Raw genomic sequence first — 57,671 nt, forward strand, 5'->3', positions numbered from 1 at the left:
AATTGCGCGATTTCATTTGCCTATCAGATGTTGCCAAAGCCGTTGAACATATTATTTCAATAGAACCATCTAAACTTTTAGATGGCATATTTAACCTTGGCGGGGAAAATTCAAAAAGCATATTTGAAATTGCACAAATAATAACAAATAGGGCAGAAGTGGTTTTAAAACAACAATTACAAATTTTAAGACCAAGCGCAGGTGCAAATACTGGCACGACACTAAATTATGTTATAGATAAACTTAAAGCTACTGGCTTTAAACTAACAGGTGATATAAACACTGAAGTTGATTCAACATTGCTTAACTGCAAAAAATGGTTCATACAAGAGGACTCAAACTAAAATGACAGAAAACCCATTTATATCAGTTATAGTACCAACATTTAACCGCAAAGATATGTTAAGGCAATGCCTCAACTCAATTTTTGCGCAAACATATAGTAATTTTGAGTTAATAATCGTTGACAATATGTCAACGGACGGCACAGAAGAATATGTAAGAAATATACCTGATAAGCGTATTAAATACTTTAGAAATCCAAATAACGGTGTAATTGCTGTGAACCGAAATTTTGGGATGCACAACGCCATAGGAAAGTTTATAGCATTTTGTGACGATGATGATTTATGGCTGCCCTATAAACTTGAAAAGCAAATGGCAATATTCAAACAATACAATAATCTACAGTTGGTCTCATCTAACGCTATATCGTTCAAAGATAATAAATTAGTTAAATTGATGAGTAGACAAACCAATGACATAACTCTAAATATTAAAATTTTACTACAAAACAACCTAATTTATAACTCAACTGTGTTATTTAAAAAAGATGTAATCACTACTATTGGATACATAAATGAAAATGCCAATATTTGCGGTGCTGAGGACTATGACTTTTGGCTGCATATAGCCAAAAGCTTAGAAAATTCTATATATGTAATTGCCGAACCGTTAATACTATACAGAATGCATCTAAAAAACTTCTCGGATTATAACTTAGACAAAGATATAGATAAGTTGAAACTCATATTAGAAAAACATACCGATGTTGAAAGTACAGAAAGAATAAATATAAACATAGAAAACAAAAGAAACTTACTTTTATTGTGGTATAAGCTTTATGAGTTAGATTTTAAAAAAACGGGGATAATTAATTTTTTGTTTTCAAAAACAAGTTTTGTCATAAAAACCAGGGTGTTGTTCTATTATTTACGCGGAACAATAACTAAAGTGCTTGGCATTTACTCGTACAGCATTAAAAACAAACCTGTAATTCAAAAATACTTAGATTCTACATTGTAAATATGAAGTATTTGCAGTACAGAATATTTGTTCAATTTGTACAAAAATGAACTGTTTCAGAAATTTTATATAAACAAGCATCCAGAAAAAGGAGAAATATGGAAATAATAAAACTTACATCTGAACTTAATGATACATGGAATAATTTCTGTGCTTCTAACCCAAATGCTTGGTTTAGGCACACAACGCATTTTATTGATTATATTATGAATTGCAGATTTGACGATAAGAGTAAAAATTTTTCTTTCCTAGTTTATCAGAACAAGGTTCTTGTCGCTGTTGTGCCTCTTATCATTCAGTCAATATACGGGAAACCAGAGCTGTTAGAATTTGCTTTTACCGATACTAATACACCATACCCCTGTTTAGGCACTTCTTTGAGCACGGATAATGCAAAACAGATCCTAAAGTTTATATTTGAGCATATCAATCAATTGGCAACGGAACACAATGTTGTGTACGCAAGGTATTTTGTTGAACCATTATCCGACAAGATACTTCAGTCACAGTATAAGATAAATCCTCTGATATATTTTGATTTTATTGATACATCAATTTCTACAAGTGTAATTAACTTGAATTTTAATGAAGATGAGCTTCTAAGAAATATTAGAAAGGGGCATAAGGCAGATATAAAATTTGCCGAGAAACAAGGATATGCTGTTTCAATGTTTGATAAAAACAATATTACTGATGAAGCATTCCTTACATATAAGAGCATGCATTTTACTGCAGCTGGAAAGAAAACAAGGCGCGATGAAAGCTGGGATATAATGTATCAATGGATTAAATCAGGGTATGCTATTCTTGCCTTAGTTAAAATTAACTGTAATGGACCTTTTGTTGGTGCTGCATTTGTAATAACAAGTCAGTGCAAAGCGTATTATGGTTCAGCGGCAATGGATCCATCAATTGATAGAATGCGCGGCCTTGGCCACCTAATCCAGTGGGAGATCATTAAATATCTCAAACAAAATGGTTTCGGCTACTATGATCTTGGACTTAACGCGTATGTAATGATATCGCAGGATATGCCCAGCAGAAAAGATTTGAGTATTTCAATTTTCAAATCCGGTTTTGCAAATGAGACATACCCATTTTTCAGGGGAGAGCAATTTTATTCTGAAGAATATTTTAAGAATGTGAAATTGGCACTTGTAAATGAATACTGCTTGATGCATTTTCATGACGAGAATGTATAAATTATTGGTTCTAAGATAATTTAATTTAACTATATGTGTATAATTAGGAATAATAACGATGAATGCGCGTAAGTCAGTGCTAATGTTCATATCACAGATATTAATTATAGCAGTAAGTATAATAACAAATAAACTTATATTTACGGTAATTAATCCTGCGGATTATGGTTTGTATGGTTATGCATTTTCAACCTGTGCCTTATTCTTTATTTTCAGTGATATGCAATTTCAAAATGTATTTTTTAAACGCATTGCTGAAAAGGAATCAATACAAAAACATTATTCAACATATATGTTTCTTAAGAACATTCTTATTTGTTTATCTGTTGTATCATTTATTGTATATGTTATTTACAAGCAGTGGAATCATACAATCGGCGATACGCGTGAGATTGTCGTACTCTCAATACTAATGGTGTCGTATATTGCAGATGCATATATGACGGTATTGAGTGTTATCCTGCTCGCGGGTCGTGAAGTAAAAAAATCGCAGTTGATGGGTTTTGTAGTAGCTTTGTCTAGCCTTATATATACAATACTATTTATATATCCAAGTCATAGCCTAAATGTGCTCTGTTTTGCACTGTTTTTCAAATCAATAATAGGAGTATTTGTCGCATGGTGCTTTTTGAAGAACGAAATATCATTATTTAACTTTTCCTATGATAAAGCCATTGGCAAAGATTATATTAAATTTGTTATACCGCTTTTGCCAATTACAATTCTTGGTACATTGTACGATAAACTTGATACGATATTTGTAAAAAACTTTATTTCTGATGTTGAAGCTGGATATTTCGCAGCTGCCCAAAAATTCAATATGTTGTTGCTATTGCCTTCTGGATCAATTATGACAATCCTGTATGCTTCATTTTCTGAATCGGCATCGCGCAAAGATTTTAATACAATCCAGATGACATCAAATAAAGCAACAAAGTATGTATCTCTTATGGTTACGCTTCTATCAATATTTGTTTTCTTTTATGCTAATGAATTTGTGCGTTTATTCATGAGCAATGAATATGTTCCTATTGTTCCAATTATTAGAGTGTTTATGATTCAAGTAATACTAATGAGCGTTTCAAGAACAATGGACACAATAACAATGGCAGCTGAACGCCTTAAAGTATTATCAATATTTGCAATAATCCTATATGTTGTTGGTATTCTTCTAAACATAGTTCTTATACCTGAGCACATAATGGGAATAAAAATGTTTGGACTGAAGAGCGTTGCCCCAGCAGTAAAATCGTTAATTATATATATAATGTCAATCTCGTTTAATGGAATATATTTATATAAAAGAATGAAGATTGTAGTGTACTGGAGATTTTTGTTTCACATAGCAGTTGCAATGATTTCCGGCTTCTTAATTAGTATAGTACCATTGGGCGCAAGTATAAATGAAATTACAGGTCTCACAATAAGGTTCGTATTGTTTGCACTGCTATATTCAGGAACATTATGGCTCATTAGAGAAATAACTAAAGAAGACATTCAATATTTACTAAAAGTGTTTTTACCTGGCAAATTAAAAATATCATAAAAAGGATATGAGGCGATGAAAGAACGGATATTGCTGTATGTAAGAATTGAATATGTTTCGTTGTACAGTGGTGTAATTAGTAATCTGCAAAATATTTATGATTTTGTCTGTATTACACCAACGATTGTTGCTTATGAGGCTTTAAGGACAATTATAGATACGAATATTAAAATCTATTGTATTGAAAAAGAACTGAACAATTATTCTGGCAACCCCACTGATGATGAGTTGTCAAAAATGGAAGATGAACTTGGTGAAACACTCCTATTACTCAATTTCTCAGAACTGTTCATTGTAAAGATGTCCGAAGGAGTGTATTATCACAAAGATCGAAATTTACAATTTTATCAAAGATCAAGCTATTGTTATTATTTATTGTTCAAAAAGATTTTTGAAACTGACAGGCCTAATTATATATTCTTTGAGGTTATTAACTCAGCATTTTCAATTATATGCCAAAATTTAGCCAAGAAATGTAATATTCCTTGCGTAAGCCTTGTAACCGCATATCTTGATAACTCATTCTATTTCTCTGTAGGACGAAGTGCTGCAAACCCGATATTTAAAGAAGAATATAGGAAAATTGACAAAAGTGAATATTCCATTGGAGAAGAGTTGGCTCAAAAGATACTGTACAATAAAATGTCATCTCCTGGTTATATGGAGATAGAGAAAAAGTACAAAAGCAATAGAACTTTTATCATAAAAGTTGTTGATGCACTGAAATTTAATGCTATTAAGAAAATTGGTTGCGGAATAATTAAATTCTATTGGTCTTATTTGTTTAATAGAAAAGCACTCACTTATTCTTCAGTGCCTAATGTACTACAATTATTAGTTCAACGGCATTGGAAAATGCCACGTGGTAGAAAATACTTGAGAAGTGTTATAACTTCTCCTGTATCAGGAGAAAAATTCTTTATATATTTTGTTCATTTCCAGCCAGAGGCAAGCACTTCAGCACAGTCGTCGCTATATGTTAACCAAGAATATATTCTAGAAACACTTGCTGTTACGATACCTCAATCTTACAAATTGTATATAAAGGATCATTCAACAGCTTCAGGAATGAGGGGGAAACAATTCTTTGAAAGGTTCAAATATTATCCAAATGTCAGATTAATTGATCCATCAATCTCAAGCAAGGAATTAATCGCTAAGGCATCAGGAGTCATTACGATAACAGGTACTTCAGGGTTTGAGGCCGCAATATTAAACAAACCCGTGGTGATATTTGGGAACACGTATTATGATTTTTTGAATAATGTTCATAAAGTTAATAACTTCTATGATTTGCCAGGAATATTTAAGAACATTGAACATACTGAAAATATGAGAAATACACGCAATGATGAGAACTCCTTACGAATTACTGCGGCATATGTTAAAAGCCTCTACAAGGGATATGTAAATCCATACTTTAATGGGCATAATCTTGCAACAAAAGATAATATTGATAATGTTTCTGGATCATTATTCTCATTTTTAAAACTTATAAAAAAAGAACAATTAAAAGAAATGTTTATTAAATATACTATTTAAGCAAATTTGTTAATATAGATTATACACCTCAATGAATGAACCTAAAACGAACGGAATAGAAAATGTTGTATTTGTCATACCTGCATATAAACCTGGCGCAGCACTAAACGAAATAGTGAGGCGTCTCAGGCAGTTGTGTGCTTCAAAGATAGTCATAGTTGACGATGGCTCACCACAATGCGCGGCATCGTTCATTAATGATATAGAAAAGGGAAAAGAAGCAGTTGTATTGCACCACAAAGAAAACCTAGGGAAAGGAGAAGCACTTAAAACAGCTTTCAGGTACATTTTGAATACATACACCGCATCGCGCGGTGTCGTGACATTGGATGCTGACGGACAGCACACCCCTGAAGATGCTGTTAAGATGGCTTACACTTTAGAGAATGGGCAGGAGAGCTTGTTTCTGGGGGTAAGACAGTTCAACCAAAATATTCCTTTTCGCAGCAAAATAGGAAATGAAATTACGAAAATAATATTTTGGTTGATTACTTCAAAAAAGGTGTCGGATACTCAGACAGGGCTTAGAGGTATTCCAAAAAGCATGCTCAATGATCTTGTAGCGATAAAAAGCAGCGGGTACGATTATGAAATGGACATGCTTATCTACGCTTGTAAGAGAAAAGTGATATTGACAGAAGTTAACATAGAAACAAAATATGAGAACAATAATGCGTCTTCTCATTTTAACCCATTGCTTGATTCACTTAAAATATATTATGTACTTTTTAGATTTTTAATATCATCATTTGCAGCTTCAATTATTGATACAATAATGTTTGTTTTATTCCAATATATAATTGGGAATATTTTGATAAGCATAATATGTAGTAGATTAATATCGGCAACTATTAATTTTCGAATGACAAAAAGTTATGTTTTCTATTCAAAAGGCAATATATATAAGGAAGTAGCCAAATATTCATTATTAGCTATAACACTTATGCTTGTATCATACGAATCAATTAAATATTTATCCAACACTTTGCAAGTTAATATATACATGGCAAAAATATTTACTGAAACTATGCTGTTTGTTTTTTCGTTTGCAATTCAGAAAATATATATATTCCGTAAAAAATGAAAGAATATTATACATGAACAATAAAAAGATATTTTGACGAGAAACAAAAGGTTTTTTATTTAAATTCCCTATAAGACCAGGAATAGGGTAAGCTAATGAGATTAATAATAATCTTTAATTTAATAAAGTATTTAATAACTTAAAAATAAATCATAATTGGAGGCAAAGTGGATAGTTCAAACCGGAGTAATCTTAAAGAAGAAGTGTTATATAACCTCAAGCAAATAAAATACCGTTTTAAAATCACTCTAAAATTATTGTATCGGTTTCTTTTTAAATCAAAACCAGAAAATATCTTTAAATCTGACTGGGGTTATGATGACCACTATGAAAAATTTTGGGAAAGAGGAGATTATTTTAAGATTCAAAAATACTCCTGTAATGATGTAGCTTTAGTCCCTCCTATTACGCCCTTTGCTTATAAAAGAGCTTGCATTGTAAAAATATTGTCAGAAGAAATATCCCGGAACAATTTTAAAAATATTCTTGAAGTTGGTTCTGGTTCGGGATCGAACATTCTTATGCTTGCCCCTCTGTTTCCAAATGTAAAGTTCACGGGAATTGAGCCTGCAGAAAGCGGCGTAAGAATTGCAAATAAATTTATTGAGACACCACCGCAAGAATATGAAGAAGCATTTAAAATTGGGAAAATACGAAATGCCAAATGTATAAAGGGAAATATTCTGGATAAAGAATCCTTCAAGGAAATAGTTCATGAAAAATATGATTTAGTTTACACCGCCGCAGTATTAGAGCAGCTGCATGATTATATAGATATTGCCTTCAATAATATATTTTCCTTGGGAAACTCACATTTCCTTTTTTTTGAACAGTGGCTTGAGGCAAATTATTTAATTGAAAACTACCATTATCTGGTTTATAATAATTATTTTAGATTTTCATGGAATTATTTGCATAAGTTCAAAAATATTGAAACATTGGATAGAAGTATCCCGCCTTTACAGCCATATTGGCTTAAATATGGAGTTGTAGTTTGCAAAAAAACACAATAAAATAATTAAATGGATATGCGGGCAGAAATAGCCATATATTTTGAAATAGTCTAACAACAAAAGGGAATAGTAAATGAAAAATATTGGGTGGTTTAAACGAACTATTGTTGTTTTTTTATTTATATTCATAATTTCGGGTATTGTAGCTCAATATCTCTCAAGTGTTATTGTAAGAAACCAGTATGATATGGCAAGTTACAATGATATAGTTACCAAGGATCGTTCTTTGAACCGTGTTGATTGGGACATAACCGGTAATATCAATTATCTTGAACTCAAACCGGTTAAATTATTTATCAAAGTATTTTGCATTGTTTTTCCGATTATAGCTTTAGGCTGGTTATGCCTATTTTCATTGTTAACATATTTTGGGGCAAAAGATAAAAATATGTATGTAAATGCGACAATTCCTTTCCTTTCTTTTCTTCTCTTTCTTCCACTTCTTCTAGTTCACGGGATATTTCTGAAAGATGGGGCAACCTATACTTTATTTGGAAATACCGTGCATATTAATTTTTGTGCTCATTTATTTTTCTATCTGGCGATTACCGCATTTTTATTTCTTGCAGTAAAAAGGATACTTGTTGTAGTTGATGAACACAGATTTGATGGCTACGAAATATCATTGCTATTTATTTTTGCGGCATCCTGTGTACTACTTCTTGCAAACGGAGTTAACAGCGACGGCTTGCAGTTTTACGGATTCTTGCGTTCAATAGTTATGGATAGAAATCTCAATTTATTCAATGAAAGGATATATTTTAATCCATTAGAACATTTCATGCCTTTGTCAATTACAAAAACCGGCTACAACTCATTAGGTGGCGCTTACATAGGTTCTTCTCTTGTCGGTGTGCCATTTTTTGTGATTGGCGACATTGCCACTCGGTTTATGCGCATAATAGGTTTGCCGATAGAATTGAACGGTTATACTTTTCCGTACCGTTTCTTTGTTTCGCTTGGTTATTCCGCATTTGGTTTTGCTGCCTTTTGGCAAATGTATAGGTTCACTAAACAATATTTTACTAGAAAGGCGTCTTTTCTCGCGGTATTGGGGATACTATTTTTTACAACTGCCACTTTTTACATGTTTTTTGATTTCGCATTTTCCCATACCATTTCACTGTTCTTTGTTACCATGTATTTAATAATGAGCATTAGAAATTTCGGAAGCAAAACTTTAAAACAATCGTTGTTACTAACACTTGTAGCCGGTGCTATGCTCACAGTGCGGCCTTCCAATGTTATTTTCCTGTCATTATCGCTAATAGAAATGCTGTATTTTATTATTAAAGGAACAGCTGTGTCTGATGCAAAAGTGATGAAAGCTACTATTTTAAAAGCATTATGCATAGTAGTTGTATTTCTTATAGCTTATTCTCCTCAGCATATAAGTATTAAACACATAATATCAGGTGGAGGTTTTCTTCCGAATTTGGGTGGTAGTGGTGAAGGAGGATTACCATATACATGGAGCAGACCCGATCTGCTTACACTCTTTTTCCATAAAAAAGGACTTTTTATGGTAACCCCGATGGCATTGATTGCCTGTATAGGATTCATTTTTATGGTAATTAAATATCCTTTTCTGGGTTTTCTTCTTATCGTTCCATTTGTGATTCTCAGTTATACGCTTTCCTGTTTCAATTTCCTTTACGGAAAAGCGGTTTGGACTTCATTTGGTTCGCGGTATTTTTCAGAATGCGCGCCTATTTTTGTTATGGGGCTTGCGTCTCTAATAGATTTTGCTGACAAAAAAATAATATTGTCCAAATTGAAAGATAAGTTTATATTACGATATTTGCGCGTAGAGTATCTATTAATCGCATTTATGGCATACCTGGCTTTGTATAGAGGACCTTACAATACATTTATAGAAGACGGTTTGCAGGGTTTTAATACTTTTATTTTCGGAATGTATCCTTACTTTATCAAAGAATTGAACAGGAATTATTTTACATCATTGTACTATTCAGCTGTTAGGATATGGGTCTCAAACGGAATTATGCTAATAGGCATAACAGTTGCCACTGCCCTGATAGCAATAACTATTGCCAAAAGAACTATTTTTATTGAATTTCTCAGAAAATATGCATTAAAAATAATTATACTTTGTTGTGCAGCATGTTTGATGACAGACACCATATTTCTATTGATGGATACTAAAGCAGATGTCATGCTTGTGGGGAAAACAGTAACAGGCAATAATGTAATCCTTCAATCGGGAGAAATGAAAAAAACTGTTGCAATCGATAGGTTTATCAGTGTGCGTAAATTGAAATTAATATCAAATACAGTAAATTCAGCGGAAATACCGAATGGAACTGTCATTGGACGCATGGAAATAACTACAAAAGAAGGCCAGACATTTTCAAAAGATGTCCGTATCGGAAATGATGTCGCTGAATGGGCATTGCATCGGCCGGATGTCAGCTCTTACGCGCAGCACAACGATAAAAATATACCTTTTATTGCAACACAATATGATCGTTATGGAAACGGCACGGGAAGTGTGCTATTTCCTATAAAACGATATATAATCACAATGGATTTAGGGAAAGCGGTCAAACCAACAAAAATAACTATTGAACTTTTGAACAAAGACATAAACTGGAATATTTATAATTTTGTAGGCCAAAAAGACGAAAACACAACAGGCCATATGACCGTCATATTAATATTATTGATAATGTCTATAGCAGTATTTATTTTCCCTGTTAATAGGCCGTTTTATAAGGTAATAGATAACTTTATTAATAAAGTGTGAGAATTTAGTATGAATGAAATGAAGTACAAGTTCACTTGTTATATATCCAATATAGAAGAATACTACGAACTTCTAAAACAATACAGAATTGAAGATGTCTTTTTTGTATGCATCACAATAGAGGTGTTTTACTACTTCAAACTAAAAACCTGCCTCCCAAGTACACAATATGTATTTATTGGCGACACGATAGAAGCGGATAAATTTGATTTTATTGAAGAAGGGAAAAACATTCCCAGGGATATTTATTGTTTACTTTACTCCTATGAGAATATAATCAAAGACGCGCTCCGTTTCTTTTGTTATATGAAAGAAGCTGTTGAAAATGTATCTCGTAATATCCATTCTGAAGGGATTTTAGTATTCCGATATACCGGTAACCGCACCTTACGATATAATATTGGTTATGATCATCAAAACATCCATTCATTAATTGCGACCATAGTAGAACGGTTGCATACTGATATTGTAAAAAATAATATTCACGAAATATTAATGCCGAAAAAAGAGAAATTAAAAGAATTTATTAAAACCTGTTTTTATTTTCCGGCATCGATTTATCGTATTTTATCGGCTTTAATACTGAATGGAATTCAATTGTTGGCGCGTATTTATATACAGATATTTAGCTTCTTTAAAAAGGACACAAATGTCTATGTGCTTGTAGGCAACGAGATCAATCTAAAATATTTAGACGAATACGGCAAATTAAAGAAAGGTTCCGATAATAGTGCATTGTTATTATATACAAGCAGATATGTTTATTTCCATAATTGGCTGAAAGAAAGCATTGGATATCGCAGAATAATTATACCTCTGGCTTTTCCTCAATTTCTTTTACTTCAAACAATGCTTCCGTTTTCGCGTAAAAAAATATATCCACCTTCAAAAATCAAATTACTACAGGTATAAAAAGTAAGATAGCAAACATAATATCAAATCCAAAACTGCATGAAGTAATTGAGTACATACTAAGCCTATATCTGGAAATGAAAATGTATGATGGGTTGCTTTCAGTCGTGCGGTCGTTTGAAAACAAAACAGACATAATAAGTTATGAAGGAGGCCAGACGGCCGGATACGGATATTTTCTTGAGAAAATATCATTAGAAACACAGCAAAATATTAGGAATATTGATGTTATGTATCATGGTTCAATTAACACGGTATTTGATTTCAAACGCTATAAAGGGGTGATAAATAACGAGAAAGTGCGTTTCTTTGTCAGGAACATGATAGAATACGACATTCTTAATGCTGGAGGCATTAAGAACAATAATATCCATGTATGCAATCGTGATATGGTACTGGAAACTTCACCTACAAATGAAACAATTACACATGAAACGACAAGAGATTCAATTTTAGAGAAATATGGGCTTTGCAAAGATACTAAAAAAGTGCTGTTGCTCAGCGCTTCCGGCTCACCTTTAAGCGATAAAATAGATATAAAAAGGAACTTTGACGCTATAGAAATGCTGTTGAATTATCTCAACCGTAAAGATATGGAAATTATGATAAAACCGCACCCTCGCTATGATTATTATAATCTCTTAGGTCTGTTAACAGAGAAATATCATAACACGCATTTATATACAAACTACAATTATGGTGAATACATTCTAACAAAGGGCGATAAGCAAAATACGGCGAGAATCGTATCCATGCCGAAGTACGATTTGGATGAATTGCTATCTATAAGCGATCTTGTTGTCTGCGCGGGCATATTTAATTCTGCCATGCTTAGAAGCGTCTATTTGAAACGGCCAACGATCTATTTAACCAGCGCCTTAATGGATAGTAATTATGCAAAACACTCGTTTGATAGGTATTTTTATTGTTCAACTGGCATGCAAAGCATATATAGCACAATAGATTCCATATTGAGTACTGAAAGTATGCCTAAGAATGTAAAGCATTTTGAAAAATTGTACAATATCAAACATCTTAAATCAGATTGCCTCCATTAGTAACATTTGAAATAGTTTATAATTAAGACGAGGTTTATGAAATCAGCGTTTTCACTTGAAATTGATAATAATAGTAAATATTTTCACATATCTGAATTTGATAGAAATGAGATTGATAATCCCGATGTATATGCTTTATCTCGAATTCATTATAGATACCGGATTGACAAAATGGTTGGTTTTGTAACAAAAGTTTTTCATAACCCGGAAAATACAAAAGTAGTTGATATTGGTTGTGCCCAGGGCAATCTAAGTCTATTATTGGCTGAAATGGGTTACTCTGTGTACGCAGTTGATTTGAGGGAAACATATCTTGAATATTCAAAATTGAAATATGAGCACGGTAAAATAGTATGGTTGAATGAAAATGTTGAAAAAATCGGCACTGTGTATCCACAAGGCACATTTGATGTCGTGATATTAGGCGAACTTATTGAACATTGTGCTTTTCCGGAAAACATACTTGCTGATGCGATGAACCTTTTGCGTGAAGGAGGATCGCTCATTGTTACTACACCTAACGCTAACAAAATCTTTAATGATATACAAAAGTTTAGCAAAGTAAAGGATAGGCAATCACTCGTTAATAAACAGTATGGCCCAGATGGGTGTGACCATCTATTTCTATTTGAAATCTCGGACATGAAATCCATTAAACCGTTAAACTCAACAATCATTGAAAGTGGATATATTGGCTCATCATTAGTCAATCGCTTTACGATGCCATTATTGAAACTATTACCGATAGTTGCTATCAACTGGATAATGAAAATTGCAAATTTAGTTTGGCCTGTAAATAGATATTTATCTTATGGTCTATATTGGATATTAAGAAAGAATTCCAGTGCGAAAATTTCTGTGAATTGAGCATTACAAATTGTTACTTTAAACTCAAAATAATCTAAAATAAAATAGTGAGTTAGAATATTATGAAAATATCATTCATTGTTGCAACGATGAATAGGGATAAGAAATTGGAGGAGTGTCTTAAATCGATTGATCATTCGGTAATGGTCTGTCCGGGTGTTACAACTGATACTATTGTTGTTTATCAAAATGGAACTAGGCCAACTCTCGAGCTGATAGCAAATCACCCAAATACACAATTTTTAACAATTGAAACCAAAGGGCTTGCGCTGTCAAGAAATTACGCGATAAGTAAATCTACTGGAGACTATCTCGTATTTATAGATGATGATGCAGTCATTGACCATGGGTTTATTAAAGTGCTAAAGAGTGTAATTGAATCAACACATGCGAATGCTTACTGTGGTAAAATAATTGATCCAAAAAGCAAGAAAAACTTTACAGGCCATTTTTCACCAAATAGGAATATGCAGCTAAGGATGTCGGACTATAGATTATTCATGGGAAGCTCACACATCCTTTCTAAAAATTTACTTACTCGCCTTGGTGGATATGATGAAATGTTTGGAGCAGGCGCACAATATCCTGCCGCCGAGGAAACCGATCTATTCTTTAGAATATTAAGAAATAAGGAAAAAGTATTGTATATACCAGAGTTGATTTTTATGCATTCAATAGAGAATGTAACACAGAAAGAAAAAGTGTTCAAATATTCATTTGCAATTGGAGCAATGTTTGCAAAACAAATATTCAATGATCCTTGGCATTGCATGTACTATATTTATATGGTTGCAAATATATTGTTAAGAAGTGCTGTGCGAATGGTTCAATACATTATTGTTCCTCATAGTATAGAGTTAAAGAATAGCCGATTTCATTATAGAGCTGTCTTTGAAGGAACAATTCATGGGTTTCTATCATATCGCAAAAAAGGTACATATTAATGAGAATTGGTATTGATGCACGAGTTCTTTCAAATCAACGCACAGGCATCGGTACCTATCTTATTAACATCCTTAGATGTATTGAAAAGTTAGATACAGATAATGAGTTCTTCCTATACTCAAATAGAGAAATCGTCCTGCCATTCGTTAATCCTCGTTGGACAAAGCGCATCGGAACTGGAATCATTGCCAAATTAGGTACGCTGTGGTTGAATACATCTGGCCGTTCGCAAATGATACGAGATAAGATTGATGTTTTTTGGGGGGCTCAGCAAGTTTTACCAATAGGGCTTAAGATTAGAAAAGTAGTAACAGTGTGTGACTTTGTTTGGCATTATTATCCGCAAACAATGTCAAAGTATAATTTATTTATTCATAGATTGTTTGCAAAAAAAGCGATTATAAACGCAAATGCTATACTCTGCATCTCAGAAAATACTGCAAATGATTTAAAAATACTCGTGCCAAATTCTAATCCAGTTTATGTAACACCTTGTGCGGCAAATACTAATTTTAAACCTTATGGAAAAGATGAATCCAGAAAATATATTAATAACAAATATCAATTTTCAGAAAAATATATTCTATCTGTAGGGACAGTTGAACCAAGGAAAAACATAGTATCTTTGATAAAAGCATTTAAAATACTTAAAGATAAACACAGAATTGATTCAAAATTAGTAATTGCTGGATGTAGAGGTTGGAAAACAAGTGATTTATTGTCGGAATATAGAAAATTAAACTTTAATTCTAATGAAATAATATTTTTGGGTTTTATACGTGACGATGATATGCCAAAACTTTATTCGGGTGCTGAAATATTTGTATTCCCATCCTTGTATGAAGGTTTCGGTCTTCCTGTTTTGGAAGCAATGTCATGTGGCTGTCCAGTTATAACATCTAATGTATCTTCACTCCCAGAAGTTGTTGGTAACGCAGGAATATCTATTGATACGAATAATGAAAAAATCTTAGCGTACGAAATGAATGCGTTATTAGATGATAGCAATAAAAGAACTCAACTATCAGTTCGCGGTTTAGAAAGAACAAAATTATTCTCTTGGGAAAGGTCCGCAAAACTAACGCTACAAGTACTAACACAAAATGAGAAATAATTTATGATATTAATGTTTTTAATCATTTTAACACTGCCATTTACAAACACATTGGTCATTAATATCGGATTTCCTTTGAAGATATATGAAATCGTTGGCATACTGCTTTGTTTCATGGCACTAATCTCTGTGATAATGCGTAAGAAATTCATTTTGTTGCGTAGTGAAGGTTATTCAATATACATGTACCCACTTATTGCCTTCATAGCATGGTATGCATTCTCGGGTATAGTAGGCATATATAGGGCAAGTGACATAGTTATGCCTATATGGGCGCTTGGTAGAAATACATTAACTAATGCAGTACTGATGAAACTGTTATATGTGTTGTTAAACTGTTTTCTTTTTGGATTCTTTATCGCTAATATTAGAAGTAAAGAACGGTTGATAAGAGTCATCAGGTGGTGGATCAGCGCGAGTGTTATTGTTTCTCTATACGCCATATATTTATTCATAACATCTGCGATGCATTCTAATCCATGGCTATTGCCCGGAACATTAAGTGTTCAGTATGGTTTCTTGCCAGGCATAGGGGAATTTATCAGGTGTGCAACATTTAAGGAAGGTAACTTTTATGGCGGATATATGAATGCATCACTGATGATGATACTTCCATTTCTTTTCACTAATACCATTCCGTCATTGTTTCAATATAAAAAGCTTAAGTGGTATTATTTTATCATAATGGTGAGTGGTTTGCTGATTTCGGCATCAACCATAAACATCGTTGTCTTCGTTGTGCTCATGTGTGCGTATTTGTGGAGCATACGAGTTAGAAAACATTCAATCAAAATAAAGTTGATGTTTTTATTTATAGGAATATTACTCTTTGGAATTATTTTCATTTCCACTCCTGCTGGCAAAACAATGGTTATTAATAAAATATTTTCAAATGATGTGCAAATGAGCATGTCAAAGCGTGATAGATTAGGATGTATTGTTACAGCAACAAAAATGGCGTTAGTATATCCAGTCATTGGGGTAGGCCCAACAAATTTTGGCCTGTATTATGATCGATTTAAACTTGACGGAATGGTTGCGGGAACAGGTGAAAAACGGATAGCAAACAATATTTACGCGGAAATATTATGCGAGACGGGGTTCACTGGTTTGGCTTTGTTTTTAGCGTATTTATTTAGTATTCGATATTTGTATAAAAAACAGTCAAAGATTATTGATCATAAACTAATGCCTCTGGTCAAAGGGCTGTATTTTGCATTCATCAGCATGCTCATTGTGTTTATGGCATTTCCAACATTCACTCTTACATTTCATTGGATTCTTATCGGTCTGTTAATTGCATCAATTAATATAGGTGTCATGGAAAAACGCAATGAGAATAGCTTATAACGCACGATTTCTATCAGCATCTAATGTAACCGGCGTTGAAAGGGTTGCTTATGATCTGCTGCTGCATTTGGTTAAGCAAGATTCCAAAAATGAATATATCGTGTTTACGGCTAAAAAAGAATATCTTGGTTCAATAGCAATATCTCCTAATGTTACTTGTGTTGAATGCTCATTATTAAGGGGAAATCGCTTTTTAAAACATGTCTGGGAACAATTTGTATTGCCATTATATGTTCTTATCTACAAATGTGATGTTCTGTTTAATCCAACCAATACAGCGCCTATAATAAACTTTAGCAAAACCATCTTGTTTCTCTGTGATGTATCATTTATGGTCAATCCAAAATGGTTTTCAAAAAGCTTTAGCATCTGTTATAGATTCATAATACCTATAATATCACGAAGAGCGAATGCAATTATCACCATATCACAAAGCTCTAAAAATGACATTGTTAAATATTGTAAGGTCAGTGAAGATAAGGTCAAAGTAGTATATCCGTCTCTGAGTGGTATATTTGATGCTAACAATGACGGACAAAATGATAGTGTATTAGCTAATTTACATATACGAAAACCGTTTGTGTTGTTTACGGGTTCAATTAATCCAAGAAAGAATCTCAAAAATCTAATTACTGCATTTAAAAAGTATAAAAGTAAATTTAATGATATGGAACATTCACTTATAGTTGTTGGGGCAATGAATACAAATTTTGCTCCCGAGGCTTTAACCAATGATAAAAATAATAATATTGTATATGTTGGATATGTTGATGATAATCAATTGAAGTCACTGTATCAAGAGTCGGAGCTTTTCATATACCCTTCATTGTATGAGGGTTTTGGCTTGCCTCCCTTAGAGGCTATGTGTTGCGGAACTCCAGTAATTGTGTCTAATACTTCATCTCTTCCAGAAGTATGTGGAGACGCAGCAATCTATGTTGACCCTGAAAATACTGAACAAATTTCGGATGCCATTAATAATATATTGTGTAATGCTGATATGCGTAAAAAAATGATTATGAAAGGTAAAGAACGGGTATTGCACTTTAATTGGGATGATGCCGCAAAGAATGTTATACATATCACTGAAGAGGTTTCGTTGTGAAAATTGCAATCGTTCATGATTTTTTAAACCAATATGGCGGTGCCGAGCGTGTTGTAGAAGCTTTGCACGAAGTATATCCCGATGCACCAATATATACTTCTATTTATGTACCAAGGAATCTTCCTGATATATTTAAAACAATGAATATCAAAACTTCATATATGCAAAAACTGCCTTTTTTAAAGCATTTTAAAAAGTATCTATTGTTATATCCGAGTGCATTTGAAACATTTGATTTAAGTCAATATGATGTTGTACTAAGCAGTTCAAGTGCCTTTGCTAAAGGAGTAAAAACCAGTAGTTCAACCTGTCATGTTTGCTACTGTTATACACCTATGCGTTTTGCATGGAATTATGGAAATTATATTGGGAAGGAAAATATAGGTAAACTGGCAAAGAAATGCCTGCCATATTTTCTAAAATATCTAAAATCATGGGATGTTAAAACGAGTAGGAAAGTTGATTATTTTATAGCTATTTCGCGTGAAATTCAAAAACGCATAAAAGCATGTTATTTGCGTGAATCTGATCTAATTTATCCTCCAGTAAATACTCGTGACTTTTCTGTGTCATCACATGTTGCTGATTATTTTTTAGTAGTTTCTCGATTAAATGGATACAAACGGATTGATTTGGTTGTAAATGCCTTTAACCAGTTGAAATTGAAGTTGAAAATAATTGGCGATGGCCCTTGTAGAAATTCTTTAGAGCAGATAGCCGGGCATAATATTGAATTTCTAGGGAAAGTTGACGAGATATCTTTGCGGAATAACTATGCTCATTGTCGTGCAATTATATTCCCAGGTGAAGAAGATTTTGGAATTGTACCTCTTGAGGCTCAATCATCAGGGAGGCCGGTTATTGCATTTGCGGCTGGTGGTGCTCTTGAAACGGTAATTGACGGCCGCACTGGTATATTCTTTAATACACAATCAGTTGAGTCACTGATTGATGCGATTAATAGATTTCTGAAATTGGAAAACACTTTTGATAGTTCACAAATTAGAGCTAACGCTATTCAGTATGATAAAGAGATATTTAAAAAAGCAATTTTCAATTATGTTAATGTGAAATACGAAGAATTCAAGAAAAGGGCTTAGCTTAGACAAAACATTTATGATTCAATATGTTATATATTTACTGATTATCTTAATACCCTTTCAAATGTAAGTGCATATAAGATTTGCAAAAATCAGGCAAATGCAGAATGAAGGGCTATACGGTCACTTTCATAATAATATAAAATGTTATACAATAAAATAGTTATTATTTAAGGTAAAATATATTATGATAAAGTGTAAATTGCAGCGGCCTATAATTACAAAAAAACCATGGGGCAGTGAAGAATTATTTGCACATACAAGTCGTTATGCTGCAAAGATTCTTGTAATAAACAAAGGGCACAGATTAAGCCTTCAATATCATCGCGTAAAAGATGAGACACTGCTGCTTTTAAGCGGGCAATTGCGACTCGTTATTAGCGATGGCAAAACATTAAAAGAATCAATAATCTCAAAAAATGTTGCATTTCATTTGCCGCCTAAAACAATTCATAGAATGGAAGCGTTAGAAAAGTGTATTTTAGTTGAGGTTTCAACCCCTCAGCTGAAGGATGTAGTGCGACTGCATGATGACTATAATCGGGAGAAAAAAAATGGCTAAGAAAGCTATGATCACGGGAATTAGGGGGCAGGATGGAGCCTACTTATCCAAATTATTATTAGAAAAGGGATATGAGGTTTTTGGAGTTGATAGAAGGAGTGGCGGGGCAACAAACTGGCGCATGAAAGAACTTGGAATTGAAAATGATGTCAAAATCCTGTATATGGATTTACTTGAGATGACAAATATTATGCAGGTAGTAAAGAAAATACAACCAGATGAGGTGTATAATCTTGCGGCGCAAAGTTTTGTGCAGTCATCATTTGATCAGCCAATATTAACTTCAGACATTGATGCACTGGGAGTTTTGCGCATACTTGAGGCAATAAGAACACTAGCACCCTCTGCACGCTTTTATCAGGCATCTACAAGTGAAATGTTTGGCAAGGTTCAGGAAATACCACAAAAGGAAAGCACGCCGTTTTATCCACGGAGCCCCTATGGAGTTGCAAAATTGTATGGACATTGGATAACTATCAATTATCGGGAATCGTATGATATGTATGCATGTTCAGGAATTCTTTTCAATCATGAATCGCCTTTACGCGGACAGGAATTTGTAACAAAAAAAATAACGCTTGGTATTGCTGCGATTTTAAATGGTTCACAAGAAAAGATTGTTCTTGGGAATATTGATTCAAAAAGAGATTGGGGATTTGCAAAAGAATATGTTGAAGCAATGTGGCTAATGCTACAGCAAGAAACGCCTGACGATTATGTAATTGCAACTGGGGAAACACACACTGTCAGGGAGTTCTTGGAAATAGCATTTAAGTATGCAGATATTGACATTGAGTGGAAGGGTACTGGTGTAAAGGAAAAAGGAATTAATAAGAAAACTGGCGATACGATAATAGAAATATCATCAGAATATTTCCGTCCGGCAGAAGTTGATATCCTCATTGGTGATTCCACAAAAGCACAGCAAAAACTTGGATGGAAACCAAAAACAAAGTTTTCAGAGTTGGTTAAGATGATGATAGAGCATGATTGTAGGGGTGTAAAATAGCTAACATGAAAGCACTTATTCTTATTGGTGGAATTGGAACACGGCTTCGGCCATTAACCTGCTCAACCCCGAAACCGCTATTACCTATTGTCAATAAACCATTTCTTGAGTATCAATTTGAGCTGCTGAAAAAACACGGTATCACTGATATTATTTTGTGTATATCATATCTTTCTAATGCATTTGAAGAATATTTTGGTACGGGGAAGAAATGGGGAGTTAAAATCCAGTATGTACATGAAAAAGAACCTCTCGGAACAGGAGGCGCAATTCGTAATGCAAATCACATAGTTGACGATAATTTGTTGGTCTTAAATGGCGACATATTGACGGATATTGATCTCAAAGAATTCATGCATTACCATCTTGCAAATAAGGCCTGTGTTACAATAGCTCTTGCCAGAGTAAAGGATCCAACCGCATTTGGCTTGATTGAATTAAATAAATTTGGAAAGATTAATCGTTTTCTTGAAAAACCTTCGTGGGATGAAGTAACTTGTAACACCATCAATGCAGGTATCTATATGTTGTCAAAAGAAGCAATCAATCAAATACCTGAAGGGATCAACTATTCAGTGGAAAGAGGATTGTTCCCGACATTGCTTGCAAAGAATAAACGCGTATTCGGATATTCCAAAGCATATTATTGGATGGATATTGGCGCAATAGATAAATATTTGCAGGCACATGCCGATGTAATGACACACATAATCAAGGTGCCTATTAACGAAAAGCAACAATCCGCAAAATTCTATATTGGAAATAAATGCAAAACTGGTGAACATATTCAAATTGATGGTATATTGGTTTGCGGATCAAATTCAAAAATTGATGACGCGACAACATTTGTTGGAAATGTGTGTTTAGGTAATAATGTTTCGGTTGGCAAAGGAACATATATTCGGGATTCTGTAATTCTTGATAATACACGAATTGCCGAAGGTGTGAGGATTGAGCAATCTGTTATTGGAAAAAATTGTCTCGTCGAAGCCAATTCAATAGTGAGTTCTGGTACAGTACTGGGTGATAGAACAACTGTTAGAAAATATTCCCGCCTATAAACTTTATGTGCTTTAGCATCACACTAAATTACCTATGAACACTATTCAAAATAAATCAATTAATGCTATTCGTTTTGGAACTGATGGTTGGCGCGCGATAATTGCCGACCAGTTCACTTTTAATAATGTGCGTCGCGTAGCAAGTGCTATTGCGCAATATGCCTATTCAAAAATTAAACCCGAACTTTGCAATAGGTTTGAGAACCGAGACGAAAGAGACGGAGGCAGTTTTGACGCAAAAACCGCAGATAATGGTTATTCCATTGGCAAGGATTTTGCGGAAAAAAATGTCCCGTATCTTTTGACGAATTCCGAATCCTATTGCAAAATTCGGGTTAAATCTCCTTTGATAGTTGTCGGTTATGACACTCGATTTCTTTCTGCAGATTTTGCTCGTGTTGTAGCTGAGGTGCTTTCAGCGGAAGGATGTACGGTAATTTTAAGCAACTCTGTTCTGTCAACCCCAGCCCTCTCTTCGGCAGTTGTATCAAAGGGTGCATTCGGGGGTGTTATGATCTCGGCAAGTCATAATCCGGCCTCATTTAACGGAATAAAATTCAAAACGGCACAAGGATGCTCAGCCCCTGAATCGGTCACAGACATCTTTGAAAAAAACTTGTCTTCTGATATTAAAACACGGGTTAATCCTCAGCAAAATTCCAAAACAACGTATACCATGGCTAATCTTACTAAACCATATCTTAAGCGACTAACATCAATGGTTGATCTTTCTCTCATTAAAAAGACACCAATGACAATTGTTGTTGATCCTTTATATGGAGCTGGTATCGGATATATGCAATCGCTCCTTGGAAGTTCTAAAATCAACATCATTGAAATACACGGTAATGCGGATCCTTTATTTGGAGGTATTCATCCGGAGCCGATAGAACATAATCTTGGCGACCTCAAATTGGCAGTAAAACAATCCGCCGCCGCTGCCGGCCTTTCAACGGACGGTGATGCCGATCGCATAGGCGTTGTTGATGATAAAGGCAACTATCTGACACCTCATCAGATATTTCCGCTTATTTTATATTATTTGACGAAATATAAGGGGTTAAAAGGTAAGGTTGTCCAGGCATTATCACTTGGATATTTAAGCAAACGCATAGCAGCGGCTTATTCCTTACCATTTGAAGAAGTGCCTATTGGATTTAAATATATAGCCGATCGTATCATGAACGAAGAAGTGCTCATTGGTGGCGAAGAGAGTGGCGGCTATGGCTATGGGAACTACATTCCCGAGAGGGATGGTATTCTAAACTCACTGGTAATTTTGGAAATGTTGTCGACTACAAAGAAATCGTTGTCGGCGCTTATTGATGAAATGCAAAAAGTATATGGGACATCATGTTATATGCGTACTGATTTTGTTAATCCAGGCATTAAAAAGGAAACACTTGTTTCAAGTATAAGGGAATGTGCTCCAAAAACAATTTCTGGCTTTAAAGTGTCTGAAATAAAAGATTTTGATGGAGTTGAATTTGTGCTTGAGAACGACTCTTGGATACTATTTCGGCCATCGGGCACTGAGCCGGTCATACGAGTATACGCAGAATCAGACAATTCATCGTCAACTAAGGCAATGATCAAATGGGGAAATCAGCTTATCAAATCATTAATAAACAAAGCGTCCTGAGTTTTGTATAAATCCTTATCGGTCATTATTTAATGGGAAGCACTACAAATCTTACAAGAAAATTGTATGAAATTATGGATTCCCGATAGGGACATTCTAGGATGACAACTAAAAAAAAGCGTCATTGCGAGGAAGTAGTAGCGACGAAGCAATCTAATAGTTAAGACGAGATTGCTTCACCCTTTCGGGATTCGCAATGACGACAAAAACACAACTCTATTTGTTATTCTCGGTGAAAATTGATTTATGCTAAATCATTTTGTAAAATAGACGAAAATAGGGGGAAGCATGGAAGACATGGAAATATCACTTAATGACATCTTGAAGGTACTAAAAAAGCATTGGAAATTGATTATATTGCCAACGATAGTTGTTGGGTTGTTGGCACACATATATGCGCATAACCTGCCGAAAGAATACGAATCATCAGCATTAATAAAGATAGGGTATATTGGTCAGGATCAGTTGGATTCGGTCGGCAGTATAACTGCAATCATGAGTTCTGAACAACTGCGAAAACAAGTAGCTATCGAGGCTGGGCATGTGAATGATCTTAACTACATACAAGCACTTACAGGCATGGTACAATATTCTGACGAATCTGGAATGCTTAAGATTACAGCAAAGACGCAAAATCCAGTCACAGCAAAACAGTTAGCGGACATTGTTGCAAAAATAGTAATTGAGAGGCACAAAATAGGCTTTGACAATGGAAAGATTGAACTTAATCAGATGGTTAATTTTGTTAAGGAAAACATTAGACCTATTCCATTAAGTAGTGGTATTAGAGAATTCCGACTTGTCCCATCTGAATTAGTAATCACTGCAAGTGTTCCCAATCATGCAAAAGAGTCAAAGATGCCAATCGTTCGTGTCAGTGTTTTGATTTCATTCTTACTGTTAAGCATGCTTGCGTTGTTCAAAGGAAAAGATATCATATCAAAGAAAAGTTGTTAAATTATAAATAAAAAGTAAACTAATTAATTTTCTATTTACATTATTGCTACAACACAAAAATTCAAAGGAGATTTAAGTGTCAAAAGATGAAAAAAACAAAGCATTAGATTTAGCACTTGCACAAATAGAAAAAGATTTTGGTAAAGAAGCGATAATGCGCCTTGGTGAAAAGAAACCCAAAACAAATGTTGATGTAATACCAACCGGTGCTTTGCCATTAGACATAGCAATAGGAATTGGCGGTATACCCCGCGGAAGAGTTATTGAAATTTATGGTCCGGAATCATCTGGTAAATCCACACTGGCACTTTGCATAGTTGCCCAAGACCAAAAACAAGGTGGCATAGCGGCATATATTGACGCAGAACACGCAATGGACCCAGAATACGCAAAAAAACTTGGGGTAGATGTTGACAACCTTTTAATCTCTCAGCCAGACTCTGGTGAACAAGGTTTAGAAATTGCCGACAAACTTATCCGTTCCGGTGCTGTAGATGTAATAATTATTGATTCCGTGGCAGCACTTGTACCCAGGGCAGAAATAGAAGGCGATATGGGTGATGCAGTAATGGGGTTACAAGCTCGTTTAATGAGCCAAGCATTAAGGAAGCTTACTGGAACAATAGCAAAGTCAAATACTTCACTAATTTTCATAAATCAATTAAGGCAAAAAATTGGCGTAATGTGGGGGAACCCTGAAACAACACCGGGTGGGCTTGCGCTTAAATTTTACTCCTCAGTTCGCCTTGATATACGAAAAATTGAATCTGTTAAAAAAGGCGAAGAATTCCTTGGAAACAGAGTGCGTGTGAAAGTTGTTAAAAACAAAGTTGCATCGCCGTTTAAACATGCAGAATTTGACATAATTTTTGGCGAAGGAATTGATAGAGCAGGTTATTTAATAGATATGGGTGTCACTGAAGGGCTTATTGAAAAAGCCGGAACATTTTTCTCTTATGATGGCGATAAAATTGGTCAAGGCAGAGATAATTCCAAAACATATTTAAAAGAACATCCTGAAGTTGCGGACAAAATTGAAAATACAATTCGCGAGAAATACTTTGGCGTTAAAACAGAAACAAAAAATGAAAATACCCATAATCCTCAGCCAAAGCAAGTTAAAAGTTCAAAAAAATAACAACTAAACACATACAAAACGGCATTAAACAAACTTCAAAGTTTTTAATGCCGTTTATTTTAAAAAATGAAAATTGCATACTTTGTATTAGATATCTCATTTCTTGGAGGCATTGAACGCTACACACGAGAGCTGGCTGCATATGTAGCTAATATGGGGCATGAAGTACATATCTACTCATCTACAGAGTGCAACATACCATCAGTTACATCTCATAAAATTAAAGTTTACAGTTTTTTACCTCGGTGGCTTAAAATATTGCAATTTCAGATTACCCTCAATAATAAATTTAAAGATAGTTATGACATTATTCACAATCAAGACACATATACTAAATATGACACAGTAGTAACTGCTCATAGTTGCCATGCGCAATGGGTTAGACAATGTAAAAAAGAATCAATTAAACAATGGCATATTAAAACACTCTATCCTTTGCATTGGGTATTGCTCTATAATGAAAAACGAAGATTTACTAAATCAAAAAGAATTACAGCGGTGTCTCAGAAAGTTAAAGATAAAGTTTGTAATATTTATAATGTAAGTCCAGATAAAATTGATGTTATTTACCCAGGGATTTCATTAAAAAACACTCAATTAAAAAGCAAAGAATATTTAAGGGAAGAACTAAACATCCCTGCAAATGCCTTTATACTTTTGTTTGTTGCCAATGAATTTAAACGAAAAGGACTGTCGGTTATTTTAAAAGCTCTTGAATTTGCAAATAACAAAGATATTTTTCTTTTAATTGCAGGTTCTGGGAAAATTAAGAACTACCTGAATTTAACATCCTTTGACATTAAAAAAGTTAAATTCTTAGGAAAGGTTAAAGATGTAAGTAAGCTCTACGCAGCATCAGACCTATTGGTATTGCCAACAAAACATGAGGCCTTTGGTATGGTTGCAGCGGAAGCGATGAATGAATCTTTGGCAGTTTTAGTTTCAAAACTCGCTGGTGTAGCAGAAATAATAAAAGATGAAAACTGTCTGCTTTACACCCCAGGTGATTATAAGGAACTCTTAAGAAAAATCAATTTTTTTGCATCTAACAAAAATCTTGCTTATGAGTGTGGGCAAAAATTAAAAACAGAAGTCAAAAAATATTCATGGGAATATGTTGCAAATAAAACTATTTTATCCTACCACAAGATAGCTAACAATGCCAAACAATAAAATTTTCTCCAATGTTCTTATCCGCTGGAGCGGAGAAATACTAAGCAAAGGGCTTTGGTTTTTCTTTTTAATATATCTTGCGCGAAAACTTGGTGTTGAGCAGTTTGGGCAGTTAAATTACGCGTTGTCATTTTCCGCATTGCTTATCGTCTTTACTGACTTCGGTACAAACTTATTCTTAGTTAAACGCGTTGCTGCAGAAAAAAACATTGATGAAAAAGAAAATCTATTAAATCAGGTATTATGGTTTAAAGTAATAACAACAATTATTTTACTGTTAATAGCGGTAGTACTGCAAAGACACAATAATATTTCTGGAACAGCAACACTAATTATAACTCTCTCATTTGCAATCTCTGCATTTCTTGACCCACTAAACTCAATATACCGCGCTCATAAACACATTAATATTGAAACATATATAATGTTTTATTGGCGAATTCTAATAGTTGTAACCGGTTTTATCTTAATAAGCTTTCATAATGACATTTTGTATATAGCCGCGGCGCTTCTTTTTTCAGCGATAATCGCTTTGATTATCTCAATAAAAGTGTTAAAAAAGAAATACGGCATTGCAGCATTTCTTTTTCACAAGCTAAACTTTAAACTGTGGCCCAAAATACTGTTCTCATCACTTTGGATAAACTTAGTAATTATTATCACCACATTTATTGGGCGCTACAATGTTCTGATATTACAAAAGTTTTCAACTCCAGATCAGCTTGGTTTTTATGGTGCTTCTTACAAACTTCTTGAGGGAACTTTTTTTATTCCATCCCTGCTTATTGCATCTATTTTGCCTCACTTCATAGAAAGCAATGTTGGCAACACACTCTCTAACTATGGGAAAAAGCTATTTTTTAAAGCATTATACACTCTTGTTTTTTTATCAACACTCTTAGCGTTACCTTTGTTTTTTTTCTCAGATATGGTAATAAAGCTCCTTTATGGCAACGCATATATGCCTGCGGCAATGGTTTTAAAAGTTATGGCTGTTACGCTTATTTTCTTTTTTATAAACGAACTTCTTTATTGCGTTATACTTAGCTTAAACAAAGAGCGTACAGTTGTTATTAACGCATTTTTTGCAATTGTATTATATCTTCCATTTTGTTACATTATTATTCCTTCGCACGGCGCGCTTGGGGCTGCGATTTCTTTGTTTGTAGGACATTTTGTTTTGTGTTTATTAAATTTCTTGTACTTTATTAAATTATATTTTTCAAACAGATTAAATAAAAGTAATCCCTGTTAAATTTAGGAGGTTGTGATTGAAAAAAGCATTATTTTTGAGTTTGTCTGCCGCCATTGTTGTGTTGTTTGCTACATTAACTATAGTTTACTGCGCTGTCCCAAATGAAATAACCTATAACGGCCGTTTAAGAGAGTATGGTCAACCAATAACTGCAACGCGCACTATGAATTTTAAAATATTTGATGATGTAAATGCAGGGGCATCTCCTTGGGGCTCCGGGAATATTTCTGTTACAGTTTCAAGCGGAGTTTTTAGCCACATACTCTCACCACAAAATATTGATTGGAAAAAGAAAGATTATTGGCTTGAAACAACTGTTGAGGGGAAGGTTTTATCGCCAAGGGAAAAGCTTACTTCGCACATTTATGCTCTTCATGCACAAGAAGCCGAAAATATAAACTCCGATTCTAAAGTTAGTTTTTCTATAAACAACACTGAATATATGTCAATAGAAACAAATGGCGAAGCCAAAAACATCACAAACGGAACAACTTATTATATGGTACCACGCGGCGCAATTATTATGTGGTCTGGAACTACAATTCCAAACGGGTGGGCTATTTGCGATGGAAGTAACGGCACACCAAACCTTGAGGATAGATTCATTTTAGCTACAAATAACCTAAATGAACTTACTAAAACAGGCGGTTCTAATTCATATTTATTATCAGTTGCCCAATTACCTGCCCATAACCACACCATTACTGTTGACTCAGCAGGAAATCACTCACATACAGGCACTACTGGAAATCAAAGTCAGGATCATACTCATACAACTAACGGTGTTAGCACAAATCCAAATACAGGTAGTTATCGTGGTATAACTGACGACAATTACAGTTTTGATGGGAATAGAGCGTTGACATATTCAATTACAACAACTGGAGAAAACTCATCTCACACACACTCATTCACAACCGACTCATCAGGTTCTCACACACATAATGCAACTTCAGCAACTACTGGCTCAGGAACGCAAATAGATAATAGGCCAGCTTTCTATAAACTCGCATTTATAATGAAATTGTAACTATATTAGTTAAGTTAAGGCGCATTATGGTTTATACATACAGATATTGAAGTAGGTAATTTATGATAAAAATAGTTGCAATTGCTAATTTCTATACAGATGCTTCCTGGCGAGTGGGATTGCTTGATAAAAGGGAATACCCTGACACCAAAACTACCGTGATCATTCCTTCTTCTGTTGCGCGCAAAAACGCGCATGGATATAACAAATTATTGCAAGATGGTTTTACAACAAAACATTTCAAATCTATTTTTAATTTTCATCATTCAGTGCGCTTATACTTACCTCAATTATATATATTTTTACACCATGAAAAACCAGACATTATATTTGTCACAAATGAACCATGGAGCTTAACCGCATTTCAAATAGTTTTGTGGTGTAAAATATTTTTAAAGAAAACAAAGATAATTGTTTACACAAGCGAAAATCAAACACGCAAATATCCACTCCCTTTTCCATTAATAGAAAAATTTGTTTTAAACAATGTTGATCAAGTAATAAGTGTTACAGAAATAGAAGGAATTGGAATTTTACAAAAAAAAGGATATTCCGGAAAAATTGTTTATATGCCCTTAAGTGTTGACACTTCACTTTACAAGAAACTAGCAATATTTGATTCTATTATAAAACTGAAATTACCTGAGGGGAAAATTGTACTCGGTTTCGTTGGACGATTGGTGAAAGAGAAAGGAATACAAACACTAATTGACGCTTTAGCTTTACTGGGCAATAATTTTCATGCACTAATTATCGGAGATGGCCCATATAAAAATGAATTGCTGAATCATGCAAAACTTAAAAATGTTTTTAATAATATCACATTTACTGGTTCAATAAATTATGATGATTTGCCTATATATTACAATAGAATGAATGTTTTTGTATTACCATCTTTAACAACATACAACTGGAAAGAACAATTTGGAAGAGTATTAATTGAAGCTATGGCTTGTGAAGTCACGGTTGTTGGTTCATCGTCTGGAGAGATCCCAACTGTTATAGGAGATTCTGGGGTCGTTTTTAATGAAGGTAATGCGGATTCACTTGCAAATGCAGTTTTAAAAGCACTAAAGTGTTCTTCGGAGTATGCGGCAAGAGGGAAAGAACGTGTTCAAATAAATTTTTCAAAAAAGGTTGTTGATTCAATTACATACAAGAATTACATTGATTTGCTAAAAATAAAATAATAAAGTTTGTAGTTGCAATCATAGTGTTTAATAACAATTTGTTCCAATGTAATTAGAATAATCATAAAATATTTCATGAAGCAATAAGTAAATATTCTTTTAAAAATATTTCAAACTGACTATTAACTCTACTTTTCCTAATCATCCCATTTAATTATGAGTGGCAATTTATTAGTGCGGTGATGGGAACATTAAGTTACTTATTATTTGCGCATTATTTTCTTATATTGGACTCCTTGTAAATAGCTAATTCGCGGTGACCCATTTGTAATGAACACAAAAGAATATTTTGCACTTCTTACAGCTTTCCCATTTATTTACACAAAAGTTAATAAGGCATAAATTTATGCGCGGGAACAAATTACTTAGATATTTAGATTTTCTTTTTGGTTCGCTTTTAATTTTTTCGCTTGGGGTTTTTATAAGCAAAAAACCAAAGAACCTATTAAAAACACCAAAAAAAATTCTTGTAATTAAACTTTCTGCCGTAGGCGATTCAATTCTTTTGTATCCTGCCTTAAGGTCTTTGCGCCAGAAGTTTAACACTTCAAAGATTTTTTTCCTTGGCACACAAATTAATAAAGAAACTCTTGAAACTTGCCCATTCATAGATGAGTTTATTGAACTAAATTTAAAAAGTGGGCTACTATCTCTTTTGAATTTTATTGTTAAATTTAAAAAAGAAAAAATTGAGCTTTCTATAGATTTTGAACAATGGACACGCCTTACTCCATTAATTTCATACTTTTTAGGAATTAGAAATAGGGTGGGGTTCATAACTGCAGGCCAGCATAGGCATTATTTATTTACTCAGCCACTATTGCACAAAGAAAACATACATGAAGTTGACTGCTTTAATGAACTTGCCAGCTCGCTTGGGGCTATTAACTTAAACACAAACTTAGAGTTTTTTGTAAAACCAGATAGCATTATAAAAGCAAAACAACTTCTTAGCACTTTTGGGATAAAAGAAAATGACACCTTTATTATTTTGCACCCTGAAACTCCATTACATGGCATCCAAAGGCGTTGGCCGGTTGAAAACTACGCTAAACTCGCAAATATTATATCTGAAAACTTTGATGTTAAAATTCTTATATCAGGTAAAACGCAAGAGCCAGAAATTATCAATGTTTTTAAAGATACAAAATGTAAGTGTATGTTTTTGCCAGCACTGTCACTAAACGAAATAGCCGCAGTAATTAAGTATGCCTCGCTTATTGTTTGTGGAAATACAGGGCTAATGCACCTTGCCTCTGCTCTACATACACCAACTATTGCCTTGCATGGACCAACCAACCCAATAAAATGGGGACCTATTGGAGATAATGCTGTAGCAATAAAATCAAAACTTAACTGTAGTCCATGCCTTAGCTTGGGCTTTGAGTATGGATGCAAAAGAGATGACTGTATGCGTTCAATTAATGTAACTGAGGTTTTTGAGTTTGTTAAACAGGTATTGCAAAAACTAATTTAAATTAACCCATTGCAAGCTATGGTATAAATAAGTAAAATAATAATATGAACTATTCACGGAAAGTGTTGCTTTATTTAATCTTGATTGCAATTGATACACTTGCCCTTATTTTATCGGCGTATTTGTCTTATAATTTACGATTTTTTCATATTCAAAACTTATTTCCTACCTCGTTGCCAAATTGGTTTTTTTATCAAAACGCTCTTTACCTTATAATTCCACTTTGGTTGTTTGTGTTTTACAAGTTTAACATGTATAAAGTCGCTTTTCTTCCTGTATTGGATGATTTAATTAGAACCATTCAAGCTGGAACAATTTGTATTTTATTTTTAATTGCAGCCACATTTTTTTACAGGGACTTTTCATACTCCAGAATCACTTTTGTACTTTTCTGGTTAATTTCTCTTATTTTAACTTTTTCACTTAGGCAATTTTTAAGATTGCTTTTCAGCGCGTTTTCCAAATCTATTATTCCAAAAGAGAAAATTTTAGTGCTTGGTAAAAATCAAAAGATGTTGGAGAAAATTTTATCCCGCCATCCAAACTACTTACCGCGCTTTCTTGAATCATGCAATGAAAACAATTTAGACAAAGTAAAAGAAATAATATCTTCCGACGATATTCACCAGGTAATTTTAACAAGCAATGACTGGAGCCAAAACAATCTAATGAGCTTTTATGACTGGTGTGAAAATAACAGTATTGACCTAAAGTTTGTGCCTGATTTAGTGCGCGTCTGCCAAGGTGAAATAATTATTGACTCATCTATTGGAATTCCAATTTTCCATTTAAAACCAGCTTCACTAAGTGGGTTTAACTTTTTATTAAAACGCTTTATTGATCTGGTTATTTCAACTTTTTTACTTTCACTTATTTGGCCGATACTTCTTAGTATTGCCGTTATTATTAAAATAACATCTACAGGGCCAGCCCTTTATTATCACAAAAGGGTGGGCTACAGAAGTGCGACTTTTAATTTTTACAAGTTTAGAACAATGATTTTAAATGCCGACGAACTGCTTGAAAAATTCAAGTCACTAAGTGAACGGCAAGGCCCTGTTTTCAAAATGTCAGATGACCCTCGTGTTACAAAAATGGGAAAAATTCTAAGGCGCTACAGCATAGATGAACTTCCTCAACTATTAAATGTTCTTAAAGGTAATATGAGTTTGGTTGGCCCGCGGCCTCAGGTTTTGTGGGAAGCCGCGGCTTATGACGACTGGGCAAAGCGTCGTTTGCGTGTTCTACCTGGTATTACAGGACTATGGCAAACATCTGGCAGGGCATCGCTGGGTTATGAAGAAATGATTGAGCTTGACATATTTTATATTGAAAATTGGTCGCTTGGCCTAGACATTAAAATACTTTTTAATACCATATACGCCATATTTAGTAAAAAAGGCGCGTACTAGAGGATGCCGTTCCCGTTTCGCATAGTTTGTCATCCCGAAACACAGTGAGGGATCTTGTTTCTATGATTACTATTGGTCTAAGATCTCTCCTCACTTTGTTCGTCGAGATGACACAAGATGAGGGCAATAATTAGGATAACAAGAAATGGTACTAGTGGCCAGTATGAATTTATATTTAAGCTAAACTTAGGAGAATGTGGTGAAAATACTTATTACAGGTGGAGCTGGTTTTATTGGCTCAAACATAGCAGATGAGTACATTAAAAATGGTTATAAAGTTGTTGTTGTCGACAACCTTTCAACCGGCAAAAAAGAAAATATAAACCCAAAAGCAAAATTTTATATGGCCGATGTTTCTGACCCTAAAAAACTTAAAGAAATTTTTAAAAAAGAAAAACCAGACATAGTAAATCATCACGCGGCACAGCTTGATGTACGCAAATCGGTACAAGACCCGACTTTTGACGCAAAAATTAATATTTTAGGCACATTAAATGTTCTCCAAAACTGCGTTGAATTTAAAACTAAAAAAATAATATTTGCATCATCTGGTGGAACAATTTACGGCGAATGTGGGAAAATACCAGCAAACGAAAACACACAAGGCCAGCCGCTTTCTCCTTATGGCATAGCAAAGTTTGCCGCTGAATTTTATATTAAATCTTTTGCTCAATTAAATGGTTTAAAATACACAATTTTGCGCTATGGCAATGTTTTTGGCCCAAGGCAAGACCCTTATGGTGAAGCAGGTGTTGTGGCTATATTTACCGGTAAAATGTTAGAAAATGAAGATCTTTTTATTTTTGGAAACGGAAAACAACTTAGAGATTATGTTTTTGTTGGTGACTTGGTAAAGGCAAATTTGATAGCACTAAGCAAAGGCGACAACGAAACAATAAATATAGGAACGCAAAAAGCAGTATCTGTAAATGACCTCTATAAAGTTATGGCTAAAATTACCGGTTACAAAAAACTCCCTGTTTACAAACCAGCTCGTGCTGGTGAACTTTTCAGGAGTGTATTGGCAATAAATAAAGCATTGAAAATATTAAAATGGAAACCCGAAACAACTTTTGAAAATGGACTAAAAAACACTATAAAATTTTTTAAAAATAGGAAGTGTATCTAATGAAGGCATTTGTTATGGCAGCAGGCGCTGGCACTCGTTTAAGGCCTTTAACCCTGCAAATACCAAAACCAATGGTACCAATTGCAAACAAACCTGTAATTGAACACACCATAGAAAACCTTGCCAGGCATGGCTTTACCGACGCTGTTTTAAACCTGCATCTATTTCCTGAAACTATAAAAAATTATCTCGGCAATGGCAAAAAATATGGCATTAACTTGCATTACTCATTTGAAAAGAAGCTAATGGGCACTGCTGGCGGGCTAAAAAAAGTTGAGCAATACTTTAATGATACCTTTGTAGTAATGTCAGGTGACGGTTTTACCGACATTAATTTAATAAAAGCAATATCTTTCCATAAAGCAAAAAAAGCATTAGCAACCATTGTGCTAAAAGATATTGATTCTCGTTTTGACTATGGCATAATATTTACAAATAAAAATGGCAGCATAAGTAAATTTGTTGAAAAGCCAAGCTGGAGTGAGGTTTTTGCATCAACTGTAAATACTGGAATTTATATTATTGAACCAAAAGTTTTTGAATATATTCCAAAAAATAAGGTTTTTGACTTTGCAAAAGACCTTTGGCCGCTACTACTTAAGAAAAAACTCCCAATTTTTGGATACGAAACAAATGAATACTGGGCAGATGTTGGCAACATAAAAGAGTACCGCAAAGCCGCAAACGATGCCTTAGAACAAAACATTTGCGTTAATATGCCAGCACCACAAGTAAAAAAACATATTTGGATTGGCAAAAATACCAAAATAGATAAGACAGCAAAAATTATTGCACCTTGCATAATTGGCAATTTCTGTACGATAGAAAAAAATGCAACAGTAGGCCCATGCACAACTATTGGCAACAACTCTAAAGTTAGCATGGGCTCGAAAGTTTCAAACTCAATTTTATGGGATAATACTTTTATTTGTAAAAATGTTATACTTAATAATTGCGTGGTCGGTAGTAAAGCTAAAGTTTCAGATGGCATATTAATCCATGAAGGAACTATATTAAATCATTAGTGTGCGACTAAATTTACTTTACAACAATAAATGTGAAATTGGTTTCAACATAAAAAGCTGTTATTCCTGCTCCCGATTAAGGTACTCAAAGGTAAACTCCAGCGGGGATGATAAAATGTGTCGGACAATAGTGATGTTAAATATATAATAATTAAAAAGGAGCGGTGTTAAAAATGAACGGGCATTTAAAAGGTAAAGATTTTGTTTTCACATCTGAGTCGGTAACAGAAGGTCATCCAGATAAAGTTTGCGACCAAATATCCGATGGGATACTTGATGAAGTGTTGCGCCAAGACCCTAACGGCAGAGTTGCATGTGAAACATTCATAACAATGGGTTTGGTAATTGTTGGTGGGGAAATTACCACAAAAGCAAGCATTGACACACACAAAATAGTACGAGAAATAATTAAAGAGATAGGATACACCGACCCAAAATACGGCTTTGATTATGAAACCTGTGCTATATTAAACGGCATTCATTCCCAATCACCAGATATTGCCCAGGGTGTAAATACAGGCGGTGCCGGCGATCAAGGGCTTATGATTGGCTATGCCTGCAAAGAAACACCCGAGTTTATGCCTTTACCAATAGAGCTTGCTCATAAATTAACCTTACGCCTTGCGGAAGTTAGAAAGAAAAACATTCTTAAATACCTTGGGCCAGATGGTAAATCGCAAGTTTCTGTAGAATACATTGACGGCAAACCTGCGCGCATTGACGCAGTTGTTTTATCTTCTCAGCACACAGAAGATATTCTTGATAAAACTGGTAAACAAATAACAAAAAAATCTAAAAAAGAAATGATTGATAAAATAATAATGCCGGTTGTTGGAAAATGGGTTGATGCAAAAACAAAGTATTTTGTTAACCCAACCGGGAAATTTGTAATTGGTGGGCCGCAATCTGACACCGGAATGACTGGCAGAAAGATAATTGTTGACACATACGGCGGCATGGCAGCACATGGAGGCGGGGCATTTTCCGGTAAAGATCCAACAAAAGTTGACAGAAGTGCCTGTTACATGGCACGCCACATAGCAAAAAATGTGGTTGCATCTAATCTTGCCCAAAGATGCACCGTTCAACTTGCTTATGCAATCGGTATTGCTGAGCCTGTTTCTGTAATGGTAGATACGCATGGAACATCAGCTATATCAGAGAAAGAGTTAAGCCGTATTGTGCGTAAATTATTCCCGCTTACACCAAATGGCATAATCAATTATCTAAAGTTGAAAAGGCCAATTTATCGCAAGACCGCTTCTTATGGCCACTTTGGCAGAAAAGGGCCGGAGTTTACATGGGAAGAGTTAAATCAAGTTGAAAATTTAAAAAGAGCCGCAAAATAACCCTCCCCCTCACCTCAATCCTCTCCCTCGAGGGGAGAGGAAGCCCGAAGGGCAGGTGAGGGTGATGTAAAAGTATCGTTGAATGTGGTTGAGGGCAAAAATATTTTGACCTCTGAAGTCATGGACTTAAAAAGAGTTTTATGACCGGCAAAATATAAAAATTAACAGGAGAAATTTTAATGAAATATGATGTTAAAGATATTGCCTTAGCAAATTCAGGAAAAAACCGTATTGAATGGGCAAAAAGAGAAATGCCTGTATTAAGTCAAATACAAGAACGATTTTCAAAAGAAAAACCATTGAAAAATATAAAAATGGCTTGTTGTTTGCATGTTACGGCAGAAACAGCAAACCTGGCAATAGCCCTAAAAGCAGGTGGCGCCAATGTGCTTCTTTGTGCCTCAAACCCGCTTTCAACTCAAGACGATGTAGCGGCTGCGCTTGTAAAACATTATGGCATAGAAACATACGCAATAAAGGGTGAAGATAATAAAACATACTACAAGCACATAGACGTGGTGCTAAAGCACAAACCGCAACTAACTATGGACGATGGGGCAGATCTCGTTTCAACAATTTTTTCAAAAAAACGTGAGTTGCTTAAAGATATAATTGGCGGGACAGAGGAAACCACAACAGGCGTTGTGCGCTTAAAAGCCATGGAAAAAGATGGCGTTTTGGCTTACCCAATTATTGCGGTAAATGATGCGCTTACGAAACATCTTTTTGATAACCGCTATGGAACAGGTCAGTCAACACTTGATGGCATTATTAGAGCAACAAATCTTCTGCTTGCTGGCAAGAATTTAGTTGTGCTTGGCTATGGCTGGTGCGGTAAGGGTGTATCTATGCGGGCAAAAGGGATGGGCGCTAATGTTATAGTTACAGAAGTTGACCCTCTTAAAGCAATTGAAGCCACTATGGATGGGTTTTTAGTTATGCCTATGGCAAAAGCCGCAAAAATAGGCGATATATTCCTTACAGTAACAGGGAATCTAAATGTTATATCGGGCATGCATATGAGTATAATGAAAGATGGTGCTATTGTGGCGAATTCAGGCCATTTTAACGCGGAAATAGATATCAATTATCTTAAAAAAACAGCATTAAAAAGCCGTTTAGTGCGTCCGTTTATTGAAGAGTTTACACTTAAGGGTGGAAAGAAAATTTACCTTTTAGCCGATGGCAGGCTTATTAATTTGGCAGCCGCTGAAGGCCACCCAGCAAGTGTGATGGATATGTCATTTGCTAATCAGGCGCTTGCTTCAGAGTATATTATAAAAAATTGTGCAAAACTTGAGAAAAAAGTATACTCAGTGCCAGTAAAAATAGACCAAGAAATTGCCCGGCTGAAACTAAAGGCAATGGGTATAGAAATTGATAAATTAACCAAAGAACAGGAAAAATATCTTGTTTCTTGGCAAGAGGGGACTTAAACAGATTTGATAGTTGAATTGCTGTAAAAATTACGCGGGAGGTATCGTCATGAGAAAAGCTGTCAAGTTGTTTTTGCCGTTATGCGCTCTTGGACTGTTTGTTTTGTCTATGAGCGGTTGCGGTAAATCAAACATTTTTTCTTGGGCAAGAAGTGCCGGAAGCGGCAGCAGTATAGATTCTGTTATGTCAGACGGTTACGCCGCACTAAGCGAAAAAAATTATGCCAAAGCTCTTGAGTATTATGGGAAAGTTCTTGATGCTGACCCAAATAACTCTGAAGCAATTTATGGTTGGTCTGCAGCGAAGCTTGGCGATTCTGGCCTTGATGTAGCATCAATTATCGCAAATATGGTACGCCAGCAGGGTTCAGGTGTTATTCACTTATCACCAGCTCTTTACTCCGTGGCAAAAGAGGCACAATCGTCATCAAACAATTTGCTACCAGAAACAATTGTTGCAAACATCACTAAATACAAAGATGCAATAAATGAAGTGCTTGCGGCAAACAAACTGCCCAAAATTATTAATGCCACAGCAGACGGCAAAATATCCTTTGACAACCCCGATGTTAACATCAACGCTTCATTTTGCTTGATTTTGCGTGCAGCAATGACTCTAAATGATTATGTTGAAATTTCTGATGATTACGGCACATCTACTATTACTAGTACGGTACCCCAAAATGTAGCTGAAGATGCACTTAAAGATATTGCTAGTGCCTACAATTTGTTCTTAAGAGCTATGACTAAGTTAAATTACTCTGATGACACATCAATTGGACAAATGAAAAAAGATGTTAAAAAACTTTTTGACAACCTCAAGAGTGACCTTAACATTACAAATATAGACATTGGTACAATTTATTTATAAGAACTTAGGAGGGAAAAAAATGAAAAAACTTGCTACATTATTAAGTGCTTCGTTGTTTTGTCTTGCGCTTTTACAATCGGGGTTATTGGCTACTGAAAACTCTATAAAAATAAGGGGTGCAAGAGCACTTGGCATGGGCGGTGCATTTACTGCCATAGCTGATGATCAAAATGCATTTTTTTATAACCCTGCTGGAATTACACAAAGAACGGGGAGTTTATTTACTTTGTTTGATCTTCCTCTTTCAATAACTGACGATTCAATTCAGTTTATGAACTTTTACAACGACAATCAGGATGGATTGAAAAATTTTGATAAACTTACACCAGCGGCTCAAAGTGACCTGATAAATAAGATTAATAACACAGCTACAAAGTACCGTACCCGCCTACGCTTTGGATTTCCAAACACTAACTATATTTCAAAACCAGGTTTTATCTCTTGGGGCCTTGGGGTATTTGACCAGGCAGATATTGGCATACAGCTGAAGCAAGGTTTAATTGTGCCAAACATAGACATTTGGGGCAATATGGATGTAATTTTAGCCGTGCCACTTGCACATAGGTTTGATGTTTTGCCTTTTAATGTGCCTGGCAAGCTTTCTGTTGGCGCAACCATAAAAGATATTATGCGTGGAAGAATAGAAGAACTTAACAAATCAATTTTAGAGTTTGAAAAATTTGACCCAGTATTACAGCCCGGCAATGGCTATGGTATGGACCTTGGTACACTTTATCAGTACAACGAGCAATGGAACTTTGGATTGCAGATTATGGATCTTGGTGGTACATCAATTAGCTATCCAAAAGTAGAAACCACAAAAGATGGCATAACAACAGTTAAAGATGCATTCACTGGTGTAATTTATCCAGTATGGAATATTGGTGCCGCGTATGTTCCTAAAAAAATATACTACTGGCCTGGAAGATATATCAACACTCTTAATCGCCTTCAACTTGCAGCCGATATTGATGATGTTTTTAGCTCTCAGGAACCGCTTTCACAAACCTTCTGGAAAAAAACTCACATTGGTGCAGAGTTTAGATTTTCAACACTTGCCTTGCGTGTGGGCTTTAACTCTGGCTATCCAACTGCTGGTTTAAAACTCGGAATCCCATATTTAGGTTTAAACCTTGAATACGCTTATTGGTCTGATGAACTTGGGCTTTTTGCTGGCCAAATTCCAGAATCAAACCACCAATTAAGCATATCTTTCAGGTGGGGTAACGAAAAAGGAAAAGCATTTGGATCTGATGCAGTTGTTAAGGAAAAAAAGACAGAACCTATTAAAACACTAACAAAACCAACCACAGCACAGTTAAGTATTCCAGCTGTTTTACTCTCTACTCAAAGTGCTGTTTCAGTATCAAACCAGAACCAAGTTGGCGTATCCGTTTCAACTGCAACTGTTGCACCTATTATAGTTGTTCCAGCACCGTCAAAAGTAAAAGATGATGCTAAAGCAATAATAGAAAAACCAGCAACGGCCGCAAAAGAAGAAATAAAAGAACAAATTAAGAAGAAGTAAATCTTATTAATAGATTATTAACCAGCAGACGGCGAGCAATTACTTGCTCGCCGTCTTGTTAGAACCAGTATTTTGCAATAAGATTTGGCATGCCCTACGACAACCCGCCTTTGGCGGGAATTCGTCAAAAGATACGGGACATTTTTATCCGCCCACCCTTTGGGCGAGGTCTCGCCCGCTCATAAGAGCGAGGCGGACATAAAACCTTGCAAATGGAATTACCATTCTCTGCGGTTTTTGCGTCAAAACTATCTCCGTCTCTTTTGTCTCGGTTCACAAACCTATTACAAAGTCCAGGTTGAAAAAAATATGCGCAAAATAATATTTTTATGTTTTATTCTTCTATTTACTGTAACCATTAGAAACTATGCGGTAATGCATTTAGATGGGAAAACACCTGGGCCGACTGACTACACACGCCCAACAGAAAAACCAAAATTCACTGTACAAATAATAAAAACCATTAGCAAAAAAGTTATTACATCACCATCAGGCACAAAAAACATTGCGGTTATTTTGGTTGACTTTACATCGGCGGCGGTGGTTCCGGGGGAGGAAGTCCCAACAGGTGGAGTTTTTCAGTTTTCTGTTGCTGATATAACTGGTATAAATACAACTATTGATTACTTAAAAGGTTTTTATACTGAAGCATCTTACGGCACACTTACACTTAACTTTACCTATTTTTATAACGGCGGATCATCTGCATCACCACTTAGTGGAGCAGAAACACCATTTACACTTCCAAATTCTCTATCATATTACGGTTCTAATGATACAATAAACGGAAGCCCGGGCTTAGTGAACTTACTTACCGATTCACTAAACGCAACCCCGCCAACACTTAATAGCACTACATACGATGCAGTTATTGTACTACACGCGGGGTATGGTAATGAGTCAACAAATAAAACCGGAGATATCTGGTCTGCGGTAGTACAAATAAGCACACCAGTTAATGGTTTTAATGATGGAATACTCCTGCCTGCAAGAGAAAGTGACACAAGCCCAATTGGTGTAACCTGCCATGAGTTTGGTCATATTTTAGGATTCCCTGACATTTATGACACCATTACTGGAAACTCAAAAGTTGGCAATTGGTGCCTAATGGATCATGGCACTTGGGTAAACTCAGGGTTCACCCCTGCACCGCCAAGCGCATGGTGTAAAAAATTAATTGGCTGGATTAGCCCGACAGAAATTACACAACCACAAGAAATAAGCAGTATTTTGCCGATAGAAGCAAGTACAAATACAATATATAAAATTCCAGTTCTTGGAAGTTCCACGGAATATTTTTTAGTTTGTTACTCATCAAAATCGCTCTACAATGTAAATCCGCCTGGAGAAGGTGTGGCAATATGGCACATAGATGAAGGTACAATTGATGGAAGCACACTTCAAACACGCGTTTTACATAACACAATAAACAATCTAAGTCATAACACCGTAGATATCGTACAAGCCGACAACTCGCCCCCAAAGTATTCTCCATATGGGGACTCTAATGACCTTTGGCCAGGAAGTCGCGGGATATTTACAACGCCTTATTCAAACTCTTACTCCGACGTAATTTCAGGCATTACAATTGCAAATTTTGCGTTTTCAGCCGGTAAAGCAAGTTTTAATATAACTCAACAACAAGTTGCTGCACACAGTGAAATAACAAAAGTAATATGCTATCCAAACCCATCGGGGACTGGCTATTACCACCCAAAAAAATTGCAAGGAATATTAACAACTATATCTATGAATTTTTCAAGACCACCACAAGACATAAGCATTGCTATTTATAATTTAAATGGAGAGCTTGTTAAATTTGAAAATGGTTTTGCAAAAATGAATTTAAATTTCTCAGCAACCAGTGATTTTAACTTTGTTTATGAGTATGATTGGAATGGGAAAAACGACAGTGGGCAAGATGTTGCCCCAGGTTTATATCTTTACCGTGTGAAAGCCGACTCGCAAATAAAATTTGGAAAGCTTGCGGTAGTTAGATGAGAAAAAAATACGACTATTCAATTCTATAAATATTTACTTCTTAACCCTTGCAACCAAAATTAAACCAAATATTCCAAACACTATATTACCAATCCATGCGGCAAGCATAGGTGAAATAATGTCGTTTTCTCCAAGTGACTGCCCAGCAGCCTGAGCAGCCCAATACACAAAGGCAAAAATAAGAGCAATCGTAAAACTAATAATTTTACCGTGTGTTTTTCCAAAACTCAACGCAAAAGGCAAACCAATAAGTATAACTATTATATGGCTAAAAACAGCAGCAAAACGCTGATGATACTGAATTTTTTCTTTTGTATTATCCGAGCCAATAAGCTCAAGTCGCTTAAGATAAGTGTTGTACGCGCTAACACTCAACTGCTCGGGGCGTACGCGCAAAACATCAAAATCTGATGGGCTGAAAGGGAGCGCAAAAGGTAATGTTAAAAAATACTTTTCACTCCAAGCATTGCCGCTAAAAACTCTTTCAATACCATTTTCAAGCACCCAACCATTACCATTCCAACTAGCACCACCTGCAACAAACTGCTTATTTAATTCCATATTGTTGTCAAACACATCTATAACAAGCTTACTCATTGTTTTATTAATTAGCGACACTTTTCCAACTGTCATTCTTGCTTTACCATCATCAAAACTTACAAGCAAATTTGTTCGTTCGCTAACGCTACTTGGCTTTTCATTTCTTATTTTTTCTGTCTTAATTTTTTCCGCCATACCAACACTAAATGAAATAAACCTTCGCGCAAATAAAACTCACAAACTCCAATTAGAGCACCCATTAGCAAAAAAAGAACAACAACTCTCCATAAGTTTATGCCAGCCGCTTTAAGCGCTGTTAATTCATTATTCTTTACCAATTGACCTACGCAAAACAATACAGCAAGTAAAACAGAGACAGGCAAAACCTGAATAGTCCACCATGGCAGGTTGCAAAGCAGGTAGCTTAAAACTGGTATAAGTCCAGCTTTAACTTCCATATAGTAATTTAACTCTCTAAAAAATTCAGATATAAGCACCAGGGTGCCAAAGGCAATAGAAGTTACAATAAGAGGTTTTAGAAACTCTTTTGCTATGTACCTATAAAGAATCAAGCGCTACCTCCGCAACATTTTTCGCCATAAAAAAACTCCACTTGAAAGAACCACCACATTGGGCAGCCAAAGCACCAACGCGGAAGGCAAAATATTCTTTTCACCCGCATTTATGGAAAGAACCAGCAAAATATAATAAAGAAAAATAACAACCAAACTTAAACCAAACCCAATTTTACCACCCTTTTCTACACTAATAGCAAGAGGTATACCAACTATCAAAAAGCAAAATGGGGCAAACGCAAGCACATATCTAAGCCAATACTCAGTTTCAAAAACAGCGACAGGCAATTTTAATTTCTTGTAGCTTTTTATCTCAGAAAGTAGTATTGGCGAAGGCATTTCACGCAATGAAACACTTGCAGGTACAGCATCTTTTGTTATTGGAATTTTAAATTTATAAGTATCAAACTTAATCAACGAAAGGGTATCTAATTTTTCAGGGTCTGGTTTTTGTAAATACCCCTTAATTAGGGAAAAAATAATCTCATTTTCACTTGCATTCACATTTGCCAAAGAGGCACTGATACGCAATGGAGCCCCAAGTTCAGATTGCGAGAACTTGTAAATATTTACTTTTTTTAGCGTGTTGCTAACTCTGTCAACACTTTCAACATAAATTTTATAGTCGCCCAAAGAATTAATAGAGCGCTCCTCAAATTTAACAAGCGGCCTTTTAGTAAGTAATTGTACATAAAGTTGCCTAAACTCCCTATGAGTAGCAGGGGAAACAAAGTGATTGTAATATACAAGAACAAAGCAAAGAATTATCACTGCCAATAAAACACTTTTTGTAATTTCAAAGACATTAAAACCAGCCGACCTAATTGCGGTTATTTCATTGTCCTCGCTAAAACGGCCAAAAGCAAGCAATGTGCCAATAAGCACAGCCATAGGAATTGTCATGGAAAGAATGTTAGGTAAAGCCAAGGCAAACAGTTTTATAACTGTAAAAGCAGAAACACCCTTTCCTAAAAAAAGATTGATAAGCTGGAATAACTGATCAATAATTAAAATAGAAGTAGTTATTAACAAGCCAAATAAAAATGCTTCGGTAAACTCATGAAGTGTGTATTTGTGAAGTATTTTCATATAATTTATATGAATTATACAAAATTTTTTTGTAAACCAAACAAAAAGATATATAATTGGCAAATTAAATGAAAAAATTATTCTTTATTGCTCTTATCGCAGGTATATCGTTGGGGTTATTTATCCAACCCCTTTCAAGCAAGTATTTTGGCACAAAAAAAATCTATTCAATTTTAGGGCCTGACAAAGATGCACTAATAGAGTCTGCAACCAGCCAGAAAAAAGAAATAGTAGTCAGCCAAGAAAAATATATACTTGATATCCCTACTACTACAACCGCTGGAACCGCTGGCAAAGAACTTGCGACTTTTGTAGAAAATAGCAACTTTTTTAAATACTCTCCAAATCGCTGGCGCAAACTAATGCAACAACTTAATAACCCTGCACAAAGTATAAAAGAAACAACCCTTATTTCTTCAGGCACAAAAAAACTACCTCCACCTATACCGCCAGGCCTTACCGTAGAACTGCCATACGAATCACAACTTTCAATATCCGGCAGAAAAACTATTGGCGTTACATTCAGCTCTACAATGTATGACAAACCCGATTCTCAAAAAAGAATAAACTCGTCGTCACTTGCCATGAAACAAGAGCTACAGGTGCGCATAAACGGTAAAGTTGGAAGAAAAGTGAATGTTAATGTTGACTTCGACGATACTACTGCCGATAAAAGAGATATATCTGTTGTTTACAAAGGCGACCCTGACGAGGTAATTCAGGAGGCTGCATTTGGTGATATATCAATGACATTACCTGCGACAGAATTTGTTGGATATTCAAAACAACTCTTTGGAATAAAAGTTGATGCCAAACCAACAAAAAATCTGCGCACAATAGGTTTTTTTAGCAGAACAAAAGGGCTCTCAGAAGTAAAGCGATTTACTGGTAATACAACGCTTAACCGTCGTTTAATTGCCGACAACTCATACATTAGTTACAAATATTACAACTTAGTATTAAACGGTTCGTATAAAATTAAAAGCGGCACTGCTAAAATTTATAAAGATGATAGAAATATTGTAAACAACAATGTAACAACATCAACCAATACTACTGTAGACATAATTCCGCTTACAGGAGGCACAACCAACTACACTGGCGATTTTGACCTTCTTGTGCCTGGCCAAGACTATACAATAGATTATGACAGAGGAATAATTGCTTTTAGAAATCGACTTGAGGCAAACTGGGTTATCGCGGTTGATTATCAAAAAGATGACAACACATGGCTTAGCGCGGACACAGGCCAATGGAAAGTAATAAAAGATGGCAACAACAATGTTAATTATACGCGCGAGCTTAAAACATTTTACAGCTTAGGCAACTTAAAAATAATAAGAGACAATGGGCGTGGAAACTTTATTTTACAAGTGCAAGACCTAAATAACACTCAAGTTACAACAATTGATAATGGCTCAACACAAAAGACCGTACCCTATTACCCGCAAAATATAACTGTTGACTTTGACAACGGTATTTTTAACTTTGAACCACCGACTGGCAAACCATTTCATGACGACCTCTACACATCAAACACACATAAATACAATATATTAACAGAGTATAGTTACCGCAACAAAATACTTACGCTAAGGCCTGGCATAGTACCACAAAGCGAGCATGTAACTTTAAATGGCAAAACACTACAGAAGGATTCCGATTATTACTTAGATTATGACGCAGGAATTATTACTTTTTACAATGAGGACAATATAAAAGAAGACTCTGTAATTGAAATCTCATACGACTATGCGCCTTTTGGAAATGCTGGAGGAGATACACTTATCGGACTTCGTTCTGAACTTTCATTAACCAAAAATATTTCTGTTGGCTCAAGTTTCATTTATGATTTCGCCGCTCAAAGCGCGGTTGTCCCTGATATTAGAACAACTCCATCTAGTTTACAGGTTTTAGAAGGTGATGCAAAAATTTCTGATATAGATATACCGGGCATAGGTGTAAAAGTATCTATAGCCGGCGAGTATGCCAGCAGTGAAAGAAACCCCAATGTAATGAACAAAGCAATTTTAGAATCTATGGAAGGGGTAAAAACAGAAGACAGTGCATCATTAAACTATCAAAACTGGCAACTTGCGAGCAACCCATCTGGTCAAAAATACTTCTCAAATGCAATAACAGTTTCAAATGAAGACATATCAAAAACAGAAATAAATCCAAATCTTGTACTAAAAACCGACGAAAAACAATCTGTACTTGATCTTAATTACAACCTTACAAACTCAAACGAAACATCAATAGTTCAAGTGCTTTCCAAGGTTGGCAATGACTACTCAAAAAAACAATTTTTGGAGTTCTGGCTCCAAGGCGACGGGAAAGGAGCTCAGTTTTTAGTTGGCTATGGTTCATTTAATGAAGATGTTGATGGAAGTGGTGTTTTGAAAACAGAAGATCTTAATCACGATGGAACACTTAACTTTGGGGAAGATATTGGCTGGAATTTCATAAACCCAGATAATACTTCAACACCTATAGGAAGAAATAACAGCTTACTTGATACGGAAGACCTTAATGGCGATGGGATATTAAACAACTTCGACACAGTTGTCAATCAATTTGGAGCCGCGCAAAATAATTACTCAAAAACACTTATAGATGTGGACGGAAATACATATAACACGGTTACATGGACGGGGTGGAAACACTTTATTATTCCTCTCAATATAACCGCTACTCAGCTGACCGATTGGCAAGTTATAAAGCAAGTGCGTATAACTTTGCGCTCATCAGGAAATAATGAGTCCGGCACTCTAAAGCTTGCAAAATTATCAGTGTCCGGAAACCGTTGGGAACAAGGGACCAACTCGTCGGTTATTGGAGCAACACTTACAATTTCTGCAAAAAACACGAATGACGATATTGATTACAAAAATAACTCGCTACTCACAAATCCCGACTATTTAAATCTATACGACATAGCAAACCAAGACTTAACAAACTACACAGAGCAAGCACTCGCTTTAAATTACTCTATTAGTACATCTTCAAATGTTGATCTTTCTGCACGCTTGCCTTATTCAACGGCTTATGACCTTTCAAATTACCATAATTTAAAACTATTTGTTTACGCAAAAACGGTTAATCTTGGTGATGTATTTTACATTCAAGCAGGCAATGACACAAATTATCTTGAATACACAATACCTATAACATGGACTGGTTGGAAACTGTTAAACATTGAACAAATTGATACAAACGGCGACACAAAACCAGATCTCTGGCAAACCACATACCCTGCATCAAGTATAACCGTTGTTGGTTTACCATCTTTGCAAAATATAACCCAAATTAAACTTGGTATTAGAACAACTGCTGGAACCAAAAGTGGAGAAATATGGGTTGACGAAATACATATGACAGAGGCTTGGTTAAAAGAGGGCTATGCCTGGCGTACAAATGCCGATTTTCTTGTACCTGAGTGGGCAACCTTTGGCGGTAAGAGAAAACAAGTAACCAAAAACTTTGAAAGCTTTTCTGCTGGCATTTACAACCGCGACTTAACAGAAGATAGCGCCTATTTTAACCTAATGAAAGTTCCGTTAATGCCCATAAGTATGCCAATAAATACAGCATTAAGCAGAAGCGTAATCCTTACACCATCTGTAATTGAAAATCAATCAGACCTTGTATCAATTTTAAACGAAGGAAAGATTCTTTCATACTCTGGTTCTGGCGGAACATCTTTTTCACTTGGTACAAACTTACCGAGTTTTTCCGGAAACTACACAAGAGCTATTAATGACTCGTCACAGTTAAATAGAATTCAAGATGATGAAACCCTAACTGGCAATGCAAGTTATTCTTTACCAGTACGGTTTATTGTCTTACCCACTGGAATTTCTGCAAACTACAGCATAACAAATTCATTTTTACGCCCTTGGCAAGAAATTAAGGGCAGCACAGATACAGCATTTTTAGGATTAGATGCATTTAAAGAATACCTTAAACTCACCAATTACAACTCTCTTGACATAACAGAAACATGGAGCGGAAAAACACCTTTCCAGTTTTTCAATGGCTTTAATTTTACGCCAAACTATACGCTTACAAAAGTAAAAGAAAAAAACCACTTGATCAATTGGGAGTTTAACAAATCGGCTAACCAAACAGTTGGCGCAACATCTAACTTAAGCTTTGCCAGCTGGTTTTGCCCAAGTTTAACCTACTCTATAAGCACAAATGAAAACTACAACATTGCATACAACACCACAACTGCCCCAGCAGTTTACCCCGGCAATGTAAAACTTATAGAAAGAGCAAGCAATGCTGAAGTTGCGTTAAATTTTAATATGCGCGAAGTTACTAATTTTAAATTCACCAGATCACTTGGGTTTTACTCAAACTACAAAATTCAAGACAACGATTCTTACAATAATGTTCCTGCTACATACACTGCAATTGGCTTTGATAATCTCTGGGTGCGCAACAGCCCACTTGAACTTGACACAACAAATTACGCATATCTTAAAAGCGAACTTCACAGAGATGATGTTAGATTAAACTGTGCTTATAATCCATTTGAGGCCTTAAATTTTAGCGGCAGGCTATCACCACTCAATCTGCTTTCAACTAACTTTACCTATACAGGAACCAGAGAACAAAGTTGGGTTACAGGAACTCTTAAGGAAGTGGTTACACGTGTTTGGCCAGACCTTACAATAACAATGAAAAATTGGGAAAAATTCTTTTTTATTGAGCGCTGGGTTAGCGACTCGCAATGGAATATAAACTTTAGAGACAAATATACTGAAACAATAGATGTATCAAACAATACAGATAAAATACTCGGAACTAACTTTGCCTTTTACTTAGTAAAAAAAATAGACCTAAACATCGGGGCAAATGTTATAGATGATAAAGATTTTGACTTTATTAACAATGTTATAACAAGGAAAGCCCAAAACATTACATGGTCAACACAAAGTGGCTACACCTACAAACAATGGCGCTTTGGACTGCGTTATGAAAATGGACAAAGCTGGCAACGCGATGGTACAGAAAAGCTTACACAACAACTACTTACAAATATCTATACAGCCCAGACAAATTTAGACATTTCGTTTCCAAATGGGTTACCAATTCCATTTACAAAAAAAACCCTTCCTCTTACAAACAGAATGATTCTTAGCTCAACATTTAAATACACAACAACAAACTCAAGTTTAAATGTTGAAATAGACAACAAAAATATTTACAGTTTAAACCTAAGCGCCGATTATGAAATATCGCAAAACTTCCGCACTACCATCGGCGTTGGGTACAGCAAAACAGAAAACCGAGTTGTCCCAGATGACAACTACCAAACAATTGAGGCGTCTGGCCGCTTAACAATACAATTCTAATTTAACAATGAAAAACATTTCACTAAATAATATAAAAAATAAAATAATTAATTTTATAAAAAAGCTTTCCTGTGTTTTATTTCCAATAAGTTGCACCATTTGCTCAAAAATACTGCCGAGCAATGATTACACACGACTATGCGATGAATGTGAAAAAACTATTAAAAAAAATTCAACGCTATTCTGCGTACTTTGCGCTCTTCCGTTAGAACACGGCGGTATGCATTGCCCAACATGCATTAAAATAAAAAACACACCTTATGAATTTATCCGTTCCGCCGGCATATATGAAGGACCCCTTAAAAAATTAATAATTGGTTTAAAGTATCAAACAAAACATTATTGCGCGCGAGCGCTTGCTAAACTTCTTGCCCAAACATATAGCCAATACTTCAATGATAAATGCATAGACCTGCTTATACCAACACCAATGCACCCATTAAAAAAACTATTTCGCAGCTACAATCATTGTGAACTCCTAAGCAAAGAACTATCTAAACTTATAAATATTAAAGTATGTAATAACACACTTGTAAAAATAAAACATACCCGCAGCCAGGCAAAGTTAAAAAGGGCACAACGTTTAAACAACCTCAAAAATGCTTTTAAAATAAATAATTCTAAAACGATAGAGCAAAAAAACATACTACTTATTGACGATGTTTGTACAACTACCGCAACAATACACGAATGTGCCATAATCTTAAAAAAAGCTGGAGCAGCAAAAGTTTATGTCATAACAGTGGCAAGAGATATTAAACACTAATTAAGCCCCAAATATAAATCTCTTAAAAACATACAAAATTTGACACAGAAAAATCTTTTTTATAACATCTGCAACTAATAATACCGCAATGGTGCGGAACAAAAGAAATAAACTTCACGGAGGAAACAAATGGCAGTTAAAGTTGGTATTAACGGTTTTGGCAGAATTGGAAGGCTTGTTGCAAGAGCACTTATAGAAAGAAATGATAAAGACATTGAACTTGTTGCAATTAATGACCTCACGGACGCAAAATCAAACGCATTACTATTTAAATATGACTCAGTGCACGGTCAGCTTGCAGGCGAAGTAAAAGCAATTGGCGAAGAAGAAATTTCGGTTAACGGGAAAATAATAAAAGTTCTCAAAAAAAGAGATCCAGCCGAACTTCCTTGGAAAGACCTTGGCGTTGACATAGTTGTTGAATCAACAGGCCTTTTCACAATAAAAAAAGATGGTGTAAACAAAAAAGGTAAAGAAGTGCGTGGAGCAGAAAGCCACATCACAAAAGGCGGAGCAAAAAAAGTTATTATTTCAGCCCCGGCTCAAGGTGAAGATATAACAATCGTCCTAGGTGTAAACGAAGACAAATACGACCCAAAAAATCACCATGTTGTTTCAAATGCCTCGTGCACAACAAACTGTCTTGGACCAGTTGCAAAAATTATAAATGACAGGTGGGGAATTGAAAAAGGTTTAATGACAACCATTCACGCCTACACAAACGACCAAAAAATTCAAGATATGGCTCACTCAGACCCAAGAAGAGCGCGTGCCGCAGCGCTTTCAATGATACCAACATCCACTGGTGCTGCAAAAGCTATTAGCCTTGTAATTCCTGAGCTTAAGGGAAAACTTGATGGTTTTGCAATAAGAGTTCCAATTCCAAATGTTTCAATAGTTGATCTTACTGCAAAACTTGCTAAAGGTGCAACAGCTGAAGAAGTAAATGCAGCTTTAAAAGAAGCCGCCGCTGGCAAAATGAAAGGGATACTCGGCTACAATGAAGATCCTCTCGTTTCAATTGATTACAACCACTGCCCTCTTAGCTCAACAGTAGATGCAAAACTAACAAAAATGTTGGGTGATGACTTTATAAAGGTTATTGCTTGGTACGATAATGAGTGGGGTTATTCAAACAGAGTAGTTGACCTTATAAAATATATGATTGGCAAAATGTAAAAAATTTTTTCCAGAAGGAAAAATGAAAAAGACAATTAAAGACATTGATGTAAAGAATAAAAAGGTGTTGGTTCGTGTTGACTACAATGTTCCTCTTAACGATAAACTTGAAATAACAAGTGATAAGAGAATTGTTGCGACACTTCCAACCATTAAATACCTGCTTGAGCAAAATGCGGCAATAATTCTTATGTCGCACCTTGGAAGGCCAAAAGGTAAAACTGTAGCATCTATGAGTTTAAAACCTGCAGCCATACGGCTTGGGAAACTACTCAGTAGAGAAGTTAAAATGGCTCCAGACTGCATAGGGCCTGAGGTTTCTAAATTAGCAAATGAACTTAAATCAGGGGAAATTTTATTACTTGAAAATTTACGATTCCACTCCGAAGAAGAAGCTAACGATCCAAAGTTTGCCGCCGCACTCGGCGCGCTTGGGGAAGTTTTTGTGCAAGACGCTTTTGGCACTGTGCACAGAGCCCATGCGTCAACTACCGGTATTGCGAATTTTGTTAAAACAACAGCTGCTGGCTTTCTTGTAGAAAAAGAACTTAAGTTTTTAGGTGAAGCTCTTGAAAACCCAAGACACCCATTTTTGGCAATTCTTGGCGGGGCAAAAGTATCCGACAAGATAGCCGTAATAGAAAATCTTCTTACAAAAGTTGATGCCTTAATAATTGGCGGAGCCATGGCTTATACATTCTTAAAAGCCAATGGTGCAGATACAGGCAATTCATTAGTTGAAGCCGATAAAATTGAAACCGCAAAAGCACTTATCATCGCTGCCAAAAAGAGAAATATTAAATTACTATTGCCAATAGATAATATTGTTGCAGATAAAGTTGATTTTGCTACTAAAACCATTGCACACAGTTCCGTGCTTAAAGAAACAACTGATGCAAATGTCCCAAGCGGTTTAATGGGCTTAGATATTGGTCCAAAAACAATCGCACTGTTTGCGCCTGTTATAGTATCTGCAAAAACAATTGTTTGGAATGGTCCAATGGGTGTTTTTGAAATTGATGCTTTTTCAAGAGGAACAATTGAGGTTGCAAAATACGTTGCTCAGGCAACTGATAATGGCGCAATATCAATTATAGGTGGTGGTGACTCAGCGTCTGCTGTTAAAAAAGCTGGTGTTGATAAACGAATCACTCATATTTCAACTGGTGGCGGGGCTTCACTTGAGTTTCTTGAAGGTGTGCCTCTTCCTGGCGTTGCCGCACTTGCAGATAAATAATTATATTTGCATTTGAAAAGGTAATCTGGTAAAATATAAAAATCATGTACTTCTTTTTACTTGTCGTTCATCTAACTGCCTGTATATCGTTAATTCTAATTGTTCTTTTACAATCTGGGAAGGGCGGTGGTTTATCTGGTCTTATGGGTGGCGGCGGCGGATCTGAGCAGATTTTTGGCGCTTCTACCGGTATGGCCTTTGTAAAAAAGGTAACTGTTGCAATGGCAATTACCTTTGTACTAACCTCTTTGCTTCTTACAATTGTAGTTTCAAGAAAAGGACTTTCAACTGTAACACGCCAGTACCAACCCACTGCACCTATTAGTGCTCAGGCGCCTGCCCCACAGCCAAATACTGCGCCAGCAGCACCCAAGGAGCAACAGGTACCAGCGCAGAGCGGTAATTAATACACTTTGTTTTGGACATTTTTGCTGGGGTGGCGGAACTGGCATACGCGCACGTTTGAGGGGCGTGTCCTTAACAGGATGCGGGTTCAAGTCCCGCCCCCAGCATAAGACTTTGAATTGGGTCATTATCAAAAGGAGAGAAAAATGGGCGATGTTTTATTTAAAAGAACTGGCAGGCTTTTTGCGCGGCCATCTTTCATTGAAGGAGCGTCTAGAGTTCTAGATTTAGGTTCAACTTTAAATGAATATAATTCAAATTTAACCACTGAAGAGGCCGACTCAGCCGCTATTCAAAGTGATTGGTATGCGGTTGGTGACGACATCCTAAATGCTATGACTCAATATCAATACCATGGATAAAGAAGAGACACCTTCAAAACTTACAAAATCAACAATAGAAATAAGGAAAGAACAACACTATTCTGGCCCGTTGCCTCCTCCTGCTATGCTGGAACGGTATAACCAAATTGTACCTGGTGCTGCAGAAAGAATCCTCAAGATGGCTGAATCTCAGTCAGCTCACCGTCAAAATCTTGAAAAGACAGTCATCAAATTTGACACACGTAATTCAACATTAGGTGTCATTTGTGCACTTCTCATTGCTCTTGGTGGACTATTTCTTGCTTTTTATGCTATTAGAATGAATCATGTTAAAGCAGGAGTAATAATAAGCACAATAGATATTGTGGGTTTGGTTTCAACATTCATATATGGTACACAAATTAGACGTCAAGAAAGAGAAAAACGTAATAAACAGCAGTAGATGTCTTAATGTAGAGAATATTGCGGGTGTAGTTCAGTGGTAGAACGTCTCGTTGCCAACGAGAAGGTCGTGGGTTCAAGTCCCATCGCCCGCTTTTAATAATCTCAAAAAAGCTAAACAATCAAAAATATAAATTTAGGAATTAATAAAATAATTTGACCAACAAATACTTGTTGGTCTTTTTTTATTTTCTTTAAAATTTGTTATAATTCAAGAAGAAGTATACACACACTTAATAGGGAGAGTTCTATACTATGAAAAAAGACCTTTTTAATCTTGATCAAGAAAAATATACGGTTAAAAACTCAAGGTCGTATGTTGTAATACCTCAGTTGCCAAAAGCTCTTAAACCACTTTTTAATATTGCATATAACTTGTGGTGGATCTGGAATAGCGATGCAATTGAACTTTTCCGGCGAATCGATCGTGAACTTTGGGAAAAAAGTTACCACAACCCCATAAAAATGCTTGGGTTGGTTGAACAAAACAGATTAACTGAGCTTGCAAAAGATTCAAGTTTTATGTCTCACTTAGAACGTGTTTCTGCAGAGCTTGAACACTACATAAAAAGTTCCACTTGGTTTGACAACGCATTTCCTCAAAATAAAAAAAATATAATTGCATATTTCTCTACCGAGTTTGGAATTCATGAAAGTTTGCCAATCTATTCTGGTGGGCTTGGCATTCTCTCAGGTGATCATCTTAAATCTGCCAGCGATATGGGACTCCCATTAGTTGGTATGGGCTTATTATACCGCTATGGGTACTTTAGCCAATATCTAAATATTGATGGTTGGCAACAGGAAGAATATATACAAAACCATTTTTTGCGTATGCCTATAGAGCGCGTCCAAAATGACGATGGCAAGCAAATAATAATTTCAGTTGATTTACCATCTGGACCGATTTATGCTCAAATTTGGAAAATTCAAGTTGGCAGAGTATCACTTTACTTGCTTGACACAGATATAGATAAAAACACACTGGAAAACAGAGAAATTACTGGGCAACTTTATGGCGGCGACAGGGATATGCGTATTCGTCAAGAAATACTTTTAGGCATTGGCGGCATAAAAGCTCTTAAAGCCCTAAACATTGAACCAGCTGTTTTCCATTTAAATGAAGGGCATTCTGCATTTCTTGCAATTGAATTAATTACCAACCTAATGCATGAAAAAAAACTATCATTTGCCGAAGCGCTTGAAGTAACAAAGGCTTCTTGCGTTTTTACGACGCACACACCAATAGCCGCTGGAAACGAAGTATTTAACACTTCTTTAATAGACAAATACTTTGAGCAACATTACAAAAAGCTTGGCCTTAAAAAAGATGAATTTATGGCTCTTGGCAGAATTAATCCAAAAGATGAAACCGAAAATTTCTGTATGACAGTGCTTGCGCTTAAAACAACAAGCCATGCAAACGGCGTTAGCAAACTTCATGGTACAATTTCAAGAAATATGTGGAAAGATATATGGCCAAACTTCGCACAAAGCGACATTCCAATTACACACATAACTAACGGTGTACATCCAAACACATGGATTTCATATGAAATGGCCGAGCTTTTCAACCGCTATATGGGTTCAACATGGAAAGATGAACCTGCCGACCAAACAATTTGGCAGGGGGTTAAGAACATTCCAGATGCAGAACTCTGGAGAAGCCACGAACGCAGAAGAGAACGCTTAGTTTCTTTTGCTAGAACAAGGTTAAAAGAACAACTCATCAGGCGTGGGGCTTCCATAAGTGAAATTAATGCTGCCGACGAAGTTTTAGACCCAGACGCACTTATAATTAGTTTTGCAAGGCGCTTTACATCTTATAAACGCGGCACACTTATTTTTTCAGATTTTGACAGGTTAAAAAAAATGCTGACCAATAAAAACAGGCCTATTCAATTAATTATCGCAGGTAAGGCTCATCCACACGACTCATCAGGCAAGGAATTTATAAGACAAATCATTCATATTTGCAGAGACCAAGAAGTACGCAACAGAATTGTTTTTATTGAAGATTACGATGCAAATGTTGCCCACTATTTAGTACAGGGCTCGGATGTTTGGCTAAATAACCCGCGCAGACCGTTTGAAGCATCTGGAACAAGCGGTATGAAAGCCGCAGTCAATGGAGTGCTTAACTTAAGTGTATTAGATGGCTGGTGGTGCGAGGGGTATAATGGAGAAAATGGCTGGATTATTGGTTCAGGTGAAGAATACGCAAACCAAGAATACCAAGATGAGGTTGAAAGTAAGGCTATTTATGACCTTTTAGAAAAAGAAATTATCCATGAATTTTACCTTAGAGGTTCAGATGGTTTACCTCGCCTGTGGATAAATAAAATGAAAAAATCTATGATGACAATTAACCCAATTTTTAACACAAACAGAATGATTGAGGACTATACAAGAAAGTTCTATACACCGGCCATTGAACAACACTTTAAATTTGTAAATAATAACTATGCAGTTACAAAATCTTACACTCAATGGAAAAACAATGTTTCAACAAACTGGGATCAAATTAAAATATCAGAGGTGCAAGATAATCTAACACAAGATATTGAAATAGGCAAGGATTTTTCTGTAAAAGCAAAAATTTCACTCGGGCAGCTCAGTGTTGATGATGTTTATATCGAGCTATACTTTGGCTACCTAGACTCAAAAAATAGAATGCAATCTATGATTGAAAGTGAAATGAAACTTTCTGAAAATTTACCTTCAAATACATGTATTTTTGAAGGTGTCGTAAAAGGTGACCGCATTGGCCACTGTGGCTATGTTATACGCATACTGCCAAAATTTGAAAATAAAAAGGTTTATATACCAAACCTGATTTTGTGGCAATAAATAAAATGGCCGCTCCTCAACGCTTTTTAAAAAACTTTGAATTGATAATTTTTGATTTAGACGGCACAATTGCTAACACTTTAGAAGATATAACTTTATCAGTTAACGAAGTTCTCGCTAATTTTAATCTGCCAAAATTGCAGCTAAAAAAAGTACGCACGCTAATTGGCAGCGGTGTACCATCTCTTATGCAAGGAGCGCTTGCCACAAACAACAAATACAAAATAAATAAAGCCAGCAAGTTGTTTCTAAGCAGCTATTCAAAAAATCTTCTTAAAAAAACAAAACTCTACTCTGGCATCTTAAAACTTTTAAACAAGGTAGCATCAAAAAAACTTGCCATAGTAACAAATAAACCGCAAATGCATACAAAAAAACTGTTAGATGCGTTTGGTATCGCTAAATACTTCCAAGTTGTATATGGCGGAGACACTTTTAAACATAAGAAGCCACACCCAAAACCAATTACAAATGTTCTAAAAATACTCAAAGTAAATAATTCAAATGCCCTGCTTGTAGGTGATGGCGTAAATGATATATTAACCGCAAAAGCTGCAAATATTGCCTGCGCCAGCGTTGGCTATGGTTACTGTGATAAGGATGAATTATTAGCGCTTAAACCAAATTATTACTTTGAAAGCGTCTCTGAACTTTATAAGTCGTTTTAATTTCATCTGAATTAGAGGAGAATTTATGTTTGCCATTAAGCTACTTAAATCAATTGTCAACATTTTACAATCTGAAATTT

The 57,671-nt window shown here is 35.4% G+C and carries 46 protein-coding genes, 2 tRNA genes and 1 pseudogene (1 of these 49 running past the window's edge); 47 read left to right on the plus strand and 2 right to left on the minus strand.

All coding sequences use genetic code 11. The features are described 5' to 3' along the window. From M0Q46_00605 to M0Q46_00775, 35 genes are all read left to right on the plus strand, one after another. A partial coding sequence (locus tag M0Q46_00605) for a hypothetical protein (protein ID MCK9582115.1) occupies positions 1–344 on the plus strand: 344 nt, incomplete at its 5' end. 1 nt (position 345) lies between these two features. Continuing rightward, positions 346–1,305 (plus strand): glycosyltransferase, encoded by a 960-nt coding sequence (locus tag M0Q46_00610; GenBank protein MCK9582116.1) that lies wholly within the window; start codon positions 346–348, stop codon positions 1,303–1,305. Positions 1,306–1,403: 98 nt separating this feature from the next. Continuing rightward, complete coding sequence (locus tag M0Q46_00615) at positions 1,404–2,507, plus strand: GNAT family N-acetyltransferase (GenBank protein ID MCK9582117.1); 1,104 nt, start codon at positions 1,404–1,406, stop codon at positions 2,505–2,507. A 58-nt stretch (positions 2,508–2,565) separates the two neighbouring features. Then, on the plus strand, positions 2,566–4,053 hold the full coding sequence (locus M0Q46_00620; protein ID MCK9582118.1) for an oligosaccharide flippase family protein: 1,488 nt from the start codon (positions 2,566–2,568) through the stop codon (positions 4,051–4,053). 15 nt (positions 4,054–4,068) lie between these two features. Further along, on the plus strand, positions 4,069–5,595 hold the full coding sequence (locus M0Q46_00625; protein ID MCK9582119.1) for a hypothetical protein: 1,527 nt from the start codon (positions 4,069–4,071) through the stop codon (positions 5,593–5,595). A 31-nt stretch (positions 5,596–5,626) separates the two neighbouring features. Then, positions 5,627–6,679, plus strand: coding sequence for a bifunctional glycosyltransferase family 2/GtrA family protein (locus M0Q46_00630; protein MCK9582120.1), 1,053 nt, complete (start codon positions 5,627–5,629; stop codon positions 6,677–6,679). 167 nt (positions 6,680–6,846) lie between these two features. Continuing rightward, positions 6,847–7,692 (plus strand): class I SAM-dependent methyltransferase, encoded by an 846-nt coding sequence (locus tag M0Q46_00635; protein ID MCK9582121.1) that lies wholly within the window; start codon positions 6,847–6,849, stop codon positions 7,690–7,692. Between the two features lie 73 nt (positions 7,693–7,765). After that, a complete protein-coding gene (locus M0Q46_00640; protein ID MCK9582122.1) occupies positions 7,766–10,459 on the plus strand; it encodes a hypothetical protein in 2,694 nt (897 codons plus the stop codon). Between the two features lie 9 nt (positions 10,460–10,468). Continuing rightward, the gene (locus M0Q46_00645; GenBank protein ID MCK9582123.1) at positions 10,469–11,371 is read left to right on the plus strand and encodes a hypothetical protein; all 903 of its coding nucleotides are present in this window, start codon (positions 10,469–10,471) and stop codon (positions 11,369–11,371) included. Between the two features lie 77 nt (positions 11,372–11,448). Next, entirely contained in the window at positions 11,449–12,429 is a 981-nt protein-coding gene (locus M0Q46_00650; GenBank protein ID MCK9582124.1) for a hypothetical protein, read from the plus strand. A 36-nt stretch (positions 12,430–12,465) separates the two neighbouring features. Next, complete coding sequence (locus M0Q46_00655) at positions 12,466–13,296, plus strand: methyltransferase domain-containing protein (GenBank protein ID MCK9582125.1); 831 nt, start codon at positions 12,466–12,468, stop codon at positions 13,294–13,296. A 62-nt stretch (positions 13,297–13,358) separates the two neighbouring features. Further along, positions 13,359–14,240, plus strand: coding sequence for a glycosyltransferase (locus M0Q46_00660; protein MCK9582126.1), 882 nt, complete (start codon positions 13,359–13,361; stop codon positions 14,238–14,240). Beyond that, positions 14,240–15,355: a glycosyltransferase family 4 protein gene (locus M0Q46_00665; protein ID MCK9582127.1), complete on the plus strand. Its 1,116-nt coding sequence runs from the start codon at positions 14,240–14,242 to the stop codon at positions 15,353–15,355. The genes M0Q46_00660 and M0Q46_00665 overlap by 1 nt, the downstream gene beginning before the upstream one ends. Positions 15,356–15,430: 75 nt before the next feature. Next, positions 15,431–16,705 (plus strand): O-antigen ligase family protein, encoded by a 1,275-nt coding sequence (locus M0Q46_00670; protein ID MCK9582128.1) that lies wholly within the window; start codon positions 15,431–15,433, stop codon positions 16,703–16,705. Further along, on the plus strand, positions 16,689–17,810 hold the full coding sequence (locus tag M0Q46_00675; GenBank protein ID MCK9582129.1) for a glycosyltransferase family 4 protein: 1,122 nt from the start codon (positions 16,689–16,691) through the stop codon (positions 17,808–17,810). Before M0Q46_00670 ends, M0Q46_00675 begins: the two co-directional genes overlap by 17 nt. Further along, a complete protein-coding gene (locus tag M0Q46_00680) occupies positions 17,807–18,910 on the plus strand; it encodes a glycosyltransferase (GenBank protein ID MCK9582130.1) in 1,104 nt (367 codons plus the stop codon). Before M0Q46_00675 ends, M0Q46_00680 begins: the two co-directional genes overlap by 4 nt. Positions 18,911–19,097: 187 nt before the next feature. Next, a complete protein-coding gene (locus M0Q46_00685; GenBank protein MCK9582131.1) occupies positions 19,098–19,472 on the plus strand; it encodes a hypothetical protein in 375 nt (124 codons plus the stop codon). Next, on the plus strand, positions 19,465–20,481 hold the full coding sequence (gmd, locus tag M0Q46_00690; GenBank protein ID MCK9582132.1) for a GDP-mannose 4,6-dehydratase: 1,017 nt from the start codon (positions 19,465–19,467) through the stop codon (positions 20,479–20,481). Before M0Q46_00685 ends, gmd begins: the two co-directional genes overlap by 8 nt. Positions 20,482–20,486: 5 nt before the next feature. Continuing rightward, on the plus strand, positions 20,487–21,542 hold the full coding sequence (locus M0Q46_00695; protein MCK9582133.1) for an NDP-sugar synthase: 1,056 nt from the start codon (positions 20,487–20,489) through the stop codon (positions 21,540–21,542). A 34-nt stretch (positions 21,543–21,576) separates the two neighbouring features. Then, positions 21,577–23,184, plus strand: a complete 1,608-nt coding sequence (locus M0Q46_00700; protein MCK9582134.1) for a phosphoglucomutase/phosphomannomutase family protein — start codon at positions 21,577–21,579, stop codon at positions 23,182–23,184. Between the two features lie 288 nt (positions 23,185–23,472). Then, positions 23,473–24,141, plus strand: coding sequence for a Wzz/FepE/Etk N-terminal domain-containing protein (locus M0Q46_00705; GenBank protein ID MCK9582135.1), 669 nt, complete (start codon positions 23,473–23,475; stop codon positions 24,139–24,141). A 76-nt stretch (positions 24,142–24,217) separates the two neighbouring features. Then, positions 24,218–25,279, plus strand: coding sequence for a recombinase RecA (gene recA, locus M0Q46_00710; protein ID MCK9582136.1), 1,062 nt, complete (start codon positions 24,218–24,220; stop codon positions 25,277–25,279). A 66-nt stretch (positions 25,280–25,345) separates the two neighbouring features. Continuing rightward, on the plus strand, positions 25,346–26,452 hold the full coding sequence (locus tag M0Q46_00715; GenBank protein MCK9582137.1) for a glycosyltransferase family 4 protein: 1,107 nt from the start codon (positions 25,346–25,348) through the stop codon (positions 26,450–26,452). Next, the gene (locus M0Q46_00720; protein ID MCK9582138.1) at positions 26,439–27,707 is read left to right on the plus strand and encodes a flippase; all 1,269 of its coding nucleotides are present in this window, start codon (positions 26,439–26,441) and stop codon (positions 27,705–27,707) included. Before M0Q46_00715 ends, M0Q46_00720 begins: the two co-directional genes overlap by 14 nt. A 16-nt stretch (positions 27,708–27,723) precedes the next feature. Next, positions 27,724–28,737 carry a tail fiber protein gene (locus tag M0Q46_00725; GenBank protein ID MCK9582139.1) on the plus strand — a complete coding sequence of 338 codons (1,014 nt, stop codon included), beginning with the start codon at positions 27,724–27,726 and terminating at the stop codon, positions 28,735–28,737. 62 nt (positions 28,738–28,799) lie between these two features. Continuing rightward, entirely contained in the window at positions 28,800–29,927 is a 1,128-nt protein-coding gene (locus M0Q46_00730; GenBank protein ID MCK9582140.1) for a glycosyltransferase family 4 protein, read from the plus strand. Between the two features lie 346 nt (positions 29,928–30,273). After that, on the plus strand, positions 30,274–31,404 hold the full coding sequence (locus tag M0Q46_00735) for a glycosyltransferase family 9 protein (GenBank protein ID MCK9582141.1): 1,131 nt from the start codon (positions 30,274–30,276) through the stop codon (positions 31,402–31,404). A gap of 44 nt (positions 31,405–31,448) precedes the next feature. Next, complete coding sequence (locus M0Q46_00740) at positions 31,449–32,816, plus strand: sugar transferase (GenBank protein MCK9582142.1); 1,368 nt, start codon at positions 31,449–31,451, stop codon at positions 32,814–32,816. Positions 32,817–33,015: 199 nt separating this feature from the next. Continuing rightward, entirely contained in the window at positions 33,016–33,945 is a 930-nt protein-coding gene (locus tag M0Q46_00745) for an SDR family NAD(P)-dependent oxidoreductase (GenBank protein MCK9582143.1), read from the plus strand. Continuing rightward, positions 33,945–34,970 (plus strand): NDP-sugar synthase, encoded by a 1,026-nt coding sequence (locus M0Q46_00750; protein ID MCK9582144.1) that lies wholly within the window; start codon positions 33,945–33,947, stop codon positions 34,968–34,970. The genes M0Q46_00745 and M0Q46_00750 overlap by 1 nt, the downstream gene beginning before the upstream one ends. A gap of 173 nt (positions 34,971–35,143) precedes the next feature. Next, complete coding sequence (metK, locus tag M0Q46_00755) at positions 35,144–36,319, plus strand: methionine adenosyltransferase (GenBank protein ID MCK9582145.1); 1,176 nt, start codon at positions 35,144–35,146, stop codon at positions 36,317–36,319. 179 nt (positions 36,320–36,498) lie between these two features. Continuing rightward, on the plus strand, positions 36,499–37,755 hold the full coding sequence (gene ahcY, locus M0Q46_00760; protein MCK9582146.1) for an adenosylhomocysteinase: 1,257 nt from the start codon (positions 36,499–36,501) through the stop codon (positions 37,753–37,755). 49 nt (positions 37,756–37,804) lie between these two features. Continuing rightward, positions 37,805–38,626 carry a tetratricopeptide repeat protein gene (locus tag M0Q46_00765; GenBank protein ID MCK9582147.1) on the plus strand — a complete coding sequence of 274 codons (822 nt, stop codon included), beginning with the start codon at positions 37,805–37,807 and terminating at the stop codon, positions 38,624–38,626. Between the two features lie 19 nt (positions 38,627–38,645). Continuing rightward, the gene (locus M0Q46_00770; protein MCK9582148.1) at positions 38,646–40,154 is read left to right on the plus strand and encodes a DUF5723 family protein; all 1,509 of its coding nucleotides are present in this window, start codon (positions 38,646–38,648) and stop codon (positions 40,152–40,154) included. 309 nt (positions 40,155–40,463) lie between these two features. Then, positions 40,464–42,155, plus strand: coding sequence for a M6 family metalloprotease domain-containing protein (locus M0Q46_00775; protein MCK9582149.1), 1,692 nt, complete (start codon positions 40,464–40,466; stop codon positions 42,153–42,155). Positions 42,156–42,188: 33 nt separating this feature from the next. On the opposite strand, the pseudogene M0Q46_00780 reads toward M0Q46_00775, so the two are convergent. Then, positions 42,189–43,267 (minus strand): annotated as a pseudogene (locus M0Q46_00780) (LptF/LptG family permease). 3 nt (positions 43,268–43,270) lie between these two features. Beyond that, positions 43,271–44,359: an LptF/LptG family permease gene (locus M0Q46_00785; protein ID MCK9582150.1), complete on the minus strand. Its 1,089-nt coding sequence runs from the start codon at positions 44,357–44,359 to the stop codon at positions 43,271–43,273. Between the two features lie 68 nt (positions 44,360–44,427). Here M0Q46_00785 and M0Q46_00790 point away from each other — a divergent pair, with 68 nt between their 5' ends. From M0Q46_00790 to M0Q46_00845, 12 genes are all read left to right on the plus strand, one after another. After that, positions 44,428–49,722 (plus strand): hypothetical protein, encoded by a 5,295-nt coding sequence (locus M0Q46_00790; GenBank protein MCK9582151.1) that lies wholly within the window; start codon positions 44,428–44,430, stop codon positions 49,720–49,722. 7 nt (positions 49,723–49,729) lie between these two features. After that, positions 49,730–50,488, plus strand: coding sequence for a ComF family protein (locus M0Q46_00795; protein MCK9582152.1), 759 nt, complete (start codon positions 49,730–49,732; stop codon positions 50,486–50,488). Positions 50,489–50,617: 129 nt separating this feature from the next. Then, positions 50,618–51,667 carry a type I glyceraldehyde-3-phosphate dehydrogenase gene (gene gap / locus M0Q46_00800; GenBank protein ID MCK9582153.1) on the plus strand — a complete coding sequence of 350 codons (1,050 nt, stop codon included), beginning with the start codon at positions 50,618–50,620 and terminating at the stop codon, positions 51,665–51,667. A gap of 22 nt (positions 51,668–51,689) precedes the next feature. Then, positions 51,690–52,904, plus strand: a complete 1,215-nt coding sequence (locus M0Q46_00805) for a phosphoglycerate kinase (GenBank protein ID MCK9582154.1) — start codon at positions 51,690–51,692, stop codon at positions 52,902–52,904. A gap of 44 nt (positions 52,905–52,948) precedes the next feature. Then, positions 52,949–53,311, plus strand: coding sequence for a preprotein translocase subunit SecG (gene secG, locus M0Q46_00810; protein ID MCK9582155.1), 363 nt, complete (start codon positions 52,949–52,951; stop codon positions 53,309–53,311). Between the two features lie 23 nt (positions 53,312–53,334). Next, positions 53,335–53,416, plus strand: a tRNA-Leu gene (locus M0Q46_00815). 39 nt (positions 53,417–53,455) lie between these two features. Then, positions 53,456–53,671: a hypothetical protein gene (locus M0Q46_00820; GenBank protein MCK9582156.1), complete on the plus strand. Its 216-nt coding sequence runs from the start codon at positions 53,456–53,458 to the stop codon at positions 53,669–53,671. Beyond that, positions 53,664–54,074, plus strand: coding sequence for a DUF2335 domain-containing protein (locus tag M0Q46_00825; protein MCK9582157.1), 411 nt, complete (start codon positions 53,664–53,666; stop codon positions 54,072–54,074). The genes M0Q46_00820 and M0Q46_00825 overlap by 8 nt, the downstream gene beginning before the upstream one ends. A 22-nt stretch (positions 54,075–54,096) precedes the next feature. After that, a tRNA-Gly gene (locus M0Q46_00830) sits at positions 54,097–54,168 on the plus strand. A 160-nt stretch (positions 54,169–54,328) separates the two neighbouring features. Continuing rightward, positions 54,329–56,923 (plus strand): alpha-glucan family phosphorylase, encoded by a 2,595-nt coding sequence (gene glgP, locus M0Q46_00835; GenBank protein MCK9582158.1) that lies wholly within the window; start codon positions 54,329–54,331, stop codon positions 56,921–56,923. Next, positions 56,914–57,591 carry an HAD-IA family hydrolase gene (locus M0Q46_00840; protein ID MCK9582159.1) on the plus strand — a complete coding sequence of 226 codons (678 nt, stop codon included), beginning with the start codon at positions 56,914–56,916 and terminating at the stop codon, positions 57,589–57,591. The genes glgP and M0Q46_00840 overlap by 10 nt, the downstream gene beginning before the upstream one ends. 25 nt (positions 57,592–57,616) lie before the next feature. After that, on the plus strand, positions 57,617–57,671 hold the 5' end (the start) of the coding sequence (locus M0Q46_00845; GenBank protein ID MCK9582160.1) for a TIGR03546 family protein. The gene runs 461 nt beyond the window's last position; only the first 55 of its 516 coding nucleotides appear in the window; the start codon lies at positions 57,617–57,619; the stop codon falls past the right edge of the window.

The organism is Endomicrobiales bacterium, from assembly GCA_023228045.1.
Classification (GTDB): Bacteria; Elusimicrobiota; Endomicrobiia; order Endomicrobiales; family JALOBY01; genus JALOBY01.

Excerpts from the sequence above, each read along its gene's own strand:
- M0Q46_00610 (MCK9582116.1), top strand. The coding sequence starts at position 346 with ATGACAGAAAACCCATTTATATCAGTTATAGTACCAACATTTAACCGC.
- M0Q46_00615 (MCK9582117.1), top strand. The coding sequence starts at position 1,404 with ATGGAAATAATAAAACTTACATCTGAACTTAATGATACATGGAATAAT.
- M0Q46_00620 (MCK9582118.1), top strand. The coding sequence starts at position 2,566 with ATGAATGCGCGTAAGTCAGTGCTAATGTTCATATCACAGATATTAATT.
- M0Q46_00625 (MCK9582119.1), top strand. The coding sequence starts at position 4,069 with ATGAAAGAACGGATATTGCTGTATGTAAGAATTGAATATGTTTCGTTG.
- M0Q46_00630 (MCK9582120.1), top strand. The coding sequence starts at position 5,627 with ATGAATGAACCTAAAACGAACGGAATAGAAAATGTTGTATTTGTCATA.
- M0Q46_00640 (MCK9582122.1), top strand. The coding sequence starts at position 7,766 with ATGAAAAATATTGGGTGGTTTAAACGAACTATTGTTGTTTTTTTATTT.
- M0Q46_00645 (MCK9582123.1), top strand. The coding sequence starts at position 10,469 with ATGAATGAAATGAAGTACAAGTTCACTTGTTATATATCCAATATAGAA.
- M0Q46_00650 (MCK9582124.1), top strand. The coding sequence starts at position 11,449 with ATGAAAATGTATGATGGGTTGCTTTCAGTCGTGCGGTCGTTTGAAAAC.
- M0Q46_00655 (MCK9582125.1), top strand. The coding sequence starts at position 12,466 with ATGAAATCAGCGTTTTCACTTGAAATTGATAATAATAGTAAATATTTT.
- M0Q46_00660 (MCK9582126.1), top strand. The coding sequence starts at position 13,359 with ATGAAAATATCATTCATTGTTGCAACGATGAATAGGGATAAGAAATTG.
- M0Q46_00665 (MCK9582127.1), top strand. The coding sequence starts at position 14,240 with ATGAGAATTGGTATTGATGCACGAGTTCTTTCAAATCAACGCACAGGC.
- M0Q46_00675 (MCK9582129.1), top strand. The coding sequence starts at position 16,689 with ATGAGAATAGCTTATAACGCACGATTTCTATCAGCATCTAATGTAACC.
- M0Q46_00685 (MCK9582131.1), top strand. The coding sequence starts at position 19,098 with ATGATAAAGTGTAAATTGCAGCGGCCTATAATTACAAAAAAACCATGG.
- gmd (MCK9582132.1), top strand. The coding sequence starts at position 19,465 with ATGGCTAAGAAAGCTATGATCACGGGAATTAGGGGGCAGGATGGAGCC.
- M0Q46_00695 (MCK9582133.1), top strand. The coding sequence starts at position 20,487 with ATGAAAGCACTTATTCTTATTGGTGGAATTGGAACACGGCTTCGGCCA.
- M0Q46_00700 (MCK9582134.1), top strand. The coding sequence starts at position 21,577 with ATGAACACTATTCAAAATAAATCAATTAATGCTATTCGTTTTGGAACT.
- M0Q46_00705 (MCK9582135.1), top strand. The coding sequence starts at position 23,473 with ATGGAAGACATGGAAATATCACTTAATGACATCTTGAAGGTACTAAAA.
- M0Q46_00715 (MCK9582137.1), top strand. The coding sequence starts at position 25,346 with ATGAAAATTGCATACTTTGTATTAGATATCTCATTTCTTGGAGGCATT.
- M0Q46_00720 (MCK9582138.1), top strand. The coding sequence starts at position 26,439 with ATGCCAAACAATAAAATTTTCTCCAATGTTCTTATCCGCTGGAGCGGA.
- M0Q46_00730 (MCK9582140.1), top strand. The coding sequence starts at position 28,800 with ATGATAAAAATAGTTGCAATTGCTAATTTCTATACAGATGCTTCCTGG.
- M0Q46_00735 (MCK9582141.1), top strand. The coding sequence starts at position 30,274 with ATGCGCGGGAACAAATTACTTAGATATTTAGATTTTCTTTTTGGTTCG.
- M0Q46_00740 (MCK9582142.1), top strand. The coding sequence starts at position 31,449 with ATGAACTATTCACGGAAAGTGTTGCTTTATTTAATCTTGATTGCAATT.
- M0Q46_00750 (MCK9582144.1), top strand. The coding sequence starts at position 33,945 with ATGAAGGCATTTGTTATGGCAGCAGGCGCTGGCACTCGTTTAAGGCCT.
- metK (MCK9582145.1), top strand. The coding sequence starts at position 35,144 with ATGAACGGGCATTTAAAAGGTAAAGATTTTGTTTTCACATCTGAGTCG.
- ahcY (MCK9582146.1), top strand. The coding sequence starts at position 36,499 with ATGAAATATGATGTTAAAGATATTGCCTTAGCAAATTCAGGAAAAAAC.
- M0Q46_00765 (MCK9582147.1), top strand. The coding sequence starts at position 37,805 with ATGAGAAAAGCTGTCAAGTTGTTTTTGCCGTTATGCGCTCTTGGACTG.
- M0Q46_00770 (MCK9582148.1), top strand. The coding sequence starts at position 38,646 with ATGAAAAAACTTGCTACATTATTAAGTGCTTCGTTGTTTTGTCTTGCG.
- M0Q46_00775 (MCK9582149.1), top strand. The coding sequence starts at position 40,464 with ATGCGCAAAATAATATTTTTATGTTTTATTCTTCTATTTACTGTAACC.
- M0Q46_00785 (MCK9582150.1), bottom strand. The coding sequence starts at position 44,359 with ATGAAAATACTTCACAAATACACACTTCATGAGTTTACCGAAGCATTT.
- M0Q46_00790 (MCK9582151.1), top strand. The coding sequence starts at position 44,428 with ATGAAAAAATTATTCTTTATTGCTCTTATCGCAGGTATATCGTTGGGG.
- M0Q46_00795 (MCK9582152.1), top strand. The coding sequence starts at position 49,730 with ATGAAAAACATTTCACTAAATAATATAAAAAATAAAATAATTAATTTT.
- gap (MCK9582153.1), top strand. The coding sequence starts at position 50,618 with ATGGCAGTTAAAGTTGGTATTAACGGTTTTGGCAGAATTGGAAGGCTT.
- M0Q46_00805 (MCK9582154.1), top strand. The coding sequence starts at position 51,690 with ATGAAAAAGACAATTAAAGACATTGATGTAAAGAATAAAAAGGTGTTG.
- secG (MCK9582155.1), top strand. The coding sequence starts at position 52,949 with ATGTACTTCTTTTTACTTGTCGTTCATCTAACTGCCTGTATATCGTTA.
- M0Q46_00820 (MCK9582156.1), top strand. The coding sequence starts at position 53,456 with ATGGGCGATGTTTTATTTAAAAGAACTGGCAGGCTTTTTGCGCGGCCA.
- M0Q46_00825 (MCK9582157.1), top strand. The coding sequence starts at position 53,664 with ATGGATAAAGAAGAGACACCTTCAAAACTTACAAAATCAACAATAGAA.
- glgP (MCK9582158.1), top strand. The coding sequence starts at position 54,329 with ATGAAAAAAGACCTTTTTAATCTTGATCAAGAAAAATATACGGTTAAA.